The organism is Sedimentitalea todarodis, from assembly GCF_032595355.1.
GTDB classification, from domain to species: domain Bacteria; phylum Pseudomonadota; class Alphaproteobacteria; order Rhodobacterales; family Rhodobacteraceae; genus Sedimentitalea; species Sedimentitalea todarodis.
The window spans coordinates 168,931-224,405 of the sequence record NZ_JASMWN010000005.1 but is presented as its reverse complement, the minus strand read 5'-3'; the positions used below and the strand labels follow the sequence as shown (position 1 = coordinate 224,405).

The window sequence follows — 55,475 nt, the reverse complement described above, 5'->3', positions numbered from 1 at the left end:
TAATTTCAAGCTGGTCTCTAGTTGCGTGCGCAGCCTCCCGTAATTCGAGCCCTCGCTCAGCAAGCCGTGCAACGCAGCCACGGACACCACTTGCGATTGAATGAGCACCGACACGCAGGCGGCCAATCCATCCATCTGGCTCTGCATCCCCGTCGTCGAGCGTGCCTCTAACCCGCTCAATTCCTTTGCTGAGACCTCGCAGGCCGTCACCAACCGCTCGACGCAGGAGAGCAAGTCGCGTTCCAATGCTGTCAGGGGTGTCGTCATCTAGTTCTCCTCGATCTCGATGCAGGTCACTGATCTCCCGCCCATTGTGCAGGTCCTCAGGCGCGTCTTGGTCGGGTCCAGCACCAGCCACGTCCCGTCCTCCCTGTCGATCCTCGTTAGGCCCAAGTCCATCAGTTCCGAGTTGGCCAGCATCAGCGTCCAGAGCAAGCTCGCGGCCATCATCGAGACGATTCCTGCCAAGAACATCCCCGTGATCAGCCAAGGCGAGATCGTCAGCCAGCTCTTGTTCTGTCTCAGAAAGGTGCGGGTATCGATCTCGATTGTACGCTGCGCGTTGGTCGCAATGCTGTTCAAATCGGTCCTGAAGCTCTCCAATTGCGATGCCATCGAGGCGGCGTAGTCCTGCCGGATCGTGTCCAGTTCCGCGTTCAGCTTCTCGCTCAGTCGGGTCGGCTTGCCAGTTTTCATGGAATATCTCTCCTTTCAAACGCCAGCGCTCGCCGGTGTCGGGGTCTTGGGCGGTCAGGTAGGCTTTGCCCGCGCGTGGGATGTCAAAGCCCGCATCGGTAAGGGCGTCGAGCATGCTCCCACGGTCAGTGATTAGGCCCACGCTGACTTGATCCAGAACCCACGCATGCAGCTCGTCACGACCCTGCGCGCGCATTGGGGTCTCGATGGTGTCGCGGACCTCTTGCGCGCGCTCCAGCTCCATCGGATCGGCCCAGCCGTGGCGCTGGTTCATCACATCGCGCAAGCTGTCGAAGGCTTTTTCGTAGCCGGGTGGCGCGATGTTCAGGCTCCGCCCCGAGGTCAGCTCCAAGCGCGGTGTGCAGAAGTGAAGCTCAACGCGGTCTTCGTGGGTATGTCGGTCAAGACAAAGTAATCGTTATAGAGATAGTCGCCGGTGCCGTACTTTTTGAGTTGCCCGGGGGGGACACAAGGAACCGCTTTCTTTGCCAGCCCTGGTGGACAGTTGTAGTTGCCCGGATTGACGACCACAGGCGATTGAACTGGTTGTTCTTTTTGGCTTTTCGCTTTGCTGTTACCCTTGCCCTTGCCTTTGCCTTTTCCATTGTCTGCCCACACCATTGGTGCGGCAAGTAGTGCCAGAACCACGACCGCTGAGATTGGCAGTTTCATCATTTCTTGCTCCAACTCCGCCCCCCAGTACGGGCCACCCAAGTTCGACAGTTAAGCCGCGATCTGGGCGGATTGCCCTTCCCCTCAAGCTGGAAGGCGATCTACGCGGCTTTGGCATGAACAAGGAAACCGGAGGCATTGCGCGGCAATTCGTGCTCGGCGTCGTGCAGACCGCAGATGGTTTGCCATTGATGCACACGGTCCATCCCGGCAATACAGCCGAGACCAAGACACTGCAGCCCATGTTGCAAACAGTATTGCAGAGATTCCCAATCCAGCGGGTCATTCTGGTGGCCGATCGCGGGTTGCTGAGCCTCGACAACATAGATGAGCTAACTGCGTTGGCTCATCGGGGGGATCGCATGCTGGAATTCATCCTTGCCGTCCCGGCCCGCCGCTACACCGAGTTGGCCGAGACGTTCCAGAACCTCACCTTCGATAGCGATGGGCTGGCCGAAGAAACCTTCGCCGGGCATCGCCTGATCGTGGCCCATGATCCACTACGTGCCGAAGAGCAATCCGACCGGCGCCGCGCACGCATTGCCGAGCTTGAAGCCCAGGCAGAGAAAATGGTCGCGAAACTTGACGCGCAGGATGGCGGTAAGACAGCACGGGGACGGAGCGCCTCCGACCGGGGTGCCTACAGCCGCTTCTCCCGCGCCGTTGCCGAGGCCGAACTCACCCGTTTCCTCAAGGCCGATCTGCAGGCCGACCGGTTCAGTTGGAGCGTCGACGAAGAGGCCATTGCCAGGGCGGGACTCTTCGACGGCAAGCTGGCGCTTCTGACCAACGCGCCCGACCTCTCGCCTGCCGAGACCGTGTCACGCTACAAGGCCCTGGCCGATATTGAGCGCGGGTTCCGGGTGTTGAAATCTGACATCGAGATCGCCCCGGTCCACCATCGTTTGCCCGACCGTATCCGCGCGCATGCACTGATCTGCTTTCTTGCGCTCGTTCTCTACCGCGTCATGCGGATGCGGCTGAAGGCAAGGGGACATTCCGCAAGCCCTCGCACGGCGCTCGACCTGCTCGCGCGCATCCAGAAGCACACTGCCCATGCGGGAAATCGCACCCTGCATGGCGTCAGCAGAACAACACCGGAGCAACTCGACCTCTTCGAAGCCATGGACCTTCCCAAGCCCGCCTGACGGGCCCTGTTGTCACATTTCTGGCCCTTCCGCCATAACAATATCAATTACTTACGCGTTTAACTGATGAACTTGGGGGGCCACTGCACCAACTTAGGCGCATCCGCCCTCAATAGAAAGCCAGTCCGCAATATGTCGCTCGGAGATGGTCCCGACGTAGATGGCTGAGCATTTAGCGCTCCTCACCTGACCTGAGATTAGCGGTGGAAGTAGGGCTTCGGGGACTAACCCAACTTCCCTGAGCGAAACCGTCAGATGGCCGCACAGAGCCCAGAGTAACGGATGCTGCGAGACGCACCAAAGGCCGATTTCGGACTACGCAAGCAATCCTAAAACCATATAACTCAAGAAGCTCACAACACCTATAAAGGTAAAGGGGAATTCATGTAGTCGTGAAACTAATACCAGTCTTTGATTTACTTTTGTGACCCTTAGAGCGAAACGAATAAGCATGGCGGCCCCAAATCCTGAAACTCTCACCAAAAAGGACAAAAAGACTGAAGAAACGACACCTATCGGTACATATATCACAAGATGCAAAAGCAACTCAGCAGCCGCATGGCTTACATTCTCCAACGTAAAAACTACCAACGGTAGCCCGAGACTACTGAAAACTTCGCTTTTTACGATCAGAACCAACGGGATGATCGGCAAAATAGAGGCGGCCAAGTCTTTTATGAATGGGTAAATTCCGCTTTCGTTATTGCGGTCTAGGTATATTTTCTTTGCAATCCAAAGACTCCAATAGTCAAAGGGTAAACTCGCTAAGGCCACTGAAGCGCTAATCGTTGCGAATGTTATTGGCAGGTGAAGGTAGTTTGAAAATATTGCATTGGCGCTCTCTTGGACCTGTTTTGGTAAGTAATTGAACACCGGTAGTACGTCTCCTAAAAAGATACAAATCGGCGAAGCGAAAAGAGACCAGAGCAATACGCGAGGAAACGACAGTTTACCGGAAGAATCTAGAAAACCAGAAATCAATGAAACGATGATTTGGCGTTCAACTTTTGCGGCATTTACATTGTGAAATCCAAACAGGAATTCCGATAGTTTTGCCCTAGCCACTTTGTCACACAAACCATCAAATATTGCGAAAGCCCCCACGAACCCGCCAAAAAAAACTATTTGATCCAATCGTCGCCTTCCCTTTTTGCCTACTCAATCTTCCAGCCTCCAAAGACCGGTACTGGGTGCAGCTACAGGTAGAAGGTGGGCAACAGAGAGGCCAATTTGTCAGATTATAAGCTATTCTATTCCGGTTATTAGTTAAAATCAAATCAATGCCTACTTAGTCCGCGTCATACCAGTTCGAGCGCGATGCATCGAACTGCGCTATTCCCCAAACCGGCCACTCGTGACCAACGTGGCGAAGGTGTCGGGAGAGCCCACTTCGATCGATGCCGCATATTGCGCTAGTGAACGCATTTTGCTGCGCTGTTACTCGATGAACACTTCGGTCTGGTTGTGTAGCTCGAAAAAGCCGTCTTGAGGCTCTTTCAGTGCAAAGACCTGGTGCCGGGAAAGGTCAGCATGAATGCCGCGAAAGACTCGAGAGGTTAGGCCGTGACAAACAACTAGGTTTATTTTTGCGAGTGATACCTCTTCGTACCATTCAGATACCCGTGCATGCACATCTGCGTACGACTCTCCCGAAGGAGCTGGGACCGTCCACTTGTCCTCTGAACGCGCATGCCATTCTTGCGGGTAACGAGCTTTGATCTCGGACGTGGTCAATCCCTCCCAAATTCCGAAGCTGCATTCCTTCAACCGAGGCTCAAAGATTATAGACTCCTCGGATAAGCCAAGGTCCTTGACCATTATCAAAGCAGTATGCCGTGCGCGCCCAAGCGGGCTGGCAAAAACTGCGATTTCTCCGTCGAGCGAAAGATGACGCCGCAGTCTCATTGCATTTTCTTCGGCCTGAAGCCGGCCCCTTTGGGTCAGAGGAGAGTCTAGGTGCCCCTGCCTCCTGCCTTGTGTGTTCCAGTCGGTCTCGCCATGGCGAAATAGGTAGATGACAGTCTTCGCATCCATTCTGGTGTACACCTGTGTGTGTTTTGTGTTGCTGGCAAATTCAGCAAAGCCAAGGTTCCTCTAGTACCAGGAATCAGAACAGAAAATCGTTGGCCTGCAGGCTGGCCTCGCTCACACCAATCAGAGTAAATGAATTTCCCGAACCGTCATCGATCACAAGATTACCCCCTACATCGGTCGCGTGGTTGTTCCTGAGGTCGTTAAATCCCGTTATCGAGGCGACGCTCTCGAGATTGATCATATCGATGGTATTGAAATCGTAAATGATGTCGTTTCCTGCCGAGAAGACAAAGGTGTCGATGCCCAAGCCTCCGATCATGGAGTCGTTTCCTGCACCGCCATTCAATTCGTCATTACCATCCTGGCCCCACAAGGTATCGTCATCTGCGCCGCCAAACAGCTTGTCATTGCCATCCTGCCCCTGAATTTCGTCATTCCCTGCGCCACCCCGAAGCTTGTCATTGCCGACCTCACCCCACAGCCTGTCGCGTCCGCCACCGCCGAACATTTTGTCGTTGCCATTCTGGCCAATCAAATCGTCGTTGCCCTGCTCTCCCTTGAGCGTGTCGCTGCCATTCCCACCCCACATGGTATCGCTGCCATTGCCGCCCCAAAGATTGTCTTTCCCTTCAGCGCCTACCAGTTCGTCGCGACCACTACCGCCAAACAGTTCATCATCGCCAAGATTCCCCCACAGATAATTGTCTTCGGAGTCGCCTCGCAGAATGTCGTCGGTCCTAGATCCGAAAACACTTTCGATATTGCTGATAGTATGATTGAAACCGTCGCCATTCCATATGCCGGTTCCAGTTCCAGTGCTCAGGTCGAGAACAAGACCCTCTACTCCAGTCTTGTCGTAACGCAAACGGTCAATGCCGCCTCGACCGTCCACAGTATCGGTGCCCGCATAGAGAATGAAGCTCTCGTCATTGGCACTGCCAATAACGGTATCATTGAATCTTTCGGTGGCGACCTCCCAGACCCTACCCTGTCCGATGATGGTATCGATGTCGCCATGACCGTCATCAAAGGCCATGCCCTGTGTAAGATCAATGCTCACGCCGTTTTCAGCGTCGCGGTAATCCAGCCGAATGCGCCCGGTGCCGATCCCGATGTTAAAGGTATCATTGCCTGCCCCGCCAATTGCTAACATCCAGCCGCCACTGCCAAGTGAAATGTTGAAAATATCGTCGAAGTCGGTGCCAGAAATGCCGAGCCCGCCGAATGAAGTGGTTGCGAAGAGAGGTTCTGTTACGTCCGTAATAACTGTGGTGCCGTTCGTGCCCTTGTTTACAGAGGCCGTATTCGCCGAGCCGTCAATGTTAATGATAACGCTTTCACTCAGATCATCATGCATAACCGCAGCGTATCCTGTGGAAATATCAGATAGCACAACGGTATCGTTTCCATTTCCTGCCCAAATGTTATCAAACGAAATATTGCTGCCAGGGTTCAGCCAGTCGTCGCCATCACCGCCAAATAGCTCGTCGTTGCCACTACCACCGTAGAGCCTATCATTGCCATTTTGACCGCGCAGGGTGTCATCGCCATTCCCTCCGCGCAAAGTATCTTGCCCCTTACGGCCATTAAGAATGTCGTCACCATCCAGCCCCTTAATTACATTGTTGCCACTGTTGCCAATCAAAATGTCATTTCCAATTGTGCCCGTTATCATGTTGTTCCCCTATGTCTTTTGCGCAAATCTACTGGAGTTTGGATGCTCCAATCGCATGTGTCCAAAGGGGGCTTCTTACCAATAATCAAGAAGTTCCCGCCGACCTGCATGACGTTCCTATCACACATTCAACGCCGGACCTATTGATGCGCGTCGCTGACAGAGAGACCGCAGAAGTCTTGTCGATGAAGCGATGACTAGCCCTTAGGCGAGTTTCTGAAGGTTGCCCGATCCATCCGCGCAGCTACGCTGCAACAGGCGACGCGTCGTCGCACACCCCGCGCCGGTTCTTGCCGCGCTGCGATACCGAAATGCTGTATCTGCACGGGCTGGCAGCAGTCCTGACGGATTTTGACCCCCACGACTCAAAAACGAGAAATGGCAAACATGCGCTCGGCTATGTGATCGAGCAAATGGCAGACAAGTTGTCTCTCGATATCGAAAAACTGATGGACGCAACGAGCGGACGTGAGGTGACGTCATGAAGCAGCCTGACAACGGTTCGCCGTACGCCAACCTCTGCGCCGCGATATCCATTCTGCAGACCCACATCATGGCAACGGATAGCGTTTCTGACCCCGTGGCGACTTTCGGCAGCAACTACATGCCGACACCAAGTCTGGAACTCTGCGAGAACATGCTGACGGAGCTTCTGAAAGACGTTGAATTGCTGGAAGACCACAGAAAGGTGAAATCATGACAAAGTCACATCGGGACCACGAATTCGGAACGTTCGCCGAGCGCATAGAACATGCCTGCGCCCTGTTTGAAACCAATCCGCCGGAACTGACCTATGAAGATGGCGAGCCGATGCTGACGGAACCGCTCATAAGTTGGGCTTGCGAGCGGGGCATCTGCATGAATTGGCTTGTGGGTGGGAATCCATCCGAAATTGTCAAGCGGGACGCCAAAGACAGGAAAGAAAACCAAGAGATACTCGAGGCGCACAAACAGCTTGCTCCCGAAGTTCAGACCGCCTTCGTGGCGCTCCTCCGAGCCGTTGTGATCCACGGTATCCCGGTGAAGGAAGCCGAACCGCTGTTTGCACAGGTTGTCGCAGAATTTCACGCTGGGAAGGATGGGCTGCAAGCTCCTGCCTGAGAGGCCAACGCACGTTCACGAATTGACTTAGGCCAACACAGAGGGGCCGGCGATCAGAACCAAACAGAACGGAGGTAACCACAACCTGATCTGAACACCACCGAAGGCCTGCTATTTCGCGGGCCTTCGTTCCTTATATGACATTATCGAAATCCATTTTCATGACCTATCATTATGCACTGAACCGGCGCTGGTCGGACCGGTTTCTGCCGGACATCAAGCGGCTGATTGGTTCGCACCTTCTGAGTACCGCCCCTGATCCGCTGGACCAGTTACACGCAACAGACCTCCTGATGCTGGACGCCCGCGACATGCGGATCGCCGCACGTGTCAGACGCCCAGGCTATGCTGGCAGGTATCCCCACCAGTTCACCATCCGCTCCCGCGTTGCCTCTGGCGCACAGACGGAGCTTTCCAAGATTGTGAACGGCAAGGGTGACTGGATGTTCTACGGCCACTCCAACGCCGCCCAGACAGCCGTGGAAAACTGGTGGCTGATTGACCTGCGCGCCTTTCGTGCGGCGCTGATCCGTCACGGGAATGACGGCGGCAGCATTGTTATGGGCGATCAGGCCAACCCGGATGGGACGTGGTTCAAGTGGTTTGATATCCGGTCGTTTCCTGCTGAACCACCGCTGGTGGTGGCGCAGTCGCCTGCGAATTTGGCGCGATAGGAGGCCAATGAGAACTACCACCGCTTCGTTCAATGTCCTCGGATCATTGTAAGGCGACCGCCGTCCCGCACTCCGGACGGCGCGAAGGTTGCTCACGCAACCCTATATGCAACAAACAAAATTTTGTGTTTCTGCGGTTCAGTCATCTAGCATTCTCATGTGCATGTGGTGGCATCATCAACGTATTGTTAACTTTATGGGGTCAAAAAAGTGTTGCGAATATTGCGAATACTACCATATAAATACCGTAACGACGCATAAGACGTCCGACAAAACCATCACCAAGAAACCCCAAAACGACTTAATGAAATGAGCCACACCATGAACGCCGAGTCCCCTGCGTCGGCCTTTGATGAACGCTTGCCCACTGAGTTGGAAAGCTCGAACGCCGAGACACTTAGACAGATTGTCGCCTCTCAAATCAAAGAGGACGGCGAAACCGTAATCAAGATTGCAAACGAGCAAGGGAAGACCTTGCCCGTGACCCTATCACCTGCGCTTGCGCACTCTTTCCTGGAGGTACTTCGACTCGTAAGTAGCGGGCGTGGATTCCACCTCATTCCGCTAGATAGTCAACTAACCACGCAAGAGGCAGCTGACATCTTAAACGTTTCCCGACCACATCTGATTAAGTTGCTTGAGCGCGAGGATATTGGTTTTACGAAAGTTGGCCGGCATCGACGCATTAAGGCAAGCGACCTCTTGGAGTACAAGGAGGGTCGCGACGCAAAACGCGCTAACGCCCTCAAAGATATGGCTGAGTTTGACGGAGAGCACGGCCTACTTTGAATTACCAAGCCGACAGATTTACAGCCATGGCCGACGCCTGTGTTTTGGCCAGCGCACTAAAACGCAACATGCTACTATCTCTCGCTCAAGCGGAATTTTACCGTGTGCGCTGGTCCGAAAAAATCATGGACGAAACTGAGCGCACCATCGAAAAACTGATCAAGCGTAAGGGTATCGACAATCCTAAGGCGGGCGCTCAACGACAGAGAAACAACATGTGTACCGCATTTGAAGATGCGAAGGTAGAAGGTTTTGAGTTACTTGAGCCAGCGCTGCTCGGGATCAACAAAAAGGACCGTCACGTACTCGCTGCAGCAATCAAAACCAGCGCGTCAGTGATCGTGACGGATAACCTTCGGGACTTTCCAAGCGATTATTGTACTAAGTTCGATGTTGAGCCACTGTCTGCTGATAGCTTCTTCGCAGACTGCATTTCATTGTCTCCGTCGAGAACCATGGCTACGTTACGCGGTATGCGGAAGCGGCTAAATAATCCGGAAATTACACCGGAAAAGCTCATTACGCTTTGTGAGGTTGAAGCAATGGGTAAGACGGCGTCATTGATGTACGACTCCATGGCAAACCTCTAGCGAAATCTGAATAGCGCCGCGTCACGATAACAGCAGGTCACCAGCCATGAACGATTTATCGGCAGTCCGTTCACCTTTTACGGGCCTTTTGTCCCCTTTTGTCGGGGTGTCGGGTAAGGGGTTGTACTGTTTGCTTGCCTGGAGGTTGGTCAGGTGAACTTCGTGCATTTGTCCCCCATTTGTCCCCCAGAAGCGGGCAGATTGGACTTCAAACACATGATTTTCGCATAAGTCATTGATTTTATTGGAGGCGAGTAGGAGAATCGAACTCCTGTACACGGATTTGCAATCCGCTGCGTCACCACTCCGCCAACTCGCCACGCCATGGTGCAAGCAGCCGTCTAGCTGATCTGTCTCAGCGCTGCAAGTGTCACATCTCGCGATTTCGCGCTGCGGGCCGTTGCCGGGGAGCGGGCGATGTGGCAAAACGTTTTCAACCGGGTGAACAAGAGAGTTTAGCAATGACAGATTTCGCACTCCGTCGCCGGATGATGGTCGATACCCAGGTGCGGCCGTCCGATGTGACCAAGTTTCCGATCATCGATGCAATGTTGAAGGTTGAGCGTGAGGCTTTTCTTCCGGATGCTCTTCAGGAAGCGGCCTATACCGGGGAAAATATCGATCTCGAGGACGGGCGCGTGTTGCTGGAGCCGCGGACATTGGCCAAGATGCTGGATGCGCTGAATATTTCCGGAGACGAGCTGGTTCTGGATATAGGGTGCGCGCATGGCTATTCCTCTGCTGTCGTGGCCCGCATGGCGCAGGCGGTCATAGCGCTGGAAGAGGACGCCGAAATGGCGGCTGAAGCCCAGTCTGCCTTTGTCGAGACAGGCGCGGACAATGTGATTGTCCACGAGGGGCCGCTTGCCAAGGGCGCGGCAGAGCATGGCCCCTACGATGTCATACTGATACAAGGTGGGGTCGCACGATTGCCGGATGCAATTGCCAATCAGCTAAAGGATGGTGGCCGAATCGCCTGTGTGTTCATGGAAGACGCCCTTGGCGTGGTCAGGATCGGCTACAAGACCGGTGGTTCCCTGTCGTGGCGGTTCGAATTCAACGCAAGCGCTCCGGTCTTGCCAGGTTTTGAGAAAGAAGCCGTGTTCGCCCTCTAGACAAGAAGGGTGTCGACGGCTGTTTGAGGTAGATGCAGTGGGACAACACGGGGAAAACCCGGACCAACCCGGCGCGATCAGGAGACCGAAATGAGCAGGACACCAAAATTTCGATGGGGCAAGGCCGCGGCACTTGCAATTGCGATTGGCAGTACGGTTCTGGCCGTCGGAAGCGTGCGGGCAGACAACCTCGCGGATGCCATGATAGGGGCCTACAACACCAGCGGCCTTCTTGAACAAAACCGGGCGTTGCTGCGTGCGGCAGATGAAGATGTGGCTTCGGCGGTCGCGACACTGCGGCCGGTACTGGATTTTGTCCTGTCGACCACGGTCCGCGAACCAAGACAGTGGAGCGGGGGAGCGCTCGGGCAGGGGACGTCACAGTTCACAGCAGCTTTTGAAGCGTCGTGGAGGTTGCTCGACAACGGTGTGCGGCGGCTGTCGGTCGCGGCAGCGAAAGAAGTCGTTCTGGCAACGCGGCAAACCCTGGTGTCCATTGAGCAGCGCATCCTGCTTCGTGCGGTTTCGGCACATATCGACGTGATCCTCCAGACTGAGAACGTGTCGCTCAGGCAGAACAACGTGCGGGTTCTGGGCGAGGAACTGCGCGCTGCGCAGGATCGGTTTGATGTTGGAGAGGTGACGCGGACCGACGTTGCCCTGGCTGAATCAAGGCTGGCGGCGGCCCGCAGCAATCTGGCAACGGCCCAGGGCCTGCTGGTGAACGCAAAGGCGGAATATGTAAACGCGGTCGGACGACGGCCCGGGCAGTTGGTAACGCCAACCAATTTGCCAAAACGTCCGCAGTCGGTCGAAGCGGCACAGGCCGTGTCAGTCCGTTATCATCCGGACATCCTGGCCGCGCAACGGCAGGTCGCCGCACAGGAGATCCTGGTGCAGGCCGCGACCAAGGCCCTTGGTCCGACGGTGAATGGAACCTTGGCTTTGGGTCTTCTCGAGGACTGGGACAGTTCAAGCGATGGATACGATGCCACGGTCGGGCTTAGCCTGCGGCAGCCGATTTACCGAGGTGGTGCATTGCAATCCGACATCCGTGCGGCAATGGCGGGTCGCGACGCCGCGCGCGGCAACCTCTTGTCGGTACAGCGTGACACGGTTCAGGGGGTGAACGACGCCTTTGTCCGGTTGGACGTCTCGCGCGCCAGCCTTGTCGCCACGGCCGAGCGTGTGCGGGCAGCACAGGTCGCCTTTGATGGCATTCGGGAAGAGGCCACCTTGGGTGCCCGGACCACGCTTGACGTGCTTGCCGCCGAGCAGGAGTTGCTGGATGCGCTGACGGCTCAAATCTCGGCAAGGGCAGAGGAGGTGATCGCATCTTACCAGCTATTGTCCAGCCAGGGTCTTTTGACGGCGGAGCGCCTGGGACTCGCAGTTCAGATCTACGATCCGACGATCTACTACAACCTGGCAAAGGATGCGCCTGCGCGTGTGTCCAAGCAGTCAAAGGATCTCGATCGTGTTCTCGAGGCCTTGGGAAAGCGGTAAAGAGCGCTGTGTCAGCGGATTGGCCATTCTTCGATGCGGCGGCTGTTTGGTCACTCTGCCAGGTAATCCGTGGCCCGTTTGCCGCCAGATGCCGTGGCGATCGCCTCGCAGGTGCTACAAAAGTACTCCAGCCGGAATACCAACAGTAAAAAAACGCGGGCAAAGGTGCCCGCGCTTTTTTTAGAGCAAAAGTGAGATCGTGCAATCAGGCAGCTTCGGCCTGTTGCGCAGCGTTGCGCCGCTCGCTTTCTTCGCGCGAAAGCGCAACAGATGTCCGCACGCCCCGACCCACAAATTCCATCAAGCCGGACACGACACGCTCGTTCGGGTCAATACCGGCACAGGACAGAACCTCGCGCCCGTCGCGCGAACGCGCCCAGCGTGCGATCTGCTCAGGTCCGTTGCCATATTTCTTGTCATCGGCTATGGCATCATCAAGTGCGGCCAGTACGACAGCCGCAAAAAGTTTACGTGCACGATTGCCTTGCTCGTTGTTAAAGGCAGTGCCGTCAACGAAATCTTTCATCTCGTTTCCTTTGTTATTCTTGCTCTTGCAATTTTTCGGCGCGACGTCCGTTATGACTGATCGAAATCGATTCGGATACCCCGAAATTGCATACCTTCTATGCGTCTACCGCATGGCATTCTGCATCTGCAGCACGAGATATCGTTGTCTTGCCAGCCTCACGCCCGCCATATATAGGTCCCTGAGCATTTCGATCAAGCACGTGCGAAGGTAAAGCCATGCCCAAAATCAACGGCAACGAAATCCGCCCCGGCAATGTGCTGGAGCACAACGGCGGCCTATGGGCCGCGGTCAAGGTAGACCATGTCAAGCCCGGAAAGGGTGGTGCATTCGCGCAGGTCGAACTGCGCAATCTGCGCAATGGCAGCAAACTGAACGAACGGTTCCGCAGTGCTGACAAGGTGGAAAAGGTCCGGTTGGAACAAAAAGACCAGCAGTTCCTCTACGAAAACGACGGGATGCTCGTCTTCATGGACACGACGACCTATGAACAGGTCGAGCTTCCTGCGGAGATCCTTGGAGACCGCCGCCCGTTCCTGCAGGACGGAATGACCGTTGTCGTTGAATTCCACGAGGCCGAGGCGCTGAGCGCGTCGTTGCCGCAAAAAGTGACCTGCAAGATTGTCGAGACCGAGCCTGTGGTCAAAGGCCAGACTGCCGCAAATTCATTCAAACCGGCGATCCTTGATAACGGGATCAAGGTCATGGTGCCGCCCTTCGTCGGACAGGACGAGATGATCGTGGTGAATACCGAAACCATGGAATACACAGAACGCGCCTGAGCGCGCTCAGCCTGTCTTGCGGGGACTGTCCTGCGGAGCGTCCAGAAGTTCGCGCACCAGTTCGAACTTGACCCGCGCGGCACTGGCCTGCCGGTAGAATGCGATCAGAAACGATGTTGGCGCTTGCAGACGGCTCAGGCCCATGGTCGCGGCCACGACGGTGCCAACGTCGGTGCGGCCCTGTAGAACGAGCCACCCCCCCAGAACCAGCACCGCAACCGTGGCCACCGCGTTCAGGGCGCTGATCACGAACTTGGTCGACAGCTTCCAGATAAACATGCGCCGCCGGGTCTCGAAGATCGCGTCGAATTCCTCTTCAATTGTCGCTTCTGCCTCGCCGTCATCGTCGTCGTTGACGATCCGGTTGGTGGCGCGGCGCAATATTCTGACGCGTTTGGCCACGAATTCGTTCACCTTTCGCTGTGTTGCCAGGATGATGATGACCTGGGGGGTGATCATAGCCAGCGCGATGATACCCAGACCCGGTTGCGACGATGCGATATAGCCGACCACCGCAACCAGCGTTCCCAGTTGCACGACAGGGTCGGAAAAGGCCCCGCCGGTGAACTTTCCCAGCTCTTCGGCCTCTGCGGAGATCGTCGTCGTCAGGGTGCCTTTCGGGATCGTCTTGTCATTGGCATTGTCCGGCGCGGAGGAGTCCTTGTAGAGGCGTATGCGCAAGAGCCGGATGATGTCTTCACCCAGGGTGCCGGAGCGGTAGGAGACCAACCATTTCAGCGAGAGGCTGAGCAGGATGACACCCATCATCTCGGCGCACATCCTGAACAGCGCGGTGGCACTGATTTCTGCATTGGTCAGTTCGTTGATAATTTCCTTTTGATAACTCAACGGGACTGCGGACAATCCGGCCACAGCAAGCGCCAAGAGTATCAGAACAATCTGCCGGCGTCCGCTGACGCGCCAGATGACGGAATAAAGCTGGATCACGGGAGCGAGCCCTTGCGATGAGTGACAGGTTGAATTGAACGCTGGACGAACCGGCGGCGAAGCTCAAGCTGCGACGGTGATCAATCCAGCCAAAGAGTAGCGCCATCCGCTTTCATTCCGTCCGCTGCCCGGTCAAATCGCAGATAGGCGATCGCGTGATCGCCGGATTGCGTAAGCAGCGTGCCCACGGATCTGTCAGCGACGGTGATCGCGGTGCCAACAGGCGCAACGCCTTCTATCCGCACCCGCCGCAGGCCCTTGCGCAACTCGGTCTTGTGCCGCATGCGCGCGGTGACCTCTTGCCCGACATAGCACCCTTTGCGGAAATCGACGCCGTTCAGTGCGTCAAATCCCATCTCGAGAATGAATGTATCAGGTGTCAGCTCGATGCCGGTTTCAGGGATGCAATGAGCGACGCGGATGGCGTCCCAGTCGCTGCCATCGTCAGCCTGTGGATCGGTCGAATAGCGACGCCAGCCAAGAGCGGGATGGCGGGGATCGGCGACCGCGCCGGCCGGAGAGGTGCCGGTGCCGCGTTGCACACTCAGATCGCTATCGGAAATCGCGACATCGGCGCGGAGCTTGTACAGGATCAGCCGCTTTTTCAGGTCGTCCGCCAACATCTCTGCGACATCAAGCAGAACACCATCGCCGTGTCGCAGCAGGAAGAAGTCGGCGATGTACTTGCCTTGCGGCGTCAGGAGCGCGGCATAGACCAACCCGTCGTTCAGGCGCGCAATGTCGTTTGTGATCAATCCCTGCAGGAAGGGTTCGGTATCGCGGCCGGAGAGTTCGAGGATACGACGGGCGGACATGGCGGCCTCCTGGTTTTCATTCCCACGACATATAGGTATGCCTGCAGGAAAGAACAGGGAAAGTCCGATGCCCGCTGAAATCTCGATCATCATTCCGACATTGAACGCACAGGAGCATCTGCCTGCCTGTCTCGCCGCGCTGATGGAAGGGCTGTCAGCCGGGTTGATCCGCGAATTGATCGTGAGCGATGGCGGCAGCACCGATGCAACCTGTCGCATTGCCGATGCCGCAGGTGCGGTTATTGTCTCCGGTCCCGCGTCGCGCGGGGGGCAGCTGCGCCGGGGCATCGAACAAGCGCGCGGGCGCTGGTTGCTTGTTCTGCATGCGGATACGCAGCTTGAGCCGGGCTGGGCCGCCGCCGTCGGAGAGCACCTTCAGAACGGGCAGGGGGCCAGTGCCCATTTTCGCCTCGCGTTTCGGGCGCGCGGCCTGATGCCCGCCTGGTTCGCGGGTTGGGCAAATCTGCGATCCTATCTGTTCGGCTTGCCCTATGGCGATCAGGGACTGCTGGTGCAGCGCGCAGCCTACGATCGCGCGGGCGGGTATCCCGACCAGCCATTGATGGAAGATGTCGCGCTGATCCGGGCATTGTCCGGTCCGCTGGTCGCCCTTCCGACGCGCGCATTCACCAGTGCCGAGCGGTATGACCGGTCGGGGTGGTTGCGACGTGGTGCGACCAATCTCTGGACGCTGATCCGGTATTTTTCGGGTGCTGATCCAAAGGCGCTTGCCACCGCCTACCGCCGCTGAGCTTGCCGAAAGATCACCACCTGGGCGGCCAGGCAGACTGGGTTCGTCACCCGATCAGCCGCTGACCGACGCGCCGAAGCCAGGTGGGCCGGGGTTTGGCCGGGTTCGGGGCATGAGGTGCCAAGGCCGCCGCCCCCTGCGGATCGATCACGGTCTTACCGCCCTGGAATTGCAGATGATACAGATCGGCGTATATGCCACCGCGCTCCAGCAATTCAGTGTGGGTCCCGGCGTCAACGACCCTGCCGCGATCCATCACGATGATCTTGTCAGCGTTGATGATGGTCGAGAGCCGGTGGGCAATGACCAGCGACGTCCGCCCCCCCGCCAGTTTGTCGAGTGCTGACTGCACAACCTTTTCCGACTGGGCATCCAGCGCGCTGGTGGCCTCGTCCAGAAGCAGGATCGGCGTGTCGCGCAGCAGGGCGCGGGCGATTACGACACGCTGCCGCTGGCCGCCGGACAGGGCCGATCCGCGCGGGCCGACCCTCGTGTCCAGCCCGTCGGGCAGCTTTTCGAGAAAATCGGTGACATGTGCGGCGTCAAGGACCGGTTTCAGTTCCTCGTCGGTAACATCGGTGCGCCCGAGCAGGATGTTCTCGCGCAGGGATTCATCGAACAGGAGTGCATCCTGGCTGACGACCGAAAACAACTCGCGCAGTTCCGGCAGGCCCATGGTCCGGACATCCACACCGCCGACCTTGACGCTTCCCTCCTGGGGATCGACAAGTCGTGTCAACAGGTTGAAGATGGTGGACTTGCCCGCCCCGGATGCCCCGACCAGCGCGGTGGTCTTGCCGGAGTCCGCGTCAAGGCACAGCTCACGCAGCACTTTCGCCTTGCCATAGCTGAGCGATACGTTTTCAAGTTCCACATTCGGTAGACCGGTGGGAGCAGGAACCGGATTTTCGGGGGATGTCAGCATGATCGGCGCATCCATCAATTCCTTGAGGCGTTCAATCGAGGCGGCTGCTGCCTGCCAGGCGCCGCTCAGCCCGGCCAAACGGCGCATCGGGTCAAACGCCAGTCCGATCGCGGTGAAAAAGCTCATGAACTGGCCAACGGTCTTGTCGCCGGCGATGATTTCAGAGCCGCCATACAGAAGAACGCCCATGAACCCGATGCCGGCCATCATGTCGATCATTCCGGTAATCGCGGCGGTCCCGAACGTCGCGCGAATTTGTGACCGTCGAAACTTGTCAGTGTAGTCCGAATATCGTTTGACCTGATAGTTTTCGAGGCTGTTCAGCTTGATCGGCACGATGCCATGAAAGACCTCGTCCAGACGCGTGGACAATGTTGCCCCGAGATCCCGCGCCACCGCGGATTTCTTGCGCACATAGCGTTGCGCCACCCCGATTGGCAGAAACATGAGAGGGACGCCAACGAGCATGATCGCGGTCCAGGCCCAGTCAATGTTGATGGCAACACCCAAAAGCACGATCAGAGACACCGCATCTTTGCCGGCACCGGTTATGATGCCGCGCCAAACGATGTCGATGGCACCGACATCGCCCTGCACACGCTGTATCAGAAAACCGGGAGGGTGGTTCTGGTGAAAGGACGTGTCCTGCCTGATCATGCGTCTCAACAGATCGACCCTGAGATGCGCACCGGTAATCTGCGAGACATGGGCCAGCAACAATTTTTGCGTGACGCCGGCGAGCCCGCGGACGGTAAAAATCACCAGGAATGTGATGCTGACCCATTTGAGCGCGCCGCTGTTGCCAGCGACGAACACTTCGTCGAACATCGGTTGCATCATGTAGCTGATGGCACCGATCATTCCGCCTTCCACCAGCATGAACACCATTGCAACGGCCATCGTCCCGGTGTGTTGATGCAGGTAGCCGCGCCACAACCACCTCAGCAGTTCGCCTGAGGATTTGGGAGGTGTGCTCATAAGGTATTGATCCTGTTGAGATGCAAAGCCGGCTGCCATCGCTGAACGCGTTGGGGCCATTTAATCATCTGAGGGATTTGGCGCAACCCGTGTGATCGGCCAGATTGACCTCGCGCCCGCCGGATGTAGGGTGATGCCAATCTTGTAAGGGGGCGATATGTCCGATTCAATTTCCGTGGCGCAAGGGCGCGAATATCTCGCAATTCCGGGGCCCTCTGTGATTCCCGACAAGGTTTTGCAGGCCATGCACAGGGCGTCTCCGAACATCTACGAAGGCGAGTTGTCGGACATGACCGCCGGGATGATTCCGGAGCTCAAGCGGGTGGCACGTACGCGGCACAATGCCGCGATCTACATTTGCAATGGTCACGGGGCGTGGGAAGCGGCCCTGGCCAACGTGATTGTGCCCGGTGACAAGGTGCTGGTGCCGGCGACCGGGCGTTTCGGTCATGGCTGGGGCGAAGTGGCCAGTGCGCTTGGGGCGCAGGTGGACCTTCTCGAGTTCGGAAAATCCAGCCCGATGAACATGGACCGGATCAGCACGGAGCTGCGCGCGGATACCGCACATGCAATCAAGGCGGTGCTGGCAGTGCATGTGGATACCTCCAGTTCGGTGCGCAACGACATTGCGGCCCTGCGATCCGTTCTGGATGATGCGGGGCATCCGGCGCTCCTGATGGCAGATTGCATCGCCTCGCTGGGCTGTGACCGCTTCGAGATGGACAGCTGGGGTGTCGATGTGATGGTCACGGCCAGCCAGAAAGGGTTGATGGTGCCTCCGGGGCTGGGGTTCGTGTTCTTCAACGACAAGGCCGCCGCGAGGCACGCCGCGCTGCCTGTTGTCAGCCGCTATTGGGATTGGGAGCCGCGCGCCAATCCGCAGGAATTCTATCAGTATTTCGGTGGGACCGCGCCGACGCACCACCTTTTTGGCCTCCGTGCCGCGCTGGACATGATCCACGGCGAAGGGATCGACCATGTCTGGGCGCGCCACGAACGGCTTGCCGGTGCAATCTGGGCCGCTTGCGACGCCTGGGGGCAGGACAACGGTCCGTTGCGGATGAACATCGCGGACCCGGCGCATCGCAGCCACGCGGTGACGGCCTTGCGGCTGGAGACCGGCCAGGGCACCGCGCTACGCGAATGGCTCGCGCAGAACATGGGGCTGACACTTGGCATCGGTCTTGGCATGGCCGCACCGGACGACCCGGCCCGTCACGGCTTTTTCCGCCTCGGGCATATGGGACATGTGAACGGCCAGATGATCCTCGGATTGCTGGGGAGTCTTGAAACCGGGATGACGGCGCTCGGGATACGCCACGGGCGGGGGGCAATCGACGCCGCAGCAACCATCATCGCGGGCCGCTAGCGGCGCTTGGCGGCCAGCCGATCAATACCATGGTTCGAAATGACTCCTACAGACACCACCGGCCCCCACCTGCCCGGACGACATGCGCACGGACACCAGGGCTACGCTCAGCACGATCAGCGCCGCGCCGCGTCCAGGGCTTTGGGCAGGGCCGCCTCAAACGCATCCAGATCCGCGGCTGTGCCGCAACTCACACGGATGCATCTGTTTTGCGGGACCGAGAAGGGCATCCGCACAAAAATGCCAAGCGATATCAGGTTGTCCAGTACCGCCTTTGCAAAGGCTCCATCACTGTCACAATCAAGCGCGACAAAATTTGTCGCCGAAGGAACCGGCGTCAGGCCATGTGAACGTGCGATCTCTGCAATGCGGTCCCGCGCCGTTGCGATCTCGTCGCGCACATGATCGAGCCATTCGCTGTCGGCCAACGCCGCAAGCGCACCCGCCTGCGCGACCCGGTTCATGCCGAAATGATTGCGCACCTTGTTGAAGGCGGAAATCATTCCCGGCGCGCCGAGCCCGTATCCGACCCGCGCGCCGGCCATGCCGTAAACCTTGGAAAAGGTGCGCATGCGAATCAGCCGGGGATCATCTGGGTGAGCCTCGATTGCGGTGCCCTCGGGGGCACATTCGACATAGGCCTCGTCCAGCACCAGCAGGCAGCCCTCGGGCAGGGCATCCATCGCGGCGAGCAGGTCGGCGCCGCTGTGCCATGTGCCCATCGGATTGTCGGGGTTGGCCAGATAGACCAGCTTTGCATCCACTTCGGCGGCCTTGGCAAACAGCCGTGCCGGATCCTCGCGATCATCGAGATACGGAACCTTGTGCAGCACGCCGCCAAACCCGGTGACGTGATAGTTGAATGTCGGATAGGCCCCATCCGAGGTCACCACGGCATCTCCGGGTCCGACCAGCAACCGCACGAGATACCCCAGCAACCCGTCGATGCCTTCTCCCACCACGATATGATCGGGGGTGACGTCGTGATGGGCCGCCAATGCGTGGCGCAACTCGTGGTTTTCCGGGTCGCCATACATCCAGACGTCAGTCGTGGCGGTCTGCATCGCCTCGATCGCCCTCGGTGATGGGCCAAACACGTTCTCATTCGCGCCGAGCCGCGCGGCAAAGGTGCTGCCACGGTGTCGTTCCTGTGTTTCGGGGCCGACAAAGGGTACGGTGGCGGGCAGGGATTGTGCAAGCGGGGTATAGCGAGGGACTGTCATGCGCGCACTTAACCTGAGCCTGTGCAGCGTCGCAAGCGTGACCTATTGCGGACCGTCCGGGCGACTCAGAACATAGGCCGCCGCGCCGCCAAGACAGAGCGCCTGGACGATGAGTATCGGAAGGGCGACGCCGGCGATGACACTCACCAGGAAAACCCCGGCCATGATGGCACAGGACAACCGCTTGATCGGTCTGGCGATGGCCCCGTGCGCTTCCCAATCCGCGATCAGCGGGCCAAACACTGCATGGCTGACCAGCCACTGGCGCATGCGGGGCGAGCCATTTGAAAAGGCAAAGGCCGCCACCAGCACGAAGGGCGTCGTCGGCAGAACCGGTAGCACCACACCAATCAACCCCAGCAGCAAGGCCACGCTGCCCGCCACATTCCACGCCAGACGCACCAAGGCGCGGCGTTCCTGCTTGGGAATTTTTGGTGTCTCTTGTGTCACTGCGAGTGCTTTCCGAACCGGCGCGACCATGAAGCGCTCTGCCCCGGTTGTAAATGCAGCAGGCCGGGGTACCGGTTGTGCCCCCACGTTCATCTGGATCCGGGCAGCGGAATCGGGTGTGGTGTGGCGAACCCAAACCGGAGAGAGTTCATGGCACGCGTTTCAGTAGAATATCAGGATCACATTGCTCGGGTGACGTTGACCCGAGGTGACAAGATGAATGCGCTGGACGATGCGATGTTCCAGGCGATTGTCGCCGCTGGTCAGGAGGTTGCTGCCTCGGATGCGCGGGCCGTGGTGCTGTCGGGCGAAGGCAAGAGCTTCTGTGCCGGGCTGGATCTCGCCAGTTTCGCCAAGATGGGACAGGTCGATCCCGAGGAATGGCTCCTCGGGCGCAGCCACGGAGATACCAACCTCTTGCAGGAAATGTCGCTGGTCTGGCGGCGGGTGCCCGTGCCGGTCATCGCGGCCTTGCAGGGGGCGGTCTATGGTGGCGGTCTTCAACTGGCGCTTGGCGCCGATATCCGGATCGCGACGCCCGATGCCAAGCTGTCGTTGATGGAGATGAAATGGGGGCTGGTGCCCGATCTGGGTGGCATGATCACGTTGCCGCCCCTGGTTCGGTCGGACGTGTTGCGCCTTATGACATATACGGCACAGCCGATCCCGGCGGAGCAGGGAGAACGCTGGGGGCTGGTGACGCAACTGGCCGACGATCCGTTGGCGGCTGCGCTTGATCTTGCCAAGGATATCGCGGGCAGGAGCCCGTCCGCCATTCGGGCGGCAAAGCGGTTGATCGATGTGGCCGAGACCCAGGATCGGGCGGCTGTGCTGTTGCAGGAGAGCCGCGAATCCGCAGGTCTGATCGGCAAGCCCGACCAGATGGAAGTCATCGCGGCCAAGATGCAGGGGCGTGCGCCGACTTTCAAGTGATCCCCGGTCAGGGATCCGATCGAGGCAGATCGGATCCGAGGAACCACGTCGCCAAGGACATGATGACATGTCCTTGGCGGGTTCTAGAGATCATCAGGCCAGTTCGGCAAGCCGCGCCAGCGCTTCCTTGATCTTGCCCTCTTCCTCTTCACGTGCGGCCAGGTTGGCGCGGGTTTCCTCGACCACCTCTTCGGGCGCCGATCTGGCGAAATTCGGATTGTTGAGACGCCCGCGCAACCCAGCGAGTTCCTTGGCCAGCTTGCCAAGGGTCTTTTCAAGCCGCGCCTTTTCTTCGGCGATGTCGATGATCCCTTCCAGCGGCAGGCCAAAGCTCGCGCCTTCTGCCGGGATCGTCACGGTGCCTTTGGGCAAGGTTTCTGTCTCGCTCAAATCCTCGATCCGCGCGAGGCGTTTGATCAATGTCTCGTTGCGCTCCCACGCGGCGCGGCCACGCTCATCAATCGTGGTGACCAGCATCGGCACGTAAAGACCGGCGGGCACATGCATCTGTGCGCGGGCGGAGCGAACGCTCTCGATCAGCGATATCACCCAGTTCATCTCGTGATCGGCGTCGCTGTCGACCAACTCGCTGCCATAGGTCGGCCAATCCGCGATCATCAGCATCCTGGCACGGTCACCGGATGTGGCCCAAAGTTCCTCGGTGATGAACGGCATGATCGGATGCAGCAGGATCAGGCACTGATCCAGAACCCATTTCATCGTCGCGCGGGTTTCCTCGCGGGCCGGGTTGTCGTCTTGCAGCAGTGGTTTGGAGAATTCCACGTACCAGTCACACACCTTACCCCAGACAAACGCATAAAGCGCGCTTGCCGCGTCGTTGAACCGATAGTTCTCCAGCGCTTCGTCGACTTCGATGCGGACCTTTGCGGTTTCCCCGACGATCCATTTGTTCAGCGCCTGTTCGGTGGGTGGCAGGCCCTCGACTGTCCCTTCAAACACACCGTTCATCTCGGCAAAGCGCATGGCGTTCCAGAGCTTGGTGCCGAAATTGCGGTAGCCTTTGATCCGCTCCATATCGAGCTTGAGCACACCGCCAAGCGCCGCCATCGCCGCCGAAGAGAACCGCAGTGCATCGGCGCCGTATTCGTCGATCACCTCGAGCGGGTCGACCACGTTGCCGACCGATTTGCTCATCTTCTTGCCCTTGGCATCGCGCACGAGCCCATGCAGGTAGACGGTGTCGAACGGGATCTGTCCGACGATGGAGAGTTGCATCATCATCATCCGCGCCACCCAGAAGAACAGGATGTCGGTGCCGGTGATCAGATCGCTGGTGGGGAAATAGCGCGCCAGTTCGGGTGTGTCCTCGGGCCAGCCCAGCGTGCCTATGGGCCAGAGACCGGAGGAGAACCAGGTGTCGAGCACATCGGGGTCGCGCCAGACCGGATAGACCAGCTTTGTCGAATCCTGATCCACTGCGTATTGCGCCAGACTCTCGGCCAGCGTGTGAATGGCGGCATGCCGGTCGGCCACTTCGACAATGGCGGCGTGGTTGACCGGGATCGGCGTATTCGCAATTTCATCGCGAAACGCACTTTGCACGGCCGAAAAGTCTGCGGCGCAATGGGATACGGTGCCGGCATGCACCATGCCATCGCGCATCAGCAGCTTGTGCAGTTCGACATGATCCAGTTCACCGTCTTCGCCGATGGCCTGATCATAGCTCAGATCCAGCCCGTACCAGACGGGGATCTGATGGCCCCACCAAAGCTGGCGGCTGATGCACCACGGCTCGATGTTCTCCAGCCAGTGGAAATAGACCTTTTCCTCGCGTTCGGGCACGATTTTGACGTCGCCGTTGCGCACCGCGTCCAAAGCGGGGCCGACGATCTTGTCGGTGTCCACGAACCATTGATCGGTCAGCATCGGTTCGATGACTACCTTGGAGCGGTCCCCAAAAGGCTGCATGATCGGCTTGTTCTCGACAAATGGCTCGGTGACGACGATCTCCTCGCCGCTCTCGGGATCGGGTTTGGTGACGCTGTGCATCACCGCCAACCCTTCGGCGGTGATGTCGTCCACAACGCGTTTGCGCGCTTCGAACCGGTCCAGCCCGCGATATTCATCCGGCACCAGGTTCATCGCCGCGACCATCGCCTCTCCGAATTCCTGATCACCATTGGCAATGGCCTGCGCGATGGCGGCTTCTTCGGCATAGGGTTTGCCGTCACTGCGCATGGCACCTTTGGTGTCCATCAGCCCGTACATCGGAATATTGCCGCGCTTGGCGACCTGATAGTCGTTGAAGTCATGCGCACCGGTGATCTTGACCGCGCCGGACCCGAAATCGGGATCGGGATACTCATCGGTGATGATCGGGATCAGGCGGCGATGCTCTTTCGGTCCAACCGGAATTTCACAAAGTTTACCGATGATCGACGCGTATCGTTCATCCGATGGATGCACGGCAACAGCACCGTCGCCCAGCATGGTTTCAGGCCGTGTGGTCGCGATCGAAATATAATCGCGCTCTTCCTCAAGAACGATGTTTCCGTCCTCGTCCTTTTCCACGTAGGTATAGGTCGCGCCACCTGCCAGCGGGTACTTGAAGTGCCACATATGGCCGGCAACTTCGATGTTCTCGACCTCGAGATCGGAAATCGCGGTCTCGAAATGCGGATCCCAGTTGACCAGACGCTTGCCGCGATAGATCAGCCCCTTTTCATACATGTCGACAAAGACCTTGATCACCGCATCGTGGAAATTGCCGTCTTCGCCAGCCGGTGCGCCGGGGGCCCCTGACATGGTGAACGCATTGCGTGACCAGTCGAGCGAGGCCCCAAGGCGCATGAGCTGACCGATAATCGTACCACCGGATTTCTGTTTTTGTTCCCAGACCTTTGCGGCAAAATCTTCACGCGAAAAGTCGGTCCGGCGTTTGCCGTCCTTGGCGAGTTCGCGTTCGACAACCATCTGTGTGGCGATGCCAGCGTGGTCCTGTCCGGGTTGCCAGAGCGTGTCGAACCCGCGCATGCGGTGCCAGCGGACGAGGATGTCCTGAAGCGTGTTGTTGAAGGCGTGCCCCATGTGCAGGCTGCCGGTCACGTTGGGAGGCGGGATCATCACGCAATAGGTCTCGGCGCGCGTGGCGTTGGCACCTGCCTTGAAACAGCCCGCCTCGTCCCAGGCCCGATACAGGCGGTCTTCGGCTTCTGCCGCGTTGAAAGTCTTGTTCATCGCCATAACGCTGATCCCTTTTTCGTCGCGCATCATCTAGCGAAAGCGCAGCACAAGGGAAAGGCGCGACATCAGGATTTCTTGGCGAGCGGCCGAGTCTTCTGCGAGGTGAAGAGGATATCCCGGTGCCGGTCGCATCCTGGCGCAGCATGTGGCTGGACATTGCCCGAGTGACTTCTAGTCTCCGGTCGAGCAGAAGCAGAGGAACCACCAATGGAAAAGTTCGGCAAGAGCCAACCGGTCAGGCGGGTCGAGGACAGGCGGTTCTTGACGGGCACCGGACGCTACATCGCGGATGGTGTCGCCGCAACGGCACTGCAGTGCATTGTGGTGCGCAGCGAGGTTGCCCACGGACGGATATCTAACCTGGACGTGACCGAGGCCCGGCAGGCAACGGGCGTGCATCTGGTCGTGACAGCCGATGATCTGGCCGAAGCAGGGGTCGACAACGGGATCGAGGCCAATCTCGTGCAGAATCGGGACGGGTCCAAAGCTGCGGCGCCCGTTCGGCCTATTCTGGCGACGGACCGGGTGCGCTTTGTCGGGGAACCGATTGCGGTCGTGATTGCCGAAACCCTGCACGAAGCGCGCGATGCAGCGGAGGCGATCCTGCTCGATATTGACGATTTGCCGGTCAAGATGGATGTGCGCGCAGGGGGCGAAGCCTTGCACCCCGAGGCCCCCGACAACCGGGCGTTCGATTGGGGCATGGGGGATGAGGCCGCCACCAGCGCAGCGTTTGACAAGGCGGCACGGGTTGTCAGCCTGCAAGTCGATGACAACCGGATCATCACCAACTCGATGGAGCCGCGTGGATGTCTGGCCGATTGGGATGGCGCGCGCCTGCATTTCTCGTTCAGCGGTCAGGGCGTCTGGGGTATGAAGGACCGGCTTGCCACGACGCTCGGGCTGGAGGCCGGGGCGGTGCACGTGACGATCCCGGACGTGGGTGGCGCATTTGGCATGAAGGCGATGCCATACCCCGAGTATTTTGTTGTCGCGCACGCGGCGAGGGCCTTGGGGCGACCGGTTTGCTGGATGGCCGACCGGACCGAGTCGATGCTGAGCGACAACGCGGGGCGCGACCTGTCGACGTTGGCCGAACTCGCCTTTGACGCCGAGGGCAGGCTATCCGCCTATCGCATTCATTCGCGGGTCAACCTCGGGGCCTATAACAGCGTGATGGGACAGCCAATCCAGACCGAGCTTTTCTCGCGCGTGCTGATGGGGTGCTATGATGTGCAGACCGTGTGGATGCGGGTCGAGGGGTTTTACACCAACACCACGCAGGTTGATGCCTATCGCGGAGCGGGGCGGCCGGAAGCGATCTATGTGCTGGAGCGGACGATGGACCGTGCGGCGCGCGAACTGGGCATTGATCCGTGGGAGCTGCGGCGGCGAAATTTCATCCCGGGCAACCGGTTCCCCTACAAGAGCGCGACCGGCGAAACCTATGACGTCGGCGAATTTCACAAGGTTCTGGCGCGGGCCGCCGAGACCGCCGACCGCAAGGGTTTTGCCGCGCGCCGGTTTGCGGATGCCCAAAAGGGGCTGCTGCGCGGGCAGGGGCTGTGTTACTATATCGAAAGTATTCTGGGCGATCCTGCCGAAGGCGCACGCGTTGTGTTTGAGGAGGATGGCACCGTCAGTATCCATGTTGGCACCCAAAGCAACGGGCAGGGGCACGAGACTGTCTATGCTCAGTTCCTGGCGGATCAGACAGGCATTCCGCCGTCGATGATCCGCGTGATTCAGGGGGATTCCGACGTGATCCCGCAGGGCGGCGGCACTGGCGGTTCGCGCTCGGTCACCACGCAAACCAATGCGACGCTGGCGGTGGTGACACAGATGATCGCCGCGTTCACACCCTATCTGGCCGACAAGATGGGTGTCGACGAGGCCGATGTGATGTTTGACGACGAGACCTTTCGCGCGCCCGGATCGAACCAGACGCCGTCGCTGTTGGAGGTGGCCGATATGGCGCGGGCGGATGGCCGCACTGATCTGCTGGATCACGCCGCACGCGCAACGCTGCCGGCGCGCAGTTTTCCCAATGGCGCGCATGTGGCCGAAGTTGTCGTCGATCCCGAAACCGGGGCCGTGCGCGTTGATCGCTATACGGTGGTGGATGATTTCGGGAATCTCATAAATCCGCTGCTGGCCGAGGGGCAGGTGCATGGCGGGGTGGCGCAAGGGCTTGGTCAGGCGATCACCGAACATGTGGTTCATGACGCGGAGGGGCAGTTGCTCACTGCAAGTTTTATGGATTATGCCTTGCCCCGCGCGGGCGACCTGCCGATGATTGGATTCACCTCTGAACCCGTGCCATCGACCGCCAATCCGATGGGCATGAAGGGTTGCGGCGAGGCGGGCACCGTCGGATCGATGGCCGCCGTTGCCAATGCCGTTCAGGATGCGTTGTGGGATCGTGGGGTGAGGCAGGCGGATATGCCGTTCACACCGATGAGAGTTTGGGACCTGTTGCAGAATGATCCTGTCGCGGCTGAGAAATAAGCTTTTCGGATGGCTTGGGCGACCACTACGGTCCGAGCATTCTGCCGAGGTCAAACCGCGCGGGCCGCTGACCCATGTGATCATTCTGGACGGCACATTATCGTCGCTGGAGCCGGGCTTTGAAACCCATGCGGGCATGACCTATCGGCTCTGCCGCGAGATGGGATCGCAAGTGTCGGTCTTCTACGAGGCCGGTGTGCAGTGGAACAACTGGCGGGGCACCGTGGATGTGATGATGGGGCGCGGCATCAACCGCCAGATCCGCCGCGCCTATGGGTATCTCGCCTCGCGCTACCGTCCGGGCGACCGGATTTTCCTGTTCGGGTATTCCCGTGGTGCCTTTGCGGTGCGTTCGCTTGCCGGTGTCATCGATATGGTCGGGCTACTCCGGGCCGAGCATGCCACCGTTCGCAACATCCGCAATGCCTATCGACATTATCAATATTATCCGTTCAACCAGCAGGCGGACAAGTTCAAGCAGACCTTTTGTCATCCCGATGTCCCGATCGAGATGATCGGGGTCTGGGACACGGTCAAGGCGTTGGGGTTCAAACTGCCCCTGCTCTGGCGGAGTGCCGAGGATCAGCATGCGTTTCACAACCATCAACTTGGCAGCAGCATCCGCAATGGCTTTCAGGCGCTGGCGCTGGACGAAACCCGCCGCGCCTATGCGCCCGAGCTCTGGTTCAGTTCTCCGGACTTTCCGGGGCGGGTCGAGCAGGTCTGGTTTCGGGGGACACATGGAGACATCGGCGGGCATCTGAACGGGTATGAACCCGCGCGCCCGCTGGCCAACATCTCGTTGGTCTGGATGCTGGAGCATGCCGAAGGCTGTGACCTGCCATTGCCAGCGACGTGGCGGGCAAGGTTCTATACCGATCCGGACGCCCCGTCGCATGGGACATGGCGCGGGTGGGGCAAGATTTTCCTGCTGCGCTCTGCCCGCGTGGTCGGGCGCGACCCGTCCGAAAGCATCCATCACACGGTGCGCCCCGAAGCGCTGTTGCGCGGGCCGTCCGTGTTGCCAAGGCTTCGCCCGGACGGGGTGAAGTGAGGCGCTTCTAGCCGCGCGCCATGTTCATGATGATGCAAGTGGTAGAGCCGGTCGCATAGAGCTTGCCATCATCGATGCCCCGGATTTCACCATGGGCAACGCCGGTTGAGCGACCGGAATGATCAACCTCGCCAATGCATTCGATCTCCACGCCTAACGGGATCGTGCGCGTGATATTTATCTTGTATTCCAAGGTCGTATAGGCCGACCCTTTGGGAACCATGGTCATGACAGCACAAGCCATCGCGCTGTCCAGAAGGGTTCCGTACCAACCGCCATGCACGGTACCCATCGGGTTGGTGACGTTGAATTCCGGGGTGCCGCGAAACGCGACTCGTCCTGTTTCGACAGCGTGCAGCTTGTATCCCAACGTGCCGGAAATCGGCGGACCTGAGACCTTGCCCTCAAGGATACCCTGCATGAATTCGAGACCGGACATTGACAGTACGTCTGCCATCGATGGCAGGTCGGAGTGATCGGTTGCAAGCCTCATGCCCATCGCGGTTCTCCTGATTTCCCCAAGGGTATCAGCAGGACCGCGCTGGGCAATGGTTACGCGACGTTCTGAAGCTCTACTTTTGGTGTGACACCAAGCGCATGACAGACATCGCGGGTCAATTCCGGACGGTTCAGCGTGTAGAAATGCAGCTTGTCCACGCCACCGTCGATGAGATCGCTGCACAGTTCGGTGCAGAGCGCGGTTGCCAGCAACTCCTCGCGGTCGTCACGCAGCGCCTTTTCGAACGCTTCCTCGACCCAGACCGGGATGGATGCGCCACAGCGACGGGCAAAGTTGCGCGCGCCTTTCCAGTTCTCGATTGGAAGGATGCCCGGCGTGATCGGGGCGTCGATTCCGGCGGCGACACAGGCATCGCGGAAGCGGAAAAAGGTCTCGGCCTCAAAGAAGAACTGGGTCAGGGCCTCGTTTGCACCGGCGTCGATCTTGGCCTTGAGCCAGTCGATATCTGCCTGAAAATCAACGGCTTCTGGATGCTTGTCGGGATAGGCACCGACACGAATGTTGAATTTCCCGGTCCCGGCAAGGGACTCGATCAGCTCGACCGAGTTGGCAAACCCGTCCTCGTGGGCGACAAACGCGCCGCTGCCCTTTGGCGGGTCGCCGCGCAGGGCGACGATGTCTGTGACGCCCGCTTCGGCAAAACCGTCGGCGATGGCGAGTGTTTCGGCGCGTGTGGCGTTCACGCAGGTCAAATGCGCCGCCACGTTCAGCCCCGAGGATTTGTGCAGCGTTGCAACCGCATCACGGGTCAGGTCACGTGTCGTTCCGCCAGCGCCATAGGTGACCGATACAAAACGGGGGTCCAGCGGCGCGAGCGTCTGCACGGTATCCCAGAGACGGAACGACCCCTCAAGGTTTTGCGGCGGGAAGAACTCGAAAGAAATGGCGGGAACGGTCATGGCGGAATCCTCTGATTTCGTCCCTTGTGACATGGTGCGTGTTGTGAGACAATTTCATAATTCTCAAGAACAACATGAGCCGAGCATGAGACTGATCATCGCAATCCTGTTACCGTTTCTGGTTTTCTTCACCATTGGGCGACCAATTCAGGGCATACTCTGCCTGCTCTTGCAGATCACCCTGATCGGGTGGATCCCTGCCGCGATCTGGGCGGTCTACGCTCTGAGCCAATACAACACCGACAAGAAGATCGCGGCGATGCACCGGGGCGACAGGTAGAAAGTAATGCATATCGAGTTTCGGCATCTCCGTACGATCAAGGCCATACACGACTGTGGCGGGCTGGCGCGCGCGGCGGATCAGCTGAACATCACCCAAAGCGCCTTGAGCCATCAAATCAAGGGGTTGGAGGATCAGGCAGGGGTTGAGTTGTTCATTCGACGGTCCAAGCCGATGACCTTGTCGGCGGCGGGTTTCCGGTTGCTGCGTCTGGCCGAACAGGTGCTGCCGCAGGTCGAAGCGACCCTGTCCGAATTCTCGAACCTGCGCGATGGCAAGACCGGACGAATGCATATCGCCATCGAGTGCCACGCCTGCTTCGAATGGCTGTTCCCGGTGCTGGAGGGATTTCGCAAGAATTGGCATGACGTCGATGTGGACATCCGGCCAGGGCTCGCCTTTGACGCGCTGCCGGCTTTGCAAAAGGAAGAGGTCGATCTGGTGGTGTCGTCGGATCCCGAGGACCTGCCGGGCGTGACCTTCATCGAACTCTTTGACTACCAGGCGGTTTTCGTGGCTGCCGCAGTGCATCCCCTGTCCAGCAAACCCTGGGTTGAGGCGACAGATTTCCGCGGTGAAACGTTGATCACCTATCCGGTTGATCGGTCCCGTCTGGATGTCTTCAGCCAGCTATTGATACCGGCCAAGGTAGAGCCGGCGGGGATCCGGCAGGTCGAGTTGACGGCGGTGATCCTGCTATTGGTGGCATCCAATCGCGGGGTATCGGTGCTGCCGGATTGGGTGGTGCGCGAGGTCAAGTATTCGTCCGACTACGTGACCCGGCCATTGACCGAAAAGGGCGTGACCCGACGCCTTTACGCCGCGGTGCGCAGTGATGAAATGGACAAGCCCTTCATGCGCGATCTCATTGATCTCGCGCGGGTCGAGGCCCGCAAGTTGCAGGCTCTCTGAAGAAAATTTCAGTGACTTCAGTACCTTGCAAATGGCAGGTGCCCTATCGCCGCCGTTTGGCCCGCAGGGTCGGATCGGCCTCGGTCGGGTCTTCGGGCCAGGGGTGTTTCGGGTATTGCGCGCGCATGTCCTTGCGCACATCGGCATAGGACCCGGACCAGAAGCCGGGAAGGTCACGGGTGATCTGGATCGGGCGATGCGCGGGCGAGAGCAGGGTGATCTTGAGCGGCACCCCGGCGCTTGCCGGATGCTGCGTGACGCCAAAGAGTTCTTGCAGCCGGACCTTTATCTCGGGGTCTTCACCGGCATAATCAATCGGCACCCGGCGACCGAGCGGGGTGGTGAAATGGCCGGGCGCGCGCGCATCGACGAGCCGTGTTTGCTCCCAGTCGAGCGCGGCGCGCAGGGCAGGCAGCAGATCGAAACGCTTCCAGTCCTCGGCGCTGCGCACGCCCGTCAGCATTGGCAACAGCCAGTCTTCGATATGACGCAACAGGCCGGGAACCGAGAAGTCGGGCAGATCGGCGCCGGTCGCACGCACAAGTTCCACCCGTGCGGCGAGCCGGGCGGCTGCGCCGGAGAGTGTCAGGCCAAGATCGCGCACACCGTCAAGCATGGCGCGGGTAACCAGATCATCGGGGGCGTCCTTCCAGATGCGATCCTGCAGCACCAGCGCGCCAAAGCACTCCTGTTGCCGCGCGATAACGCGCCGGTCGCGCCGGGACCAGTCGCAGACGTTCCGCCAGGTGATCCTATCGGCAAAGAGATCACGGATTTCAGCTTCGCCAATCTGAGCGGCAAGCCGGATGCGTGCCTCGCGCGGATTGCCGTCGGTGTCGATGGCGACAAGGTAGGGGGCTGCGGCGAGCGGGTCACTGTCGCTCAGAACCGCGCCCTTGCCACCGGACAGCACGTAGCGTGGCGCGTCCCCCTTGCGGCGCTGGCCGATACGGTCGGGATAGGCAAGGGCGGTCATCGCGGCGGGGCCCAGGCCGGCTTGACCGGGTTTGGCGGATTTTCTCAGGCGGGAGGTCTCGGTGCGGATACGGCTGATGACGCCGGCGTTGACCTGAAAGGGCCGGGACCTTGCAAATGCCTTGGGGTCGCGCAACGCCGCAAGACGCAAAGCAAGATCGCAGGGCGCACCGCGCAGCAGATCGCGTTCGGCGATCAGCGCCGCAAGAGGGGCGGCGTCGGGACCGGCCAGCGTCAGCATATGTGCGAGCCTTGGGTGCAGCGGCAGCTTGGCGAGCGTCTGACCGTGACCGGTCATCCGTCCGCTGTCATCAAGCGCGCCCAGCAGGGTGAGGAGCGCGCGGGCCTCGGCCAGCGCACCTTCGGGCGGTGGCGTCAGGAACGCAAGATCGGCTTCGTTCGCGCCCCACAGGGCCAGTTCGAGCGCCAATCCGGTGAGGTCTGCGGCCTCGATTTCGGCGGGCGGAAAGGCCAGCAGTGCCCCCTGTTCGCCGCGCGTCCAGAGCCGGTAGCATGTGCCCTCGGCTACGCGCCCGGCGCGGCCTTGCCGTTGCGTGGCCTCCGCTCTGGTGACACGTTCGGTGACCAGTCGTGACATGCCCGATCCCGGATCAAACCGCGCGCGGCGCGATTGGCCCGCGTCGACAACCACGCGGATATCCGGGATGGTGAGCGACGTTTCCGCGATCGAGGTGGCGAGCACGACCTTACGTCCGGTATCGACCGGCGCGATGGCGGCGCGCTGCGCGGCAAAGGGCATCGCACCAAAGAGCGGGCGTAGCGTGCAATCACCCGGCAAGCGGCGGGCGAGCTCGGTTTCGGCGCGCCGAATTTCGCCCTCGCCGGGCAGAAAGACCAAGAGGCCACCGCCAATGTCGCGACTTTCGGCTTCGGCCCGGACCACGAGATCGGCCAGGGCCACATCGCGCCGGTCCCGTGGGCCGAGCGGCGTGTCGAGCCAGCGGGTCTCGACCTCAAAGCTGCGTCCTTCCGATGTGATCATGGGTGCGTGCATCAGAGTGGCGACGGGTGCCGCGTCCAGTGTTGCGGACATGACGACAAGGCGCAGATCCTCGCGCAGGGCATCTGCGACCTCAAGACACAGCGCGAGGCCAAGATCCGCATTGAGCGAGCGTTCGTGGAATTCGTCAAAGATCACCATGCCTATCCCCGGCAGGTCCGGGGCGGATTGCATCATGCGTGTCAGGATGCCTTCGGTCACGACCTCGATGCGGGTGGCGGCAGAGGTTTTGGCGTCGCCCCGCATCCGGTATCCGACGGTCTGCCCGACCGACTCGCCCAGCGTGTCGGCCATACGCTCGGCGGCGGCGCGGGCTGCAAGTCGGCGTGGTTCCAGCATGATCAGCCGCTGCCCGGCGGGGATCAGCTCCGCCGCGATCAGGGCCAGCGGCACGCGCGTGGTCTTGCCAGCGCCAGGTGGCGCCTGCAGCACCGCGCGGCCACGCGACCGCAATGCCGAGATCAGGTCGGGCAGGGCGTCGTCAATGGGCAAGGGGGTGTGGCGGGTCATGCTCGTCTTATCGCCAAAGCCCGGCGTGGCGTCCAGCGGTGGTCTGGACAACACCCCCTGCGGCGCGGCATGTATCTGCGACACAGTTGTGGAGCAGTCATGGATATCAAAGATCTGGGCAAACGAATTCTCACAGGAGAGCGCCGGGCGCTGGCGCGCGGCATTACGCTGGTCGAGAGCCACCGGGCCGATCACCGGGCCTTGGCGACCGATCTGCTGGAATCGCTGGGCCAGCATGGGCGGCAGGCGCTGCGCATCGGGCTCTCGGGCACACCCGGTGTTGGTAAATCAACCTTTATCGAAAGCTTCGGCATGATGCTGATCGGCAAGGGGCTGCGGGTGGCGGTGCTGGCGGTCGATCCCAGCTCGACCCGTTCGGGCGGCTCTATTCTGGGTGACAAGACCCGGATGGATCGGTTGAGCTGTGAGCCCGGCGCGTTCATCCGTCCCTCGCCCAGTCAGACCCATCTGGGTGGTGTCGCGCGCCGGTCGCGCGAGGCCGTGGCCCTGTGCGAGGCGGCGGGGTTTGATATTGTGCTGATCGAGACCGTGGGGGTCGGGCAATCGGAAACCGTTGTCGCCGAGATGAGCGATCTTTTCCTGTTGCTGCTGGCCCCAGCGGGCGGCGACGAGTTGCAGGGGGTCAAACGCGGGATCATGGAGATGGCCGATCTGATTCTGGTGAACAAGGCAGATGGTGACCTGAAACCTGCGGCAACGCGGACCTGTTCGGACTATGCCGGGGCGCTGCGGTTGCTGCGCAAACGCGTGCAGGACCCTCAGGGCTTTCCCAAGGCGATGATGGTGTCGGCGATTGAGGAAAACGGCATGGCCGAGGCATGGGGCGAGATGCAAACTCTGGTCGACTGGCGCAAGGAGAACGGGCACTGGAATGGTCGCCGCGCGGCACAGTCGCGGTACTGGTTCAACGAGGATGTGCGTCAGGCCCTGCTGGCCCAGCTGGAGGAAGGTGCCGTACGTTCCGAAATGCAGCGCCTGGGAACAATGGTCGCAGAAGGTGAAATGACACCATCGGCGGCAGCCCGCGAAATATTGCAGGAGTATCTGAAGCGCTAGCGCGATTCGTCGCCTTGATCCGTGTTGGCCAGCGTGACCGCGCACCCATCGGGTGCAAGCGGTCATTATTCCGCAGGACCGTTGGGACAAGGCCAAGTTTCAGCTATCGGGCGGCTTGACGGGGCAGGGCTTTGGGCCTATCAGCACCGGACAGATTTCGGGCGCGGCGAGTGCGGCGCCCTTTTGCATTATGATGCGGCAAGGCCGTATCGGACACAAGACGAGGTACCTGACATGTCGCGCCGTTGCGAACTGACCGGAAAAGGCCCGATGACTGGCAACAATGTCAGCCACGCCAAGAACAGAACCCGCCGCCGGTTTCTGCCGAACCTGAATGATGTGACGTTGCAGTCCGAAACACTGGGCCGTGGCGTCAAGCTGCGGATCTCGGCGTCGGCGCTGCGCAGCGTTGATCACCGGGGTGGGCTGGACGCCTTTCTTGCCAAGGCCAAGGACGACGAACTGTCGACCAACGCGCTGAAGGTCAAGAAAGAGATCGCCAAGGCGACCGCTTCGGCCTGAGCCCGATCCGACTGCGAATTTGACGCACAGCCTCGCGATTTCGCGGGGCTGTTTGCGCTTGCGCCGCTTGGTTCACCGCGCCTATACCGGGCGCGCCATGAGCCCTGTTTTCAAAAGATATATCGGCACCGCGCTTGTCCTGATGCTGGCCCTGACCGGGCAGGCCATGGCCATTGCGCGCGGGGCACCCGGACCCGCCGGCCAGGTCGAACTCTGTACCGGCGGCGGGCCGGTAATGGTTTATCTGGACGAGACAGGCGCGCCCGTCGGGCCGCCGCATATCTGTCCGGACTTTGCGCTGTCGCTGATCCTGCAGGTGGCAGAGCCAGAGATGCGGCCACAACCTGTGGACGCGCCATACCGCCTGGCGACGGTGCGCGCGGACTTGCAGAACACCGAATTGCCGCAACCGCCCATGCTGGCGCGGGCGCCGCCCCCGGGTCTCTGATCGCCGAGACGAAACTCAATTCCAAGACCTATGAAAGAGGAATGGCGCAATGTCCTTCAAACCAAAGCTGCTTGCAGCCGCAGCCCTGTTGACACTGACCGGGACCGCATGGGCCGATGACACGGTCGCTAACATTACCGTCACGGATCCTTACGCGCGCAGTTCGATGGCAAGCTCTGCCACCGGCGCAGCGTTCATGACGCTAAAGAACGACACCGATCAGGATGACCGGCTGGTTGCGGTGACATCCGATGTGGCCGAACGGGTCGAATTGCACACCCATGTGGAGGACGCCAACGGCGTGATGAAGATGCGCGAGGTCGAGGGTGGTTTCGAAGTCGCCGCAGGTGACACGCATGCGCTGAAGAGAGGCGGTGATCACGTGATGTTCCTGGGACTGAAACAGCCATTGAGTGACGGCGATATCATACCGCTGACGCTGACGTTCGAAAAGGCGGGCGATGTGGTGATTGAGGTGCCCGTGGACCTGCAGCGCAAGCCCGCTGGGGGCGGAATGTCGCACAGCAAAAGCGACTAACGGCAGGGCGAACGTCGCCCAGACAGGCGACTCTGCCCGTCACTGAGGCGATGGCCCATTCTCTTCTTGTCACTGGCTAAGAAGGGGTGTTCCCAAGCTGCTCGGTTACCCAATCCACGACGATGTGGGTGGCCGGGCCCAATCGGGTCTCGTCAAAGGCCGAGGCGATATCGGACGGATCGAGGTTCATTTCGACCGTATGTGCACCGGCGGCCATTGCTTCCTGCACGAAACCTGCCGCAGGATAGACCTGCCCGGAGGTACCGATGGCGGCAAAGATATCTGCTCCGGCAATATGGTCGATGATCCGCTCCATGTGATAGGGAATTTCTCCGAACCATACCACATCGGGCCGGGCAGAGCTGTTGCCGCAGGCCGGGCAAAGTTCTCCCGGTTTCATCGTGTCGGGAGCGGACCAGCGATGTCCGCAGGCCGCGCAGAGAGCGCCCGCCAACGTTCCGTGCATGTGCAGGACATCACGCGCGCCGCCCGCTTCGTGCAGGGCATCGACATTCTGGGTCACGATCACCACCTCGCCGGGCCAGTCCTCCTGCAACCGGGCCAGCGCGCGATGGGCTGCGTTGGGCTGTGCGGCCGCCGCCAGTTGTCGGCGGGCGTTGTAGAATGCATGCACCAGCGCCGGATCACGCGCGAAACCTTCGGGTGTCGCGACATCCTCAATCGAATGGCGCGCCCATAATCCGTCGACATCACGGAATGTCCCAAGGCCGCTTTCGGCGGAAATGCCCGCGCCGGTGAGGATGACGATCTTTCCCATGCTGTCTCCTTTGCCTATCACTGTGTCCAAAGGAGATCGCCATGGCCACCCGTGTTTTGTTCGTCTGCCTCGGGAATATCTGCCGCTCGCCGACGGCCGAGGCCGTGTTTCGCGGGTTGCGCCCGGATCTGCCAACGGACAGTGCCGGCACCGCAGGCTATCATGTGGGCGAGCCGCCCTATGGACCGATGCAGGCAGCGGCGCGAAAGCGCGGGATCAAGATGGACGATCTGCGCGCGCGGCAGTTCATCGCGCGGGACTTTGCGCGGTTCGATCTGATCCTGGCGATGGACGCGGACAACCTGCGCAATATCGAAGCGCTGCGCCCTGCAGGAGCGGCGACACCGGTGCGGTTGTTCACCGATTTTGGTTCTGACGCCGGTGCCGTGCCAGACCCGTATTACACGCGCGATTTTGACGGGGCTTTGGACATCATCGAGGCCGCGGCACAAGGGTTGGCAGAGGCGCTGGATTAAGCAGGTTGAAAACTGGTCCCAGCATCAGTCGTCGTCAATGATCCGCAGGCTGTCGCCAAGCCAGGGCAGGCGCGCAAGGGCCGGATTGATCATCTGGGTCTGGACCAGCCGCCGCACGGTATCGGCAACTTCGCGCGGAACACGGTCGGACCAGTCGGCCCCGGCAAAGAGCGAAATCGTGCGGGCGAACGAACCGAAGGGCAGGGCGAAGGCGTCGATATCATCGTGAAACCGCTCGGCGCGCATATAGCCGAGCGGAGTGGTGATCGCCCAGCCGATCCGCCGCGCGACCATCGCCATCAGGGCAAGGTGGCTGCCGATCTCGAAGCGGTGTTCGAAGGTCAGCTGTCGCTGCGTGAGGTGGGTTTCGATCTGCTGGGCGATGAGCTGCTCGCCCGCATAGCGTAGCAAGGGCAGGTCTTGCGTGGCGATCTCGCTGACCTTGGCGATGACATGCTTTGGCGCGACAAGGATGAAGGGGTCGCGCACAAGCGGGTATTCTATGACATTTTCAAGGGTCGACCCGGCGCTGGCGGTGACCGCGATGTGATATCGCCCCTCCTGCACCGCTGCGCCAAGCTCAAGGCTGGGTGCGGTGATCAGCTTGAAGCGACAGCCAGCAAGGCTGTCGGCGAGAATGGTCGCAAGCCGCGGGGTCAGGTCATTGTCGAAATCATCGATCAGGCCCACGGACAGCGTGTCGAGATGGCCGAGATCCATCACGGTAAGCTCGCTTTGCGCCAATCGAAGTTGTGCCAGCGCCGCTTCGGAACGCGCGAGGAAACTGCGCCCCGCCGATGTCAACTGCATCGGGCGGCGGGTGTGATCGACGAGATCGGTGCCAAGCGCATTTTCCAGGTTGCGCATCTGTTGGCTGACTGCCGGTTGGCTCAGCCCCGTGCGTTGGGCGGCCTGCGCAACGGTGCCGGTCGCGGCAAGCGCCTCGAAAACTTCGAGCCCGCGCAGGGTGACGCCTTTGGTCAGCATGGTTCCGGCTCCCACAGTTTTGCCTTTTGTGAAACTGTGGGGCGGTTTGGTCAAGCAGGGAGGTGGGTGATACGCGGATCAGCCGCAAGATTTCCGGGCGCGTTCACCAAAGGCCCGGTAGTTTTTCCAGAAGGTCTCGTCGCTGCGGCGGCCGGACTGGCGGATTTCCTGCGCCATGTGCGGGTCCTTGAACAGCTTGGCCGCCTTCTTGCGCTCGGAGCGCGACAGGCTGCTGTTGGCCACACTCTGGATGCACCCGCAGAGTTGCGGCGTTGCGCTGCTCCTGCCCGAAGACCGGCAAGCCCGTTCGATGATGCCGCTGGCCGCCATGACCGGCGCCGGAGCCGCCCAGAGAACCGTACCTGCGCACAAGAGCGCCGCCAGTGCGTGTTTCATGACCTTGCCTTCTCCGCCTTGCGGGGTCTTGCGCCCCGTGACCCGTTTGGCGCGTACTATGGCGCAATGCGGCGGCGCGATCAATTCCCGTGAAATGGGGAAAGAGGTCTTGGTATTTGCGTGCCCTAAAAATGTCGTGGAAAGAGACGAACCTTAGTCCTCGTCAAAGAACCAACCTGCAATCTGTTTCCCCAGCTTCAGGAGCCACATCGCCTTTTTTTCGGCCTTTTGGCCTCGTTCGATACCTCGGCCTAACGTGGTAACCCAATTCACTAGGCGAGCTCGCCAAAAACGCGCAGGTTTTTCCGTGGATCTAATGACATCGACCGCCTCTTCTATCGCTTCCAGAGCCTCGAAGGTTAAGTCCTCGCGCAATTCGACCGGAAGTGTCGCAAGTTCAGCTTTCTCTGTTTTTGTTGGATATCTACGTGTCTCAAGCGCGGCGAGTTTTGCCACCCGATCGCGGACGAGATCGTCTTGTTCGCAGATTTCTCCGACAGATACATAAAGTTGGTTCCTCAAGGCAATGAGGCTGGCATCTTCAGGATAAACGTCACCAATATTGCGTTGGAGGCTCATACATGCGTTCCAGAATGTCGTCGCAACGAGGCTTGGATGATCGCTGTGGCGATCACAGGCTGATATGATAAGTGCATATTCGGCGGCGTCTTCTGAGAAGCCATTTTGCGTGCCACTTAAAGTGGCGGCATTCAGAGCGAGCCTAACGGAGTCAATGGCGTAGCCAAGAGGTTCTGCAGGAATGTTGGCATCGCGTTCGAACCCCCACTTCCCGGATTCAGTCTGAACCAATTGCGGGCCAATCGAAGTATAGAACGTTCGCTGAATCTCTCTGATCCGCCGAGCGACAATCTGCGGTCCGGCGTCCCATTGCTCTTCGGTCAGATCCAATGCGATCCGTTGTGTTAAGGCCCAATCCAGCGGGTTGCCGTCGAGGATGGCCCGATACCACTCCAGCCAAAACGCCCATTTCTCGGGGGCAGCTTGCATAGATATCTTCATGTCATTCCACAGACCGGATAGACCGATTGGCATTTTCCCGTCGGGCCAAAGTGTGGGCCACGTAGCTGGATCAACTATATCTGCCGAGGCAGCTTGGCGGATCAAGGCAACCGCTGCTTCTGCTGTGTCAGCGCCAGCGGCCATGCGCGCAACATGGGATGCTGCATTGGAAGCCTGCACGGCCCCCGGGCCCGTCGTGTGGCCAGAGATAGCTGAGTGCGCGTCGAAGGCGGCGTTCCGAGCTGCCCAAGCGGCAGTTCTCCTCGGGCCCGGTGTATCGTCTGATTTGGAGTCTGCAACAAAATTGGCAATTGTTGCGGCGGAAGCGAGTGCAGGTCCGCCCAGTTTTTCCAGCTCTCTGGGTTTGCATGTGGACACCGTCGCCGCGATTAACACCGCACGAAAACTGACGAGCGCAAAATCGTCAAAGGTCGAATCAAAAGATGGTCCCAATCCGGGCAAGGCGCGCAAGGCGCAGCGGGTAGCAAACCAAGTTCGCACCTGTGCTGTTTGATCCGAAAGCCAAACGTTTTGCCCTTCCTCATCCGCGATCCCTACTTTTTTCATGCCCGCTTGACCGCCCCGCAAAACCCTACCATATCCCAACAGCATGACTGACCTCGCACATATCCGCAATTTCTCGATCGTCGCGCATATCGACCATGGGAAATCCACGCTGGCCGACAGGCTGATTCAGGAAACCGGCACCGTTCAGGACCGGGATATGAAGGAGCAGTTGCTCGACGCGATGGATATCGAGCGCGAGCGCGGGATCACCATCAAGGCCAACACCGTGCGTATCGACTATACTGCCGATAATGGCGAGGCCTATGTGCTGAACCTGATCGACACGCCGGGGCACGTGGATTTCGCCTATGAGGTCAGCCGCTCAATGCGCGCGGTCGAAGGCAGCTTGCTGGTGGTGGACTCAACGCAAGGAGTCGAGGCGCAGACGCTGGCGAATGTCTATCAGGCGATCGATGCGGATCACGAGATCGTGCCGGTTCTGAACAAGATCGACCTGCCCGCGTCCGAATGCGACCGGGTGGCCGAACAGATCGAGGATGTGATCGGCATCGACGCCTCGGGCGCGATCCGGGTCAGCGCCAAGACCGGGGTCGGCATCCACGAGACGCTGGAAGCCATCGTGCATCATCTGCCTGCGCCCAGGGGCGACCGGGACGCGCCGCTCAAGGCGATGCTGGTCGACAGCTGGTATGACTCCTATCTCGGGGTGATCGTCCTGGTCCGGATCATGGACGGGGTTTTGAAAAAGGGCGACCGCGTGCGGATGATCCAGTCCGGCTCGACCCATCTTGTCGACCGGATCGGGGTTTTCCGTCCGGCCATGCAGTCGATCGACGAACTCGGCCCCGGCGAGATCGGGTTCCTGACAGCCTCGATCAAGCAGGTGCGCGATACCCGTGTGGGCGACACGATCACCCACGAAAAACGGGGCTGTGAAACGCCGCTGGCGGGGTTCAAACCGTCGGTGCCCGTGGTGTTCTGCGGGCTGTTCCCGGTGGACTCCGCCGAGTTCGAGGACCTGCGCGATGCCATCGAGAAACTGGCACTGAACGACGCATCGTTTTCCTACGAGATGGAGACCTCTGCCGCCTTGGGCTTCGGCTTTCGCTGCGGCTTTCTTGGGTTATTGCATCTGGAAGTCGTGCGCGACCGGATCGAGCGGGAGTACGATATCGAACTGATCACCACGGCGCCGTCGGTGGTCTATCGCATCTTCATGAAAGACGGCTCGATGAGCGAGCTGCACAACCCCGCCGACATGCCCGACCTTTCGGTGGTGGATCATATCGAGGAGCCGCGGATCAAGGCGACGATCCTTGTGCCCGACGAGTATCTCGGCGATGTGCTGAAGCTGTGCCAGGACCGGCGGGGCATCCAGATGGACCTGACCTATGCCGGCTCTCGGGCGATGGTGGTCTATGATCTGCCGCTGAACGAAGTGGTGTTCGATTTCTACGACCGGCTGAAATCGGTGACCAAAGGCTATGCCAGCTTTGACTATCAGATGACCGAGTATCGCGAAGACAACCTGGTCAAGATGTCGGTTCTGGTCAATGACGAGCCGGTGGACGCGCTGTCGATGATGGTGCACCGCGACCGTGCCGAGATGCGCGGACGGGCGATGTGCGAAAAGCTCAAGGACCTGATCCCGCGCCACATGTTCAAGATCCCGATTCAGGCGGCGATCGGCGGCAAGGTCATCGCGCGCGAAACGCTGTCGGCCCTGCGCAAGGACGTGACGGCCAAATGCTACGGCGGCGACGCGACGCGGAAAAAGAAACTGCTGGAGAAGCAGAAGAAGGGCAAGAAGAAGATGCGCCAGTTCGGGAAAGTCGACATCCCGCAGGAAGCCTTCATAAGCGCCCTGAAAATGGACAGTTAAGGCTGTCCACGACGAGGTGTTTGCGGGCGTGCGATTGGTAAAACCAAGAGCGGCCGCAACCAGTTAGATGGGTGACAAACTTTCGCAAGCCGCCTATTCGTAACTTATGGCCTATCCAAACCCACCAGCTAGCAAGCGAGCCGTGCGACGAGCAGGAGCCGCAATTAGTTCAGGAACCGCATCTCAACAAGATATTGAGTTGGTTGATCAGTGGCGAGCATCACACGGATATGTAATTAACACATTCCAAGCATGGATTAGAGGGCACATGGCGCGAAGAACCGAAGCCGCAGAATTTGCTCAAAGATTGAAGAGGCGCAATACGGTAATAGGTAAGCTGAAAAGGCGAAACAGAAAAGAGGCCCCGCTGATCAAAGACGTCACCGCGATGCACGACTTTGCTGGGTGTCGGATGATCTTCGACACGCTTCAGGAATTGCAGAGTTTTCGCGAATATCTACATTCGGGCGCTGTAACAAAGAATGTGGAGCACGAGCTGCGACATGATGTCGAAAAATATGACTACATACGCAACCCCAAACAATCGGGTTATCGAGGGATCCATGATGTCTACCGTCATTTCCCGCGGGGTTCAAAAAGACGTGAAGATAAGAAGCCTTGGGACGGTCTGTTAGTCGAAATCCAGTACAGGACTCGAGCACAGCACGCTTGGGCAACAGCAGTGGAGATCTCCGATCTGCTTGATGGCGAGCAAACTAAATTTGAACTTGACGCCTCTGAGCGTGGGCAATTCTTTGCACTTTCTAGTGAAATAATAGCTCGCAAAGTAGAGGGTATAGCAAATGCCTTTCCGAAATTGAATACATATGAACTCGAATTGGCTCTAGAGGAGAAAGAGAAAGAGCTTGGAATTCTGCGTCGACTTGAGCTTCTTCGAAAATTTGAAGTGGAAGAGAATTTACGAGAACATAACGTATTGAGTATCGTGAGATCTGCGGTGGGAGAGTTTGAACTCGAGGTGATTCCTTTCAAGTCAGCCGCGCCAGCAATTCAAAAGGCAACTGAACTGGAAGAAAGTGGCAAAAGCGTGAACGCCGTTTATGTTAGATCCGAAAATCCCAATCATCTACGTTCTGCATATCGAAACTACTTTTCTGATCCAATCGACTTTGTGAAGATGATCAAGAGTGAAGTGGGTTAAGAGCGTCGTAGGCGAATGCATAATCCTCAATAGCGCTTTCGCCCCTACACACCAAGCGCTGTGAAATCAATGAGGGCAGCGCTGCCCAAATTCTGACTGTTCCGAGAAAATGCGTCGGGCAGCGCGGGTCGTTCTGTGCGACCCTTGCGCTGCCCTTCGCGTCCGTGAGTGTGTCGGCTTTGCGATGACTGATAGATAACCCTTTTGCCGCGCACGCATAGCGGGAATTCGGCCATAACTTTCCCATTTTCAGCCAATCCGATGTTCCGGGAGTGTAGCCGCGTGGTCGCGCCCCTGTGCACTTTCTGCTGTTGCGCGCCGGTGGCCTGACCTATAGCGGGGCGACCTTTGATTTGTCCGGATGTCTGCCATGCCCTGTTCGCTGTGTTCCGCCGATGCGCCCCTTGCGCCCTATGCCGTGAGCGGTGGGCCCGACGGGGCGGTGGCCGAGATTTGCAATACCTGTCTTGGCCAGATCGAGGGTGATCTGGACGCGCCGCATTGGCGGTGCCTGTCGGGCGCAATGTGGTCGACAGAGCCTGGAGTGCAGGTGCTTGCCGTGCGGCTGTTGGGGCGATTGTCCAGACACGACTGGGCGCGCGATCTGGCGGATCAACTGTGGCTGGATGACGAGACCCGCGCCTGGGTCGAGAACGTTGCAGCCGAGAGCGCGCATCGCGACAGCAACGGTGTGGTGCTGAAGGCCGGGGACACGGTTGTGCTGATCAAGGATTTACCGGTCAAGGGCGCGGGGTTTACCGCCAAGCGCGGTACCGCGGTGCGAGGGATTTCTTTGGTTTCCGACAATCCCGACCATATCGAAGGCCGGGTCGACGGGCAGCGGATCGTGATCCTGACCCGGTTCGTCAAGAAGAAGTAGCTGGCCGGGTCAGTCGCGCCCCTGCATCCGCGATTGTCGACCGGTGCTACAGAGCCTTCTGGACATCATCCGCAGTGTTGGAGATGGCGCCACCCGCTTTCTGGAGATCCCGGCCTGCGCCTTTGGCGGTTTCACAGGCAGTCAGGGCGAGCAGGGCGAGGCCGAGGATAAGGGGCCGTATCATGGCAATCTCCGTTCAAGTCTGCGTGGATATAAGCCAGCTTTCAACAGCCGCACAAGCCCAATTTGCGGTTGTCACACGGTCGATTGTGAGGATGTCAGGACGTCGCGCGCCGCACGTTGGAAGATGCGGGCGACCGGGACGCCGAGCGCAGCGTCAACTGTAAGACCACGCTGAAGAGGAAGCCGGCCCAACAGCCGACAAAGTACCACATGACGACAGACCCAAACCCAGTACCCATCATCGCCCCGATCAGGGCGGCGATCAGCCCGAAGGCTACGGAAAGGACAAGGTGAGCAAGCATCAGTTCGAGGTTCTCCCAATTCGCGAACATTTATTTACAAATATAATGGCAAAAAGATTAACAAATGGCTAATGGGAGCATGGGCGGAGGCCCGCCCATCGGCACGATCTTGCCGTGTGTGTATTTGAAAGGCTCTCAATCCAGACGTGAACCCGGCTGACCGCGCAGTGGATCATTGGGCGCGGCCTGGTCGCCTGTGGCAGAATGCAACGTGTTGAAGTCATGGATGAAACACGTAAAGAAAATATTGAAATGCAATTGCTTAGCCGGATCTTGAGGGGTGAGGGACTTATCAATGCGCACGCTTTCCAAAAACCCGATATCGCAGGGATATCTGATTTAGTGCAGGAGATGTTGATGATCCGTTTTGCCATGAGCCTCTATTCGCTGATTTTCGCCAGCCTTGCCGGAACCGCCGTAAGTGTGGTCCTCGTCGCGGGGCATGTCACGCTGGCACCGATTCTCATTGCGGCTGCGACCGGCGCTGTTCTGGCGGTACCTGCCGCCTATCTGGTGGCGCGCAAACTCTAGGACGCAGAGAGGCCATCCTGAGCGCACAGCGCATGCGTGGTCAGGCCTGCATATCTGCATGGCGGCCAGAGGCGCAGCAACCGGATTGGCCCGACCGTATGCGCGGGTGTCGCGGATTGGTGCGATCACACGCCCGGCCCTGTCAAGCCGTAAGGAACGCGCGAAGGGACGCTTCGAATTCGCGCGGTTTCTCGGCGTGAAGCCAATGGCCTGCCTCGGGTAGCTTGGCAAATCGGGCACGTGGGAAACGGGCGCGGATGGCGTCGCGATGCTGGTTCTGGACATAATCGGATGCGCCGCCGGAGAGGAACAGCGCGGGTCCGTCCCATTGGGCGTCGGTTTCCGGAAAGGCCATGATTTTTGGCATTTCGGCGGCCAGCGTGTCGAGGTTCAGCTTCCAGCGTTTTTTTGCAACGTCCAGCGATTGGGTGAAAAAGCTCTGCAGGGCGCGTTCGACGCCCAATTCGGCAAGTTGGGTTTCGGCTTCCGAGCGGCGGGTGAGGGTGGCCAGATCAACGCCGCGCATGGCTTCGATGAACGGCATCTGGGAATGGGTATAGGTGACGGGTGCGATGTCGGCGACGACAAGGCGGCGCACCGCGTCCGGATGGCGCAGGGCGAGCATCATCGAAGCCTTGCCCCCCATGGAATGGCCGACCACATCCGCGACGCCGCCAGTCCGTGAAATCACCTCGGCCAGATCATCCGCCATGTCCGGATAGGCGTGGCTATCCGTCCACGGGCTGTCGCCATGATTGCGCAGATCGACCGCGACGACCTGTCGGCTGTCAGAGATGCGTTTCGCGATGACGCTCCAATTGCGCGCGGAACCATAGAGCCCGTGCGCAATCAGAAGCGGGGGCAGATCGGTCGGGGTGCCGTGGATAATCATGTTCAACATGGTCCCGTGATAGCGGCAGTTGCCGGACAGGACCAGACCTGTTGAAGCGGATGGCCCAGAGCGGTAAGGCAGGAGCAACGGGCCGCGTGACAGGAGACAGGATGACCGAACCGCAGGATATCGAGGCCACGACCACAGCGCTGTTGGCGTCTATGCGTGAAAAGCTGGGTGTGCGGGCGAATACGTTGCAGGGCGCACGGACTGCGGCCAAGCGGCTGCTGCCGCGCAGGGTGTTCAAGAGCTACGAGTTTCTGCAAGAGACCGAGCCGTTCCTGGCGCATCCAAAGCTGGCCCGGACGGTAGATGTGTCGGAACTGGCGGCCGCGACCAAGGACGTGCGGGCCTACCTCGACGGGATCGATCTCGCGGACCGGCGCAAGGGATGGTGGCTGAGTCTGGCCGGTAGCCTTGCATTCAACCTTCTTGCGCTTTGTGTTCTGGTGATTGCCGTGCTGGTCTGGCGCGGCATTCTCTAGAACCGCACCAAAGGAAAACGCCCGAGGCGCGCGCCCGGGCGTTTTGTTTTCTTGCGATCCATCTCGCGTTTCGCGGTCGCTGTTCGATACATCGCACGCGAAACGTCCTGGTGGAGTGTGGTCGGTGGCGAAGGCCTCTAGTGGTTTGGATAGATCGGGAAGCGGGCGCAGAGGTCGGCGACTTCGGCGCGGACCTTGTCCTCGACCGCGCCATTGTTGTCCTCACCATTGGTGGCCAGCCCGTCGACCACTTCGATGATCCAGTCGGCGATCTGGCGGAATTCGGCCTCGCCAAATCCGCGGGTGGTGCCGGCCGGGCTGCCCAGCCGGATGCCCGAGGTCACCGTGGGTTTCTCGGGATCAAACGGTACGCCGTTCTTGTTGCAGGTGATATGAGCGCGGCCAAGGGCCTTTTCCGTGGCGTTGCCCTTGACGCCTTTGGGGCGCAGATCGACCAGCACGACATGGGTGTCGGTGCCGTGGGTCACGGTATCAAGCCCGCCCTTGATCAGCTGATCCGACAGCGCCTGTGCATTGGTGACGACCTGTTTGATGTAATCTTTGAAGCCCGGTTGCAGCGCCTCGCCAAAGGCCACGGCCTTGGCAGCGATCACATGCATCAGCGGGCCGCCCTGAATGCCAGGGAAGATCGCCGAGTTGAACTTTTTCGCCAGTGCCTCGTCATTGGTCAGGATCATGCCGCCGCGCGGACCGCGCAGGGTCTTGTGGGTCGTGGTTGTGGACACATGGGCATGCGGGAAGGGTGACGGGTGTTCGCCTGCTGCGACAAGACCCGCGAAATGCGCCATGTCCACGTGCAGATAGGCACCGACGCTATCGGCAATCTCGCGCATTCTGGCAAAGTCGATCTGGCGCGGGATGGCAGAGCCGCCGGCGATGATCATCTTGGGTTTGTGCTCGGTCGCCAGCGCCTGCACCTGGTCATAGTCCAGCAGGTTGTCCTGCTTGCGTACTCCATATTGCACCGCGTTGAACCATTTGCCCGACTGGTTGGGACGCGCGCCGTGGGTCAGGTGACCGCCGGCATCGAGGCTCATTCCCAGAATGGTGTCGCCCGGCTGCAATAGCGCCTGAAACACACCCTGGTTGGCCTGTGACCCCGAGTTCGGCTGCACGTTGACAAAACCGCAGTCAAACAGCTCGCAGGCGCGTTCGATGGCCAGGTTTTCGGCGATGTCGACATATTGGCAGCCACCGTAATAGCGACGTCCCGGATAGCCCTCGGCATATTTGTTGGTCATCACCGAACCCTGAGCCTGCATGACGGCGGCGCTAACGATGTTCTCTGACGCAATCAGTTCGATCTCGTCGCGCTGGCGGCTAAGCTCTTGCCTGATGGCGTTGAAAATTTCGGGGTCGCGGTCGGCGAGGGGGGTCGTGAAAAACCCGGTATCTTGATTTGGCGCGTTCATTGAGGGCTCCGTTCTGGACAGGGATGTGTTGATGGGCGGATTTCCAATGGGAAACTAAGTCGTGACGCCAAAGAGTGAAAGGAGATAAACCGGCGCATTGCAGGTTCAGAGCGGCAAGGCTGGTCACGGAGGGAAAGGTGTGGTTGTTTCGGAACCGAATATGCAACACCGGAAACCTGACGCCATGACATTACGAATAGCGTTCCTGGCCAGCAGGGCACCGGTGGCGCAGACAGCACGCGCCGTCCTGATCGGGCGCTATGGAAATGTCGAACCCGAAGACGCGGACGTGATCGTCGCATTGGGCGGGGACGGGTTCATGTTGCGCACGCTGCACACGGCGCAGGCGCTGCCTGCGGCGGTCTACGGGATGAACCGGGGCACCATCGGATTCCTCATGAACGATTACAGCGAAACCGACCTGATGGATCGGCTGGAGGCTGCGGAGCAAGAGGTGATCAACCCATTGTCGATGCGCGCGACGGATCAATTTGGCAGACAGCACAAGGCCCTTGCGATCAACGAGGTATCGTTGCTGCGGGCGGGGCCGCAGGCCGCGCGGCTCAAGATCACCGTGGATGGGCGGGTGCGATTGTCGGAACTGGTTTGCGATGGCGCGTTGTTGGCGACCCCCGCAGGCTCGACGGCCTATAACTATTCCGCCCATGGTCCGATTCTGCCGATCGGTTCGGATGTGCTTGCGCTGACGGCCATTGCGGCGTTCCGTCCACGTCGTTGGCGTGGCGCGCTGTTGCCCAAGACCGCCTGTGTCCGCTTTGACGTGCTTGAAGCCGAAAAGCGGCCGGTGATGGCAGACGCGGATTCGATCTCGATCACGGATATCGACTGGGTCGAAATAAAATCCGATTCCGCGATCGAACACAAAATCCTCTTTGATCCCGGTCACGGTCTGGAAGAACGTCTTATTTCTGAACAGTTTACGTGATTTCTGTGCCGCTCTGATCCCGGCGTTTTCGCGCCTTTTTGACAGATTGAGGCAAGAAAGATCACGAGTTTTCCATCATTTTTTCACCTTGTGTGATCATGCTCACAGATAGCAACGGTGGCTTCTGGCAAGATGTACCTATTGTAACGATGATCTTGGCAAAGAGTACGGAGTAAGTGAGTGGTGTTGGTAAAGAGTACCGCATGAGTGAGTGGTTCTTTTAACGAGTAATTTTTAGCAGGACCCGGGCGCAGAGGTAACTCTGCGCCCGTATTTCCTTAAGGGGCCGGGCACACGACGCAGTGAGCCGCCGGATCGCTGGTTAGACGGCTGACCTGCCACGCCATCCTTTGGTCGCTGACAGGTCAACGGCTTTTTCCCATATTGTGCCGCATTGTTGAACACGGGCATCTGGCCTTCCAGCTTTCCCAAGGTTTGGTGACGGTAATCAGCCGGGCCCAGAAATCTGCCACGTCGATGCAGCTGGTGGCCCCGGCGTCAAGATCGCGCAGCGCGCCGGCGTTGTGGGTCTCGACCACGAGGGCATGATGCTCGGAGGGTCCAACAGGCTCTAGCTGGGCCTGAGCGCGGCCAATTTCCCCTGATCACCGAGAGCTATCTGTTCATGCGTGAACCCATTCGTCAGGGTGCAGCCATCGGTAGTCTGCACGCCCAACTCGGCGACGCCGAACCATCCCCGACGTGTATGCTGCCCGGGTTGGACCCACGGGTGTTTCCGACAAGACGCGGGGCGCACAGAGACCTGACAACAAGCCGACCCATCCGGATGGCATCTGACTTTCCGGCGCAGGAACTTCGGCGCAGTTGATTGGCGCTATGGGTCACTGGTGTTCTCACCCATCCGCACCCAGAGAGGATCGCACATCCGGCCAACCCGATCTTCGATCGCGACGCAGGCATCGACCACAAGATCCTCGCGCCAACGCTGACCAACGATCTGGATGTTGATTGGCTGAGGTCCATGCGGCAGGTCGGCAAGGCGGCTCGGGACGCTTCCGGCGGGCAGGCCCATGAAGTTCATGGCATAGGACCAGAGCGCCGAGCCCAGGACCTCTTGCACCCCGTCGGCGCCTTGTGTGTCACGATCAGGCGCAAAGAAGGGCTGCGGCAGGAACGGTGTGATGACAAGCGGATAGCGGTCGAGCAAGAGCGACCATTCCCGCGCGTAATGGCTGCGCTGCGCCATGACCTTCAACAGCGCTTCTCCCTCGTAGGGCGGGAACTGTTCGAAGTACTCGTCAAAGATCGTCTGGATCGTAGAGGAGCCATGGGCGCGAATGTCCGGCCCCATCAATACTTTCACCTCTCCCATGAGCGCGCGATAGCCCGCCAGACCGGAGTCTCGAATATCCGGTGGTGTGATCTCTTCAACAACGTGACCCGCATCAACCAGGGCGTCGCGGGCGGTATCCAGCGCCTTTGACACCTCGGAATGCAGGTCGAAATCGTAAGTTTCTCTGGTAAATCCGACGCGGACGGGTGACGCCGGTGTTTCGCCGCGCCAGGGCAGGGGCACATGAAACGGGTCACGTACATCCGGCGCGATGAGGGCAGGCATGGAGAGATGCAGATCCGCTGCCGAGCGGGCTATCAGCCCTTGCACCGACATTGACTGCGCCAGCATTCCGCGCTCTTTCTTCTGACTGGGGTTCCAGGCCGGAACCCGACCCAGACCGGGTTTCACCGTCACGGCACCGTTGGCCGCCGCCGGAAAGCGCAAGCTGCCGCCGATGTCATTGCCATGGCCAAGCGCGCCGATCCCGGCCATCACCGCCGCCGCTGCGCCGCCAGAGGAGCCACCGGGCGAGATATGATCGCCCCACGGATTGCGGGTACGTCCATGCAGCGGATTGTCGGTATCGGCCCGAAACGAGAACTCCGGCGTGTTGGTGCGCCCGATCACCACTGCACCGGCGCGCAGCAGGTTGGCGACAATGGGTGCGTCGTCGGGCGCGATGTCGTTGGCATAGGCGGTGACGCCGTTGGTGGTGGCATGGCCTTTCTGATCGACATTCACCTTGATCGTGAGGGGGACGCCATGCAACGGTCCGGTTGGCTTTCCGCTGGCAAGATCGGCATCCAGGGCGCGCGCGCGCGCCATCGCCTGATCGCTCAGGTCTTCGACCACGGCATTCAGCGCCGGATTCTTCGCATTCATGCGGTCGATCGCGGCGGCCGTCATCTCGGTGACGGATACCTCAGCGGATCTGGTAAGGGTGGAGATGTCGACGGCGTCGAACTGCCAGAGCGGTTTTGTCATGTGGAGTCCTTTCGCCGCCACGGTACGCAAGGGGGACGCCAATGCAATGGCGAATGCGCATCGTTTGGACGGGGCGACAGGTGAGCAAAAGTACTGTAGGATAAACGGCGTCTGGGGGATCGCATGAGTGACAATGACAAGGCCTTTATCGGGTCGATACCGGACATCTATGACGCTTACCTCGTGCCGCTCATCTTTGAGGCTGCCGCGAGCGATCTTGCCCGCCGCGTGGCGACAGGCCCGTGTGCGGCGGTTCTGGAAACGGCGGCAGGCAGCGGTGTGGTCACGCGGGCGCTTGCGCCCCTGCTGGCTGCGGATGCGCAGTATGCGGTGAGCGATCTCAACCCGCCGATGCTGGCCCGGGCACAGGCGCGCCAACCGGATGATCCACGGCTCGGCTGGCATCAGGCCGACGCGCAGGACCTGCAGTTCGAGGACAACAGCTTTGACGTGGTTTGCTGTCAGTTCGGGGTCATGTTCTTTCCCGACAAACCGCGCGCCTATGCCGAGGCGTTGCGGGTTCTTCGCCCGGGAGGGCGGTTTCTGTTCAACGTCTGGGACGATATCATCGACAATGAATTTGCCGATGTCGTGACCCAGGTCGCTACGCGATTGTTGCCAGAAGCACCGCCGCGTTTCATGGCCCGTACGCCGCATGGTCACGGCGACGCAGACCAGTTGCGGCGTGATCTTGCGACGGCCGGGTTTACCCAGATCGACATCGAGACGGTTGCCGGCACCAGCACCGCGCCGGATGCATCGCACCCGGCGATTGCCTATGTGCAGGGCACGCCGTTGCGCGGCGAGATCGAACCACATGGGCCGGACATGCTGCACAAGGTGACCAAAGCGGCAACCGCCGAGATCGCGCGCCGGTGGGGAGAGGGTCCGGTTTCGGCCAAGATCCAGGGCAAGGTCATTTGCGCGAGCTGATCGTTCGGGAGCATCCAAGACCGCGCCGGGGCAAGGCGCTTGCACGATCGGGGGGAAAGGTGTTGGCTTGATCCAAATCCAATCCGTTTGCGTGATGTTCCGGGAGTATTCAATTCATGGCCTACTACAAAGGCATCAACGACTATCCGCCCGGACGTGCCGCGCCGGGGCAGCGCGGATGGATCGCGGACGGGCTTTTGCGCCTGCGCGCCGCGATGGCGGTGCAGATCACCGATCTGCGGCGGCCGGATTCGCTGGTCATCGGGTCGTGGAACATCCGCGCCTTTGACGGCGGGCGCAGCCGGCTGCACGAAAGCTATCACTATATCGCCGAGATCATCGACCATTTCGACATCTGCGCGGTACAGGAGATCAAGCCCGATCTCGGGCCGCTGAAACGGCTGATGGGCCTGCTGGGCGACAATTGGGATTATTTTGTCACCGATGTGACGGCGGGGGATGCGGGCAATGACGAGCGGATGGCGTTTCTCTTCAACCGCAACAAGGTCACGTTCCGCAATCTGATCGGTGAAATCGTGCTGCCCCGCGAGGCGTTGATCGAAGGCGAACAGATCGCCCGTTCACCTTTTTTTGCGTCGTTCCAGGCGGGCTGGTTCCGGTTCACGCTGTGCACGGCGCATATCCGGTTTGGTGACGATCTGGGGCTGCGCGCGCGCGAGATCTCGGCACTGGCGTCGACCCTGACCGCGCGGGCGGAAAAAGAAGGCGAGGTCTATGTCCTGCTGGGCGACATGAACATCGAGAGCAGCGAGGACGAGACCATGGCGGCGCTGAAGGATGCGGGCATGTTCGTGCCCGATTTCGGTGCGACCAACCTGGGGGGTGACAAGCTGTTTGACCATATCGCGTTTTCGGGCGAAGGGACCGAGACACGCCTTCTGCGCAAGGGCAAGATCGACTGGCGCGGGACGGTGTTCCGGCCAGAAGATGTCGCCGCCTATGAGCAGATCGCGAAAGAGATCCGCAGCAAACCGGATACGAACAAGCCCTATGCCAATTGGCCGGGCACCTATCCCGGCTGGGCCACCCATGAAATGTCGGACCACCTGCCGATCTGGATCGAAATTGAGGTGGATTATTCCGACGAGTATCTCGCCGGAATCGAGAGCGGATAGGGCACGAATGGGCGTATTCGAGGCAGCCGGGCGGGGTTTTTCGACCCACTCTTGGGGTTTCCAGCGATTGGGCAAGATGCCCGGCGCTTTGGCGCGATGGCACGCGTTTTCCGGGTGTCACCGGGTGGCCGGCCTCATCCAGAATCCGCATGTCATAGCCCGGCTTTGGCACCGACGGGCTGCCGAACTTGCCCAGTCGATCATCGGCAAATTCAACGACAGAATTGCGTCCATTGGAGCGTATCAGGGTCCGCGCGTTTGATGACCCGGATCGCGGCAGGGACGGTGAAGACCGACTTGCCCCTCTGTTCGGAAACGACCCGCCGGAACGTGCCCATAGCCAGAACGTCAAAAGGCACGCCGTCAAGCACGAGATTGGATCTGCCGTGCCCGACCGCGCTGGCGGCAAGACACGGCCAGGTCAAATAGGTCTAGCCGTAGTGTGTGACCGGTGTGCCGGCGACAGCAGCCATGTTGAGCAACCCGCGCGGGGTGATCGAGGGCGAGACGATATGCGCCTTGTTGCCCATGCCCATAAGGATGGGCCCCACTTCAAGCCCGCCGGCCTTCATCTTGAGAACATCGCGTACCCCGCTGGCGGCGTCCGAGTGGGCAAAGATCAGGACGTTCGCGTTCGACTTTATCCGCGAGCTTGGGAAAATGCGGTCCCGCAAATCCGCATCAAGGGCGGTGTCGATGTTCATTTCGCCTTCATAGATGAAGTCGCGCGGTTCGCTATCCAGAATATCGATGGCTGCGCGCAACCGCTTGCCCGAGCCTTCGGTCTGATTGCCGAACTGCGACTGTGAGCAGAACGCGATCTGGGGCTCGACACCAAACCGGCGGACATGGCGTGCCGCCGCGATCCCGATTTCTGCAAGTTCGGCGGCATCCGGCAATTGGTGAACATGGGTGTCGGCGATGAACAGCGGGCCGTCTTCGAGGATCATCATCGACAGCGCACCATGGGGCGAGAATTCCTGCGAGCCGAGGATCTGGGAGACATAGTTCAGATGCCAGCGGTATTCGCCGAAGGTTCCGCAGATCATGCTGTCGGCTTCGTCGCGATGCACCATGATGGCACCGATGGCCGTGGCGTTGGTGCGCATGATCGCCTTGGCGATATCGGGTGTGACTCCCTTGCGCTGCATCAGCGTGTGATAGCTGTTCCAGTAATCGTAGTAGCGCGGGTCATTCTCGGGGTTGACCAGTTGGAAATCACGTTCCGGCCGGATGTCGAGCCCAAAGCGTTCACAGCGCTGTTCCATGACCTCGGGGCGACCGATCAGGATTGGCGTCTCGGTGGTCTCTTCCAGGATCGCCTGTGCCGCCCGCAAGACACGCTCATCCTCGCCTTCGGTCAATACGATGCGACGGCTGGCCTCGCGGGCGGCCTGAAACACCGGCCGCATGAGAAGCGCGGATTTGAACACGCTCTGGTTCAGGCGCTGGCGATAGGCGGCCATGTCGTCGATCGGGCGCACCGCCACGCCGGTATCCATCGCGGCCTGCGCCACAGCGGCCGACACCACGGCAACGAGCCGGGGGTCGAACGGTTTGGGGATCAAATAGTCGGCCCCGAACGTCAGTTCTTCGCCTCGGTAGGCGGCGGCGGCCTCGGCGCTGGTGGTGGCGCGGGCCAGTTCGGCGATGCCGTCGATACAGGCCAGTTGCATTTCGTCGTTGATCTCGGTTGCACCCACATCGAGCGCCCCCCGGAAGATGAAGGGGAAGCACAGGACGTTGTTGACCTGATTGGGAAAGTCGCTGCGCCCGGTGGCGATGATCGCGTCCGGCGCAACCTCGCGCACGGCGTCGGGCATGATTTCCGGGTTCGGATTGGCCAGCGCAAAGATGATCGGCCGATCGGCCATTTTCTGCACCATTTCAGGCTTCAGCACGTTTGGTCCGCTGAGTCCGAGAAACAGGTCGGCGTCGTCAATCACGTCATCCAGCGTCCGCTTGTCGCTTTTTTGGGCGAAACTGGCCTTTTGCGGGTTCATGTCCTCGCTGCGACCTTCGTAGACCAGCCCATGCACGTCACACAGCCAGATGTTCTCGCGCTTGACGCCCATC

Annotated in this window: 55 protein-coding genes, 1 tRNA gene and 1 pseudogene (2 of these 57 only partly in view); 30 read left to right on the top strand and 27 right to left on the bottom strand. The window is 59.7% G+C overall.

Annotation, left to right across the window (positions count from 1 at the left end):
* The 3 genes from QO231_RS09300 to QO231_RS09290 form a co-directional block, all read right to left on the bottom strand.
* Positions 1-267: the 5' portion of a hypothetical protein gene (locus tag QO231_RS09300; RefSeq protein ID WP_316775397.1), read on the bottom strand. 36 nt of this gene lie to the left of the window's left edge; the window shows 267 of its 303 coding nt (coding positions 1-267); its start codon is at positions 265-267; its stop codon lies beyond the left edge, outside the window.
* The gene (locus tag QO231_RS09295) at positions 268-696 is read right to left on the bottom strand and encodes a hypothetical protein (protein WP_316775395.1); all 429 of its coding nucleotides are present in this window, start codon (positions 694-696) and stop codon (positions 268-270) included.
* Between the two features lie 342 nt (positions 697-1,038).
* Complete coding sequence (locus QO231_RS09290) at positions 1,039-1,371, bottom strand: hypothetical protein (RefSeq protein ID WP_316775394.1); 333 nt, start codon at positions 1,369-1,371, stop codon at positions 1,039-1,041.
* A gap of 83 nt (positions 1,372-1,454) precedes the next feature.
* Between QO231_RS09290 and QO231_RS09285 the strand changes: the two are divergent.
* Positions 1,455-2,516 (top strand): annotated as a pseudogene (locus QO231_RS09285) (IS1634 family transposase); the annotation flags it as partial.
* 315 nt (positions 2,517-2,831) lie between these two features.
* Here the strand turns inward: QO231_RS09285 and QO231_RS09280 are convergent.
* The 3 genes from QO231_RS09280 to QO231_RS09270 all read right to left on the bottom strand — a co-directional run bounded on the left by QO231_RS09280 (position 2,832) and on the right by QO231_RS09270 (position 6,225).
* The gene (locus QO231_RS09280) at positions 2,832-3,650 is read right to left on the bottom strand and encodes a hypothetical protein (protein WP_316775393.1); all 819 of its coding nucleotides are present in this window, start codon (positions 3,648-3,650) and stop codon (positions 2,832-2,834) included.
* A gap of 303 nt (positions 3,651-3,953) precedes the next feature.
* Complete coding sequence (locus tag QO231_RS09275; RefSeq protein ID WP_316775391.1) at positions 3,954-4,550, bottom strand: histidine phosphatase family protein; 597 nt, start codon at positions 4,548-4,550, stop codon at positions 3,954-3,956.
* 73 nt (positions 4,551-4,623) lie between these two features.
* A complete protein-coding gene (locus tag QO231_RS09270) occupies positions 4,624-6,225 on the bottom strand; it encodes a calcium-binding protein (RefSeq protein WP_316775388.1) in 1,602 nt (533 codons plus the stop codon).
* Between the two features lie 311 nt (positions 6,226-6,536).
* Between QO231_RS09270 and QO231_RS09265 the strand changes: the two genes are divergently transcribed.
* The 6 genes from QO231_RS09265 (at position 6,537) to QO231_RS09240 (ending at position 9,379) form a co-directional block, all read left to right on the top strand.
* Positions 6,537-6,710, top strand: a complete 174-nt coding sequence (locus QO231_RS09265; RefSeq protein WP_316775386.1) for a hypothetical protein — start codon at positions 6,537-6,539, stop codon at positions 6,708-6,710.
* Entirely contained in the window at positions 6,707-6,925 is a 219-nt protein-coding gene (locus QO231_RS09260) for a hypothetical protein (protein ID WP_316775383.1), read from the top strand. Before QO231_RS09265 ends, QO231_RS09260 begins: the two co-directional genes overlap by 4 nt.
* On the top strand, positions 6,922-7,326 hold the full coding sequence (locus QO231_RS09255) for a hypothetical protein (protein WP_316775380.1): 405 nt from the start codon (positions 6,922-6,924) through the stop codon (positions 7,324-7,326). Before QO231_RS09260 ends, QO231_RS09255 begins: the two co-directional genes overlap by 4 nt.
* A 161-nt stretch (positions 7,327-7,487) precedes the next feature.
* Positions 7,488-8,000 carry a hypothetical protein gene (locus QO231_RS09250; protein WP_316775377.1) on the top strand — a complete coding sequence of 171 codons (513 nt, stop codon included), beginning with the start codon at positions 7,488-7,490 and terminating at the stop codon, positions 7,998-8,000.
* 321 nt (positions 8,001-8,321) lie between these two features.
* Positions 8,322-8,789 (top strand): helix-turn-helix domain-containing protein, encoded by a 468-nt coding sequence (locus QO231_RS09245; protein WP_316775374.1) that lies wholly within the window; start codon positions 8,322-8,324, stop codon positions 8,787-8,789.
* 26 nt (positions 8,790-8,815) lie between these two features.
* Positions 8,816-9,379, top strand: a complete 564-nt coding sequence (locus tag QO231_RS09240; protein WP_316775372.1) for a PIN domain-containing protein — start codon at positions 8,816-8,818, stop codon at positions 9,377-9,379.
* Between the two features lie 245 nt (positions 9,380-9,624).
* On the opposite strand, the gene QO231_RS09235 is transcribed toward QO231_RS09240, so the two are convergent.
* Positions 9,625-9,698: transfer RNA gene (locus tag QO231_RS09235), tRNA-Cys, on the bottom strand.
* 142 nt (positions 9,699-9,840) lie between these two features.
* Between QO231_RS09235 and QO231_RS09230 the strand changes: the two genes are divergently transcribed.
* Positions 9,841-10,494, top strand: a complete 654-nt coding sequence (locus QO231_RS09230; RefSeq protein WP_316775370.1) for a protein-L-isoaspartate O-methyltransferase family protein — start codon at positions 9,841-9,843, stop codon at positions 10,492-10,494.
* Between the two features lie 90 nt (positions 10,495-10,584).
* Complete coding sequence (locus QO231_RS09225) at positions 10,585-12,000, top strand: TolC family outer membrane protein (RefSeq protein WP_316775368.1); 1,416 nt, start codon at positions 10,585-10,587, stop codon at positions 11,998-12,000.
* 205 nt (positions 12,001-12,205) lie between these two features.
* Here the strand turns inward: QO231_RS09225 and QO231_RS09220 are convergent, their stop codons facing one another.
* Positions 12,206-12,526, bottom strand: a complete 321-nt coding sequence (locus QO231_RS09220) for a DUF6280 family protein (protein WP_068332272.1) — start codon at positions 12,524-12,526, stop codon at positions 12,206-12,208.
* Between the two features lie 218 nt (positions 12,527-12,744).
* Here QO231_RS09220 and efp point away from each other — a divergent pair, with 218 nt between their 5' ends.
* On the top strand, positions 12,745-13,308 hold the full coding sequence (efp, locus tag QO231_RS09215) for an elongation factor P (RefSeq protein ID WP_316775367.1): 564 nt from the start codon (positions 12,745-12,747) through the stop codon (positions 13,306-13,308).
* A 6-nt stretch (positions 13,309-13,314) separates the two neighbouring features.
* Here efp and QO231_RS09210 read toward each other — a convergent pair whose 3' ends face one another.
* Both QO231_RS09210 and ygfZ read right to left on the bottom strand, forming a co-directional pair.
* Positions 13,315-14,256 (bottom strand): ABC transporter transmembrane domain-containing protein, encoded by a 942-nt coding sequence (locus tag QO231_RS09210; RefSeq protein WP_316775365.1) that lies wholly within the window; start codon positions 14,254-14,256, stop codon positions 13,315-13,317.
* Between the two features lie 80 nt (positions 14,257-14,336).
* Entirely contained in the window at positions 14,337-15,071 is a 735-nt protein-coding gene (gene ygfZ / locus QO231_RS09205; RefSeq protein WP_316775363.1) for a CAF17-like 4Fe-4S cluster assembly/insertion protein YgfZ, read from the bottom strand.
* Between the two features lie 67 nt (positions 15,072-15,138).
* Here ygfZ and QO231_RS09200 point away from each other — a divergent pair, with 67 nt between their 5' ends.
* On the top strand, positions 15,139-15,822 hold the full coding sequence (locus QO231_RS09200; RefSeq protein WP_316775361.1) for a TIGR04283 family arsenosugar biosynthesis glycosyltransferase: 684 nt from the start codon (positions 15,139-15,141) through the stop codon (positions 15,820-15,822).
* A 46-nt stretch (positions 15,823-15,868) separates the two neighbouring features.
* Here QO231_RS09200 and QO231_RS09195 read toward each other — a convergent pair whose 3' ends face one another.
* On the bottom strand, positions 15,869-17,725 hold the full coding sequence (locus QO231_RS09195; protein ID WP_316775359.1) for an ABC transporter ATP-binding protein: 1,857 nt from the start codon (positions 17,723-17,725) through the stop codon (positions 15,869-15,871).
* A 157-nt stretch (positions 17,726-17,882) separates the two neighbouring features.
* Between QO231_RS09195 and QO231_RS09190 the strand changes: the two genes are divergently transcribed.
* The gene (locus QO231_RS09190; protein WP_316775358.1) at positions 17,883-19,094 is read left to right on the top strand and encodes a pyridoxal-phosphate-dependent aminotransferase family protein; all 1,212 of its coding nucleotides are present in this window, start codon (positions 17,883-17,885) and stop codon (positions 19,092-19,094) included.
* A 116-nt stretch (positions 19,095-19,210) separates the two neighbouring features.
* Here the strand turns inward: QO231_RS09190 and QO231_RS09185 are convergent, their stop codons facing one another.
* Entirely contained in the window at positions 19,211-20,317 is a 1,107-nt protein-coding gene (locus QO231_RS09185) for a pyridoxal phosphate-dependent aminotransferase (RefSeq protein WP_316775357.1), read from the bottom strand.
* Positions 20,318-20,359: 42 nt separating this feature from the next.
* Positions 20,360-20,767: a YbaN family protein gene (locus QO231_RS09180; protein ID WP_316775355.1), complete on the bottom strand. Its 408-nt coding sequence runs from the start codon at positions 20,765-20,767 to the stop codon at positions 20,360-20,362.
* A 150-nt stretch (positions 20,768-20,917) separates the two neighbouring features.
* On the opposite strand from QO231_RS09180, the gene QO231_RS09175 reads away from it, so the two are divergent.
* The gene (locus QO231_RS09175; protein ID WP_316775353.1) at positions 20,918-21,700 is read left to right on the top strand and encodes a crotonase/enoyl-CoA hydratase family protein; all 783 of its coding nucleotides are present in this window, start codon (positions 20,918-20,920) and stop codon (positions 21,698-21,700) included.
* Positions 21,701-21,793: 93 nt separating this feature from the next.
* On the opposite strand, the gene QO231_RS09170 is transcribed toward QO231_RS09175, so the two are convergent.
* The gene (locus QO231_RS09170; protein ID WP_316775351.1) at positions 21,794-24,904 is read right to left on the bottom strand and encodes a valine--tRNA ligase; all 3,111 of its coding nucleotides are present in this window, start codon (positions 24,902-24,904) and stop codon (positions 21,794-21,796) included.
* A gap of 207 nt (positions 24,905-25,111) precedes the next feature.
* Here QO231_RS09170 and QO231_RS09165 point away from each other — a divergent pair, with 207 nt between their 5' ends.
* Together QO231_RS09165 and QO231_RS09160 are read left to right on the top strand one after the other, a co-directional pair.
* Positions 25,112-27,412: a xanthine dehydrogenase family protein molybdopterin-binding subunit gene (locus QO231_RS09165; protein ID WP_316775349.1), complete on the top strand. Its 2,301-nt coding sequence runs from the start codon at positions 25,112-25,114 to the stop codon at positions 27,410-27,412.
* Positions 27,387-28,466, top strand: a complete 1,080-nt coding sequence (locus QO231_RS09160) for a DUF2235 domain-containing protein (protein ID WP_316775347.1) — start codon at positions 27,387-27,389, stop codon at positions 28,464-28,466. Before QO231_RS09165 ends, QO231_RS09160 begins: the two co-directional genes overlap by 26 nt.
* A gap of 7 nt (positions 28,467-28,473) precedes the next feature.
* Here the strand turns inward: QO231_RS09160 and QO231_RS09155 are convergent, their stop codons facing one another.
* Positions 28,474-28,959: a PaaI family thioesterase gene (locus QO231_RS09155; protein WP_316775470.1), complete on the bottom strand. Its 486-nt coding sequence runs from the start codon at positions 28,957-28,959 to the stop codon at positions 28,474-28,476.
* Positions 28,960-29,018: 59 nt separating this feature from the next.
* Positions 29,019-29,885: a methylenetetrahydrofolate reductase [NAD(P)H] gene (gene metF, locus QO231_RS09150; protein WP_316775345.1), complete on the bottom strand. Its 867-nt coding sequence runs from the start codon at positions 29,883-29,885 to the stop codon at positions 29,019-29,021.
* Positions 29,886-29,970: 85 nt separating this feature from the next.
* On the opposite strand from metF, the gene QO231_RS09145 reads away from it, so the two are divergent.
* Both QO231_RS09145 and QO231_RS09140 read left to right on the top strand, forming a co-directional pair.
* Positions 29,971-30,165 carry a YqaE/Pmp3 family membrane protein gene (locus QO231_RS09145; protein ID WP_316775343.1) on the top strand — a complete coding sequence of 65 codons (195 nt, stop codon included), beginning with the start codon at positions 29,971-29,973 and terminating at the stop codon, positions 30,163-30,165.
* Positions 30,166-30,171: 6 nt separating this feature from the next.
* On the top strand, positions 30,172-31,077 hold the full coding sequence (locus QO231_RS09140) for a LysR family transcriptional regulator (protein WP_316775341.1): 906 nt from the start codon (positions 30,172-30,174) through the stop codon (positions 31,075-31,077).
* Positions 31,078-31,120: 43 nt separating this feature from the next.
* Here the strand turns inward: QO231_RS09140 and hrpB are convergent, their stop codons facing one another.
* The gene (hrpB, locus tag QO231_RS09135; protein WP_316775468.1) at positions 31,121-33,583 is read right to left on the bottom strand and encodes an ATP-dependent helicase HrpB; all 2,463 of its coding nucleotides are present in this window, start codon (positions 33,581-33,583) and stop codon (positions 31,121-31,123) included.
* A gap of 99 nt (positions 33,584-33,682) precedes the next feature.
* Between hrpB and meaB the strand changes: the two genes are divergently transcribed.
* The 4 genes from meaB (at position 33,683) to QO231_RS09115 (ending at position 36,168) form a co-directional block, all read left to right on the top strand.
* Positions 33,683-34,660, top strand: coding sequence for a methylmalonyl Co-A mutase-associated GTPase MeaB (gene meaB / locus QO231_RS09130; RefSeq protein WP_316775339.1), 978 nt, complete (start codon positions 33,683-33,685; stop codon positions 34,658-34,660).
* Positions 34,661-34,894: 234 nt separating this feature from the next.
* A complete protein-coding gene (rpmB, locus tag QO231_RS09125) occupies positions 34,895-35,182 on the top strand; it encodes a 50S ribosomal protein L28 (RefSeq protein ID WP_316775337.1) in 288 nt (95 codons plus the stop codon).
* A 97-nt stretch (positions 35,183-35,279) separates the two neighbouring features.
* On the top strand, positions 35,280-35,630 hold the full coding sequence (locus QO231_RS09120; protein WP_316775335.1) for a hypothetical protein: 351 nt from the start codon (positions 35,280-35,282) through the stop codon (positions 35,628-35,630).
* 49 nt (positions 35,631-35,679) lie between these two features.
* The gene (locus QO231_RS09115; RefSeq protein ID WP_316775333.1) at positions 35,680-36,168 is read left to right on the top strand and encodes a copper chaperone PCu(A)C; all 489 of its coding nucleotides are present in this window, start codon (positions 35,680-35,682) and stop codon (positions 36,166-36,168) included.
* 76 nt (positions 36,169-36,244) lie between these two features.
* Here the strand turns inward: QO231_RS09115 and QO231_RS09110 are convergent, their stop codons facing one another.
* On the bottom strand, positions 36,245-36,946 hold the full coding sequence (locus QO231_RS09110) for an NAD-dependent deacylase (protein ID WP_316775331.1): 702 nt from the start codon (positions 36,944-36,946) through the stop codon (positions 36,245-36,247).
* A 41-nt stretch (positions 36,947-36,987) separates the two neighbouring features.
* Between QO231_RS09110 and QO231_RS09105 the strand changes: the two genes are divergently transcribed.
* Positions 36,988-37,422, top strand: a complete 435-nt coding sequence (locus tag QO231_RS09105) for a low molecular weight protein-tyrosine-phosphatase (protein WP_316775329.1) — start codon at positions 36,988-36,990, stop codon at positions 37,420-37,422.
* Positions 37,423-37,446: 24 nt separating this feature from the next.
* Here QO231_RS09105 and QO231_RS09100 read toward each other — a convergent pair whose 3' ends face one another.
* From QO231_RS09100 to QO231_RS09090, 3 genes are all read right to left on the bottom strand, one after another.
* Entirely contained in the window at positions 37,447-38,409 is a 963-nt protein-coding gene (locus QO231_RS09100) for a LysR family transcriptional regulator (RefSeq protein WP_316775327.1), read from the bottom strand.
* Positions 38,410-38,487: 78 nt separating this feature from the next.
* A complete protein-coding gene (locus QO231_RS09095; RefSeq protein ID WP_316775325.1) occupies positions 38,488-38,805 on the bottom strand; it encodes a hypothetical protein in 318 nt (105 codons plus the stop codon).
* A 153-nt stretch (positions 38,806-38,958) separates the two neighbouring features.
* Entirely contained in the window at positions 38,959-40,437 is a 1,479-nt protein-coding gene (locus tag QO231_RS09090) for a hypothetical protein (protein WP_316775324.1), read from the bottom strand.
* Here QO231_RS09090 and lepA point away from each other — a divergent pair.
* The 3 genes from lepA to QO231_RS09075 all read left to right on the top strand — a co-directional run bounded on the left by lepA (position 40,436) and on the right by QO231_RS09075 (position 44,277).
* Positions 40,436-42,235 (top strand): translation elongation factor 4, encoded by a 1,800-nt coding sequence (gene lepA / locus QO231_RS09085; protein WP_316775322.1) that lies wholly within the window; start codon positions 40,436-40,438, stop codon positions 42,233-42,235. The genes QO231_RS09090 and lepA overlap by 2 nt on opposite strands.
* Positions 42,236-42,503: 268 nt before the next feature.
* Positions 42,504-43,397 (top strand): RelA/SpoT domain-containing protein, encoded by an 894-nt coding sequence (locus tag QO231_RS09080; protein ID WP_316775321.1) that lies wholly within the window; start codon positions 42,504-42,506, stop codon positions 43,395-43,397.
* Between the two features lie 370 nt (positions 43,398-43,767).
* Complete coding sequence (locus tag QO231_RS09075; RefSeq protein WP_316775319.1) at positions 43,768-44,277, top strand: PhnA domain-containing protein; 510 nt, start codon at positions 43,768-43,770, stop codon at positions 44,275-44,277.
* 46 nt (positions 44,278-44,323) lie between these two features.
* Here QO231_RS09075 and QO231_RS09070 read toward each other — a convergent pair whose 3' ends face one another.
* Both QO231_RS09070 and QO231_RS09065 read right to left on the bottom strand, forming a co-directional pair.
* The gene (locus QO231_RS09070) at positions 44,324-44,461 is read right to left on the bottom strand and encodes an entericidin A/B family lipoprotein (RefSeq protein WP_316775318.1); all 138 of its coding nucleotides are present in this window, start codon (positions 44,459-44,461) and stop codon (positions 44,324-44,326) included.
* Positions 44,462-44,555: 94 nt separating this feature from the next.
* Positions 44,556-44,762: a hypothetical protein gene (locus QO231_RS09065; protein WP_316775316.1), complete on the bottom strand. Its 207-nt coding sequence runs from the start codon at positions 44,760-44,762 to the stop codon at positions 44,556-44,558.
* 204 nt (positions 44,763-44,966) lie between these two features.
* Between QO231_RS09065 and QO231_RS09060 the strand changes: the two genes are divergently transcribed.
* Complete coding sequence (locus QO231_RS09060; protein ID WP_316775315.1) at positions 44,967-45,293, top strand: hypothetical protein; 327 nt, start codon at positions 44,967-44,969, stop codon at positions 45,291-45,293.
* Between the two features lie 142 nt (positions 45,294-45,435).
* Here the strand turns inward: QO231_RS09060 and QO231_RS09055 are convergent, their stop codons facing one another.
* Entirely contained in the window at positions 45,436-46,194 is a 759-nt protein-coding gene (locus QO231_RS09055) for an alpha/beta fold hydrolase (RefSeq protein ID WP_316775313.1), read from the bottom strand.
* Between the two features lie 101 nt (positions 46,195-46,295).
* Here QO231_RS09055 and QO231_RS09050 point away from each other — a divergent pair, with 101 nt between their 5' ends.
* Entirely contained in the window at positions 46,296-46,670 is a 375-nt protein-coding gene (locus tag QO231_RS09050; RefSeq protein WP_316775311.1) for a hypothetical protein, read from the top strand.
* Between the two features lie 137 nt (positions 46,671-46,807).
* Here the strand turns inward: QO231_RS09050 and glyA are convergent, their stop codons facing one another.
* The gene (gene glyA / locus QO231_RS09045) at positions 46,808-48,103 is read right to left on the bottom strand and encodes a serine hydroxymethyltransferase (protein WP_316775310.1); all 1,296 of its coding nucleotides are present in this window, start codon (positions 48,101-48,103) and stop codon (positions 46,808-46,810) included.
* A gap of 184 nt (positions 48,104-48,287) precedes the next feature.
* Between glyA and QO231_RS09040 the strand changes: the two genes are divergently transcribed.
* Complete coding sequence (locus tag QO231_RS09040; protein WP_316775309.1) at positions 48,288-49,049, top strand: NAD kinase; 762 nt, start codon at positions 48,288-48,290, stop codon at positions 49,047-49,049.
* An 835-nt stretch (positions 49,050-49,884) separates the two neighbouring features.
* Here the strand turns inward: QO231_RS09040 and QO231_RS09035 are convergent.
* Complete coding sequence (locus QO231_RS09035) at positions 49,885-51,330, bottom strand: amidase family protein (RefSeq protein ID WP_316775307.1); 1,446 nt, start codon at positions 51,328-51,330, stop codon at positions 49,885-49,887.
* Between the two features lie 123 nt (positions 51,331-51,453).
* Between QO231_RS09035 and QO231_RS09030 the strand changes: the two genes are divergently transcribed.
* Entirely contained in the window at positions 51,454-52,263 is an 810-nt protein-coding gene (locus QO231_RS09030) for a class I SAM-dependent methyltransferase (RefSeq protein ID WP_316775306.1), read from the top strand.
* A 116-nt stretch (positions 52,264-52,379) separates the two neighbouring features.
* Positions 52,380-53,399, top strand: a complete 1,020-nt coding sequence (locus tag QO231_RS09025) for an endonuclease/exonuclease/phosphatase family protein (protein ID WP_316775303.1) — start codon at positions 52,380-52,382, stop codon at positions 53,397-53,399.
* Positions 53,400-53,830: 431 nt separating this feature from the next.
* Here QO231_RS09025 and QO231_RS09020 read toward each other — a convergent pair whose 3' ends face one another.
* Positions 53,831-55,475, bottom strand: partial view of an NADP-dependent malic enzyme gene (locus tag QO231_RS09020; protein WP_316775301.1) — the 3' portion only. It continues 629 nt past the right edge of the window; 1,645 of the gene's 2,274 nt are visible here — the last part of the coding sequence; the start codon falls outside the window, past its right edge — the gene reads right to left on this strand; it ends in the stop codon at positions 53,831-53,833.

Coding starts and splice junctions, on each gene's coding strand:
- QO231_RS09195 (WP_316775359.1), bottom strand. CDS start 17,725: ATGAGCACACCTCCCAAATCCTCAGGCGAACTGCTGAGGTGGTTGTGG.
- QO231_RS09245 (WP_316775374.1), top strand. CDS start 8,322: ATGAACGCCGAGTCCCCTGCGTCGGCCTTTGATGAACGCTTGCCCACT.
- QO231_RS09090 (WP_316775324.1), bottom strand. CDS start 40,437: ATGCTGTTGGGATATGGTAGGGTTTTGCGGGGCGGTCAAGCGGGCATG.
- QO231_RS09120 (WP_316775335.1), top strand. CDS start 35,280: ATGAGCCCTGTTTTCAAAAGATATATCGGCACCGCGCTTGTCCTGATG.
- QO231_RS09250 (WP_316775377.1), top strand. CDS start 7,488: ATGACCTATCATTATGCACTGAACCGGCGCTGGTCGGACCGGTTTCTG.
- QO231_RS09265 (WP_316775386.1), top strand. CDS start 6,537: ATGCTGTATCTGCACGGGCTGGCAGCAGTCCTGACGGATTTTGACCCC.
- QO231_RS09080 (WP_316775321.1), top strand. CDS start 42,504: ATGGCGCGAAGAACCGAAGCCGCAGAATTTGCTCAAAGATTGAAGAGG.
- QO231_RS09175 (WP_316775353.1), top strand. CDS start 20,918: ATGGCACGCGTTTCAGTAGAATATCAGGATCACATTGCTCGGGTGACG.
- metF (WP_316775345.1), bottom strand. CDS start 29,885: ATGACCGTTCCCGCCATTTCTTTCGAGTTCTTCCCGCCGCAAAACCTT.
- QO231_RS09110 (WP_316775331.1), bottom strand. CDS start 36,946: ATGGGAAAGATCGTCATCCTCACCGGCGCGGGCATTTCCGCCGAAAGC.
- QO231_RS09140 (WP_316775341.1), top strand. CDS start 30,172: ATGCATATCGAGTTTCGGCATCTCCGTACGATCAAGGCCATACACGAC.
- QO231_RS09050 (WP_316775311.1), top strand. CDS start 46,296: ATGACCGAACCGCAGGATATCGAGGCCACGACCACAGCGCTGTTGGCG.
- QO231_RS09040 (WP_316775309.1), top strand. CDS start 48,288: ATGACATTACGAATAGCGTTCCTGGCCAGCAGGGCACCGGTGGCGCAG.
- QO231_RS09025 (WP_316775303.1), top strand. CDS start 52,380: ATGGCCTACTACAAAGGCATCAACGACTATCCGCCCGGACGTGCCGCG.
- QO231_RS09115 (WP_316775333.1), top strand. CDS start 35,680: ATGTCCTTCAAACCAAAGCTGCTTGCAGCCGCAGCCCTGTTGACACTG.
- QO231_RS09230 (WP_316775370.1), top strand. CDS start 9,841: ATGACAGATTTCGCACTCCGTCGCCGGATGATGGTCGATACCCAGGTG.
- QO231_RS09240 (WP_316775372.1), top strand. CDS start 8,816: ATGGCCGACGCCTGTGTTTTGGCCAGCGCACTAAAACGCAACATGCTA.
- QO231_RS09035 (WP_316775307.1), bottom strand. CDS start 51,330: ATGACAAAACCGCTCTGGCAGTTCGACGCCGTCGACATCTCCACCCTT.
- QO231_RS09170 (WP_316775351.1), bottom strand. CDS start 24,904: ATGGCGATGAACAAGACTTTCAACGCGGCAGAAGCCGAAGACCGCCTG.
- QO231_RS09225 (WP_316775368.1), top strand. CDS start 10,585: ATGAGCAGGACACCAAAATTTCGATGGGGCAAGGCCGCGGCACTTGCA.
- QO231_RS09270 (WP_316775388.1), bottom strand. CDS start 6,225: ATGATAACGGGCACAATTGGAAATGACATTTTGATTGGCAACAGTGGC.
- QO231_RS09155 (WP_316775470.1), bottom strand. CDS start 28,959: ATGAGGCTTGCAACCGATCACTCCGACCTGCCATCGATGGCAGACGTA.
- QO231_RS09255 (WP_316775380.1), top strand. CDS start 6,922: ATGACAAAGTCACATCGGGACCACGAATTCGGAACGTTCGCCGAGCGC.
- glyA (WP_316775310.1), bottom strand. CDS start 48,103: ATGAACGCGCCAAATCAAGATACCGGGTTTTTCACGACCCCCCTCGCC.
- QO231_RS09060 (WP_316775315.1), top strand. CDS start 44,967: ATGCAACGTGTTGAAGTCATGGATGAAACACGTAAAGAAAATATTGAA.
- QO231_RS09055 (WP_316775313.1), bottom strand. CDS start 46,194: ATGTTGAACATGATTATCCACGGCACCCCGACCGATCTGCCCCCGCTT.
- QO231_RS09100 (WP_316775327.1), bottom strand. CDS start 38,409: ATGCTGACCAAAGGCGTCACCCTGCGCGGGCTCGAAGTTTTCGAGGCG.
- meaB (WP_316775339.1), top strand. CDS start 33,683: ATGGATATCAAAGATCTGGGCAAACGAATTCTCACAGGAGAGCGCCGG.
- rpmB (WP_316775337.1), top strand. CDS start 34,895: ATGTCGCGCCGTTGCGAACTGACCGGAAAAGGCCCGATGACTGGCAAC.
- QO231_RS09200 (WP_316775361.1), top strand. CDS start 15,139: ATGCCCGCTGAAATCTCGATCATCATTCCGACATTGAACGCACAGGAG.
- ygfZ (WP_316775363.1), bottom strand. CDS start 15,071: ATGTCCGCCCGTCGTATCCTCGAACTCTCCGGCCGCGATACCGAACCC.
- QO231_RS09145 (WP_316775343.1), top strand. CDS start 29,971: ATGAGACTGATCATCGCAATCCTGTTACCGTTTCTGGTTTTCTTCACC.
- QO231_RS09160 (WP_316775347.1), top strand. CDS start 27,387: ATGATCCTGTCGCGGCTGAGAAATAAGCTTTTCGGATGGCTTGGGCGA.
- QO231_RS09070 (WP_316775318.1), bottom strand. CDS start 44,461: ATGATACGGCCCCTTATCCTCGGCCTCGCCCTGCTCGCCCTGACTGCC.
- QO231_RS09165 (WP_316775349.1), top strand. CDS start 25,112: ATGGAAAAGTTCGGCAAGAGCCAACCGGTCAGGCGGGTCGAGGACAGG.
- QO231_RS09030 (WP_316775306.1), top strand. CDS start 51,454: ATGAGTGACAATGACAAGGCCTTTATCGGGTCGATACCGGACATCTAT.
- QO231_RS09260 (WP_316775383.1), top strand. CDS start 6,707: ATGAAGCAGCCTGACAACGGTTCGCCGTACGCCAACCTCTGCGCCGCG.
- QO231_RS09185 (WP_316775357.1), bottom strand. CDS start 20,317: ATGACAGTCCCTCGCTATACCCCGCTTGCACAATCCCTGCCCGCCACC.
- QO231_RS09105 (WP_316775329.1), top strand. CDS start 36,988: ATGGCCACCCGTGTTTTGTTCGTCTGCCTCGGGAATATCTGCCGCTCG.
- QO231_RS09065 (WP_316775316.1), bottom strand. CDS start 44,762: ATGCTTGCTCACCTTGTCCTTTCCGTAGCCTTCGGGCTGATCGCCGCC.
- QO231_RS09275 (WP_316775391.1), bottom strand. CDS start 4,550: ATGGATGCGAAGACTGTCATCTACCTATTTCGCCATGGCGAGACCGAC.
- QO231_RS09290 (WP_316775394.1), bottom strand. CDS start 1,371: ATGATGAAACTGCCAATCTCAGCGGTCGTGGTTCTGGCACTACTTGCC.
- QO231_RS09190 (WP_316775358.1), top strand. CDS start 17,883: ATGTCCGATTCAATTTCCGTGGCGCAAGGGCGCGAATATCTCGCAATT.
- efp (WP_316775367.1), top strand. CDS start 12,745: ATGCCCAAAATCAACGGCAACGAAATCCGCCCCGGCAATGTGCTGGAG.
- lepA (WP_316775322.1), top strand. CDS start 40,436: ATGACTGACCTCGCACATATCCGCAATTTCTCGATCGTCGCGCATATC.
- QO231_RS09075 (WP_316775319.1), top strand. CDS start 43,768: ATGCCCTGTTCGCTGTGTTCCGCCGATGCGCCCCTTGCGCCCTATGCC.
- hrpB (WP_316775468.1), bottom strand. CDS start 33,583: ATGACCCGCCACACCCCCTTGCCCATTGACGACGCCCTGCCCGACCTG.
- QO231_RS09095 (WP_316775325.1), bottom strand. CDS start 38,805: ATGAAACACGCACTGGCGGCGCTCTTGTGCGCAGGTACGGTTCTCTGG.
- QO231_RS09220 (WP_068332272.1), bottom strand. CDS start 12,526: ATGAAAGATTTCGTTGACGGCACTGCCTTTAACAACGAGCAAGGCAAT.
- QO231_RS09295 (WP_316775395.1), bottom strand. CDS start 696: ATGAAAACTGGCAAGCCGACCCGACTGAGCGAGAAGCTGAACGCGGAA.